This is a genomic window from Ruegeria arenilitoris (assembly GCF_013031355.1).
Classification (GTDB): domain Bacteria; phylum Pseudomonadota; class Alphaproteobacteria; order Rhodobacterales; family Rhodobacteraceae; genus Ruegeria; species Ruegeria arenilitoris_C.
This window is the reverse complement of the sequence record NZ_WPZO01000007.1, coordinates 1-57,671: the sequence shown is the minus strand read 5'-3', so window position 1 is coordinate 57,671 and position 57,671 is coordinate 1. Positions and strand designations below refer to the sequence as shown.

The 57,671-nt window shown below is 60.4% G+C and carries 42 protein-coding genes and 1 riboswitch (1 of these 43 running past the window's edge); of the genes, 13 read left to right on the top strand and 29 right to left on the bottom strand.

Annotated features, from left to right (window positions below; genetic code table 11):
* Nucleotides 1-487: the 5' portion of a sulfotransferase family protein gene (locus GOX63_RS16350; protein WP_170327865.1), read on the bottom strand. It extends 332 nt beyond the left edge of the window; only the first 487 of its 819 coding nucleotides appear in the window; its start codon is at nt 485-487; its stop codon lies beyond the left edge, outside the window.
* Nucleotides 488-628: 141 nt separating this feature from the next.
* Here GOX63_RS16350 and GOX63_RS16345 point away from each other — a divergent pair, with 141 nt between their 5' ends.
* A complete protein-coding gene (locus tag GOX63_RS16345; RefSeq protein WP_170327866.1) occupies nt 629-2,206 on the top strand; it encodes a DUF5928 domain-containing protein in 1,578 nt (525 codons plus the stop codon).
* Between the two features lie 35 nt (nt 2,207-2,241).
* Here GOX63_RS16345 and amaB read toward each other — a convergent pair whose 3' ends face one another.
* Together amaB and GOX63_RS16335 are read right to left on the bottom strand one after the other, a co-directional pair.
* Nucleotides 2,242-3,753, bottom strand: a complete 1,512-nt coding sequence (gene amaB / locus GOX63_RS16340; protein ID WP_437436618.1) for an L-piperidine-6-carboxylate dehydrogenase — start codon at nt 3,751-3,753, stop codon at nt 2,242-2,244.
* A gap of 3 nt (nt 3,754-3,756) precedes the next feature.
* Nucleotides 3,757-4,863, bottom strand: coding sequence for a saccharopine dehydrogenase family protein (locus GOX63_RS16335; RefSeq protein WP_170546450.1), 1,107 nt, complete (start codon nt 4,861-4,863; stop codon nt 3,757-3,759).
* A 480-nt stretch (nt 4,864-5,343) separates the two neighbouring features.
* On the opposite strand from GOX63_RS16335, the gene GOX63_RS16330 reads away from it, so the two are divergent.
* Complete coding sequence (locus tag GOX63_RS16330; RefSeq protein WP_170546447.1) at nt 5,344-8,934, top strand: flavoprotein; 3,591 nt, start codon at nt 5,344-5,346, stop codon at nt 8,932-8,934.
* Here the strand turns inward: GOX63_RS16330 and GOX63_RS16325 are convergent.
* The 7 genes from GOX63_RS16325 to GOX63_RS16295 form a co-directional block, all read right to left on the bottom strand.
* On the bottom strand, nt 8,931-10,094 hold the full coding sequence (locus GOX63_RS16325; protein ID WP_170546445.1) for a hypothetical protein: 1,164 nt from the start codon (nt 10,092-10,094) through the stop codon (nt 8,931-8,933). The genes GOX63_RS16330 and GOX63_RS16325 overlap by 4 nt on opposite strands.
* Nucleotides 10,095-10,104: 10 nt before the next feature.
* On the bottom strand, nt 10,105-13,374 hold the full coding sequence (locus GOX63_RS16320; protein WP_170327870.1) for an adenylate/guanylate cyclase domain-containing protein: 3,270 nt from the start codon (nt 13,372-13,374) through the stop codon (nt 10,105-10,107).
* A 224-nt stretch (nt 13,375-13,598) separates the two neighbouring features.
* Nucleotides 13,599-14,882 (bottom strand): amidohydrolase family protein, encoded by a 1,284-nt coding sequence (locus tag GOX63_RS16315; RefSeq protein ID WP_170546442.1) that lies wholly within the window; start codon nt 14,880-14,882, stop codon nt 13,599-13,601.
* 8 nt (nt 14,883-14,890) lie between these two features.
* Nucleotides 14,891-15,832, bottom strand: a complete 942-nt coding sequence (locus GOX63_RS16310; protein ID WP_170327888.1) for an ABC transporter permease — start codon at nt 15,830-15,832, stop codon at nt 14,891-14,893.
* Nucleotides 15,832-16,902, bottom strand: a complete 1,071-nt coding sequence (locus tag GOX63_RS16305) for an ABC transporter permease (RefSeq protein WP_437436619.1) — start codon at nt 16,900-16,902, stop codon at nt 15,832-15,834. The genes GOX63_RS16310 and GOX63_RS16305 overlap by 1 nt, the downstream gene beginning before the upstream one ends.
* The gene (locus GOX63_RS16300; RefSeq protein ID WP_170546439.1) at nt 16,902-18,413 is read right to left on the bottom strand and encodes an ABC transporter ATP-binding protein; all 1,512 of its coding nucleotides are present in this window, start codon (nt 18,411-18,413) and stop codon (nt 16,902-16,904) included. Before GOX63_RS16300 ends, GOX63_RS16305 begins: the two co-directional genes overlap by 1 nt.
* Before the next feature lie 38 nt (nt 18,414-18,451).
* Entirely contained in the window at nt 18,452-19,441 is a 990-nt protein-coding gene (locus GOX63_RS16295) for a BMP family protein (protein ID WP_170327874.1), read from the bottom strand.
* A 508-nt stretch (nt 19,442-19,949) separates the two neighbouring features.
* Between GOX63_RS16295 and GOX63_RS16290 the strand changes: the two genes are divergently transcribed.
* Together GOX63_RS16290 and GOX63_RS16285 are read left to right on the top strand one after the other, a co-directional pair.
* Nucleotides 19,950-20,636, top strand: coding sequence for a sugar transferase (locus tag GOX63_RS16290; protein WP_170327875.1), 687 nt, complete (start codon nt 19,950-19,952; stop codon nt 20,634-20,636).
* 96 nt (nt 20,637-20,732) lie between these two features.
* Nucleotides 20,733-22,868, top strand: coding sequence for a GumC family protein (locus GOX63_RS16285; protein WP_170327876.1), 2,136 nt, complete (start codon nt 20,733-20,735; stop codon nt 22,866-22,868).
* A gap of 57 nt (nt 22,869-22,925) precedes the next feature.
* On the opposite strand, the gene GOX63_RS16280 is transcribed toward GOX63_RS16285, so the two are convergent.
* Nucleotides 22,926-23,234 carry a hypothetical protein gene (locus GOX63_RS16280; RefSeq protein WP_170327588.1) on the bottom strand — a complete coding sequence of 103 codons (309 nt, stop codon included), beginning with the start codon at nt 23,232-23,234 and terminating at the stop codon, nt 22,926-22,928.
* Nucleotides 23,235-23,578: 344 nt separating this feature from the next.
* Between GOX63_RS16280 and GOX63_RS16275 the strand changes: the two genes are divergently transcribed.
* From GOX63_RS16275 to GOX63_RS16260, 4 genes are read left to right on the top strand one after another with little or no spacing between them, the layout of a single operon-like run.
* Nucleotides 23,579-25,645 carry a YjbH domain-containing protein gene (locus GOX63_RS16275; protein WP_170327587.1) on the top strand — a complete coding sequence of 689 codons (2,067 nt, stop codon included), beginning with the start codon at nt 23,579-23,581 and terminating at the stop codon, nt 25,643-25,645.
* A complete protein-coding gene (locus GOX63_RS16270; RefSeq protein WP_170327586.1) occupies nt 25,642-26,295 on the top strand; it encodes a YjbF family lipoprotein in 654 nt (217 codons plus the stop codon). Before GOX63_RS16275 ends, GOX63_RS16270 begins: the two co-directional genes overlap by 4 nt.
* A gap of 25 nt (nt 26,296-26,320) precedes the next feature.
* Complete coding sequence (locus tag GOX63_RS16265; RefSeq protein ID WP_367646745.1) at nt 26,321-27,700, top strand: polysaccharide biosynthesis/export family protein; 1,380 nt, start codon at nt 26,321-26,323, stop codon at nt 27,698-27,700.
* Between the two features lie 55 nt (nt 27,701-27,755).
* Complete coding sequence (locus tag GOX63_RS16260; protein ID WP_170327584.1) at nt 27,756-28,922, top strand: nucleotide sugar dehydrogenase; 1,167 nt, start codon at nt 27,756-27,758, stop codon at nt 28,920-28,922.
* A gap of 71 nt (nt 28,923-28,993) precedes the next feature.
* Here GOX63_RS16260 and GOX63_RS16255 read toward each other — a convergent pair whose 3' ends face one another.
* The 6 genes from GOX63_RS16255 to GOX63_RS16230 form a co-directional block, all read right to left on the bottom strand.
* Nucleotides 28,994-29,263 carry a spike base protein, RCAP_Rcc01079 family gene (locus GOX63_RS16255; RefSeq protein WP_170327583.1) on the bottom strand — a complete coding sequence of 90 codons (270 nt, stop codon included), beginning with the start codon at nt 29,261-29,263 and terminating at the stop codon, nt 28,994-28,996.
* A gap of 308 nt (nt 29,264-29,571) precedes the next feature.
* Complete coding sequence (locus tag GOX63_RS16250; protein ID WP_170327582.1) at nt 29,572-30,264, bottom strand: thiamine ABC transporter ATP-binding protein; 693 nt, start codon at nt 30,262-30,264, stop codon at nt 29,572-29,574.
* A complete protein-coding gene (locus GOX63_RS16245) occupies nt 30,251-31,798 on the bottom strand; it encodes a thiamine/thiamine pyrophosphate ABC transporter permease ThiP (RefSeq protein ID WP_170327581.1) in 1,548 nt (515 codons plus the stop codon). The genes GOX63_RS16250 and GOX63_RS16245 overlap by 14 nt, the downstream gene beginning before the upstream one ends.
* Nucleotides 31,774-32,754, bottom strand: coding sequence for a thiamine ABC transporter substrate binding subunit (gene thiB / locus GOX63_RS16240; protein WP_170327580.1), 981 nt, complete (start codon nt 32,752-32,754; stop codon nt 31,774-31,776). The genes GOX63_RS16245 and thiB overlap by 25 nt, the downstream gene beginning before the upstream one ends.
* A 32-nt stretch (nt 32,755-32,786) precedes the next feature.
* Nucleotides 32,787-32,892, bottom strand: a riboswitch (TPP riboswitch).
* A gap of 65 nt (nt 32,893-32,957) precedes the next feature.
* Entirely contained in the window at nt 32,958-35,360 is a 2,403-nt protein-coding gene (locus tag GOX63_RS16235) for a YbcC family protein (protein ID WP_170546436.1), read from the bottom strand.
* A gap of 14 nt (nt 35,361-35,374) precedes the next feature.
* Nucleotides 35,375-36,925, bottom strand: coding sequence for a proton-conducting transporter transmembrane domain-containing protein (locus tag GOX63_RS16230; protein ID WP_170546433.1), 1,551 nt, complete (start codon nt 36,923-36,925; stop codon nt 35,375-35,377).
* Nucleotides 36,926-37,029: 104 nt separating this feature from the next.
* Here GOX63_RS16230 and GOX63_RS16225 point away from each other — a divergent pair, with 104 nt between their 5' ends.
* Nucleotides 37,030-37,920 carry a LysR family transcriptional regulator gene (locus GOX63_RS16225; protein ID WP_170327577.1) on the top strand — a complete coding sequence of 297 codons (891 nt, stop codon included), beginning with the start codon at nt 37,030-37,032 and terminating at the stop codon, nt 37,918-37,920.
* 3 nt (nt 37,921-37,923) lie between these two features.
* On the opposite strand, the gene GOX63_RS16220 is transcribed toward GOX63_RS16225, so the two are convergent.
* From GOX63_RS16220 to GOX63_RS16195, 6 genes are all read right to left on the bottom strand, one after another.
* Nucleotides 37,924-39,027 carry an ABC transporter ATP-binding protein gene (locus GOX63_RS16220; protein ID WP_170546430.1) on the bottom strand — a complete coding sequence of 368 codons (1,104 nt, stop codon included), beginning with the start codon at nt 39,025-39,027 and terminating at the stop codon, nt 37,924-37,926.
* Nucleotides 39,024-40,034: an ABC transporter ATP-binding protein gene (locus GOX63_RS16215; protein ID WP_217356206.1), complete on the bottom strand. Its 1,011-nt coding sequence runs from the start codon at nt 40,032-40,034 to the stop codon at nt 39,024-39,026. Before GOX63_RS16215 ends, GOX63_RS16220 begins: the two co-directional genes overlap by 4 nt.
* Nucleotide 40,035: 1 nt before the next feature.
* Entirely contained in the window at nt 40,036-41,196 is a 1,161-nt protein-coding gene (locus GOX63_RS16210) for an ABC transporter permease (RefSeq protein ID WP_170546427.1), read from the bottom strand.
* Nucleotides 41,197-41,199: 3 nt separating this feature from the next.
* A complete protein-coding gene (locus tag GOX63_RS16205) occupies nt 41,200-42,207 on the bottom strand; it encodes an ABC transporter permease (protein ID WP_217356205.1) in 1,008 nt (335 codons plus the stop codon).
* A 72-nt stretch (nt 42,208-42,279) separates the two neighbouring features.
* Nucleotides 42,280-44,334: an ABC transporter substrate-binding protein gene (locus tag GOX63_RS16200; protein ID WP_170327574.1), complete on the bottom strand. Its 2,055-nt coding sequence runs from the start codon at nt 44,332-44,334 to the stop codon at nt 42,280-42,282.
* Nucleotides 44,335-44,419: 85 nt separating this feature from the next.
* Nucleotides 44,420-45,328 (bottom strand): LysR substrate-binding domain-containing protein, encoded by a 909-nt coding sequence (locus GOX63_RS16195; RefSeq protein ID WP_170327573.1) that lies wholly within the window; start codon nt 45,326-45,328, stop codon nt 44,420-44,422.
* Between the two features lie 177 nt (nt 45,329-45,505).
* On the opposite strand from GOX63_RS16195, the gene GOX63_RS16190 reads away from it, so the two are divergent.
* Both GOX63_RS16190 and GOX63_RS16185 read left to right on the top strand, forming a co-directional pair.
* On the top strand, nt 45,506-45,844 hold the full coding sequence (locus GOX63_RS16190; protein ID WP_170327572.1) for a hypothetical protein: 339 nt from the start codon (nt 45,506-45,508) through the stop codon (nt 45,842-45,844).
* Nucleotides 45,837-47,063 carry an HlyD family secretion protein gene (locus GOX63_RS16185; protein ID WP_170327571.1) on the top strand — a complete coding sequence of 409 codons (1,227 nt, stop codon included), beginning with the start codon at nt 45,837-45,839 and terminating at the stop codon, nt 47,061-47,063. The genes GOX63_RS16190 and GOX63_RS16185 overlap by 8 nt, the downstream gene beginning before the upstream one ends.
* 65 nt (nt 47,064-47,128) lie before the next feature.
* Here GOX63_RS16185 and GOX63_RS16180 read toward each other — a convergent pair whose 3' ends face one another.
* From GOX63_RS16180 to GOX63_RS16155, 6 genes are all read right to left on the bottom strand, one after another.
* Nucleotides 47,129-49,915: a bifunctional aconitate hydratase 2/2-methylisocitrate dehydratase gene (locus GOX63_RS16180; protein WP_170327570.1), complete on the bottom strand. Its 2,787-nt coding sequence runs from the start codon at nt 49,913-49,915 to the stop codon at nt 47,129-47,131.
* A 151-nt stretch (nt 49,916-50,066) separates the two neighbouring features.
* Entirely contained in the window at nt 50,067-51,608 is a 1,542-nt protein-coding gene (locus GOX63_RS16175) for a polyamine aminopropyltransferase (RefSeq protein WP_170546424.1), read from the bottom strand.
* Complete coding sequence (locus GOX63_RS16170) at nt 51,605-51,829, bottom strand: DUF350 domain-containing protein (protein WP_170327568.1); 225 nt, start codon at nt 51,827-51,829, stop codon at nt 51,605-51,607. Before GOX63_RS16170 ends, GOX63_RS16175 begins: the two co-directional genes overlap by 4 nt.
* Before the next feature lie 176 nt (nt 51,830-52,005).
* Nucleotides 52,006-53,310, bottom strand: a complete 1,305-nt coding sequence (locus tag GOX63_RS16165) for a DUF4178 domain-containing protein (RefSeq protein ID WP_170546421.1) — start codon at nt 53,308-53,310, stop codon at nt 52,006-52,008.
* Entirely contained in the window at nt 53,307-53,861 is a 555-nt protein-coding gene (locus tag GOX63_RS16160; RefSeq protein WP_254435986.1) for a DUF4178 domain-containing protein, read from the bottom strand. The genes GOX63_RS16165 and GOX63_RS16160 overlap by 4 nt, the downstream gene beginning before the upstream one ends.
* Before the next feature lie 108 nt (nt 53,862-53,969).
* Nucleotides 53,970-54,653 carry a DnaA N-terminal domain-containing protein gene (locus GOX63_RS16155; protein ID WP_170546415.1) on the bottom strand — a complete coding sequence of 228 codons (684 nt, stop codon included), beginning with the start codon at nt 54,651-54,653 and terminating at the stop codon, nt 53,970-53,972.
* A 466-nt stretch (nt 54,654-55,119) separates the two neighbouring features.
* Here GOX63_RS16155 and GOX63_RS16150 point away from each other — a divergent pair, with 466 nt between their 5' ends.
* Both GOX63_RS16150 and GOX63_RS16145 read left to right on the top strand, forming a co-directional pair.
* On the top strand, nt 55,120-56,427 hold the full coding sequence (locus GOX63_RS16150) for an AAA family ATPase (protein ID WP_170327564.1): 1,308 nt from the start codon (nt 55,120-55,122) through the stop codon (nt 56,425-56,427).
* Nucleotides 56,424-57,530 carry a ParB/RepB/Spo0J family partition protein gene (locus GOX63_RS16145; RefSeq protein ID WP_170327563.1) on the top strand — a complete coding sequence of 369 codons (1,107 nt, stop codon included), beginning with the start codon at nt 56,424-56,426 and terminating at the stop codon, nt 57,528-57,530. The genes GOX63_RS16150 and GOX63_RS16145 overlap by 4 nt, the downstream gene beginning before the upstream one ends.
* Nucleotides 57,531-57,671 lie beyond the last annotated feature (141 nt).

Sequence of the window (57,671 nt, the reverse complement as noted above, 5' to 3'; positions counted from 1 at the left end):
GACCTGACATGGCAGACCAGTGGATGTCGGGGTCCATCGGCCTGCGCCAGCGGATCGTATCCCGTGCGAAAAGAAGAAAGCGGCGGAAGCTGGCGATCTGGTCGAACTCGCCCTTGCCGTCATCGCCCCCCACTTCGATCCCGTAATTGTAGATCAGCGTCGGGACCAGATTGCCGCGATAGCGTTTCCCGTTCCGCTGAATGCCGCAGATCTTGTCGAAGAACGAGCTCAGAATCCTCGTGTAGGGATTGCGTACACAGGTAAAGGAATAAGACGCATGGTTGCGGATATTGCCCGAGATGCGATCCTGACTATGGTCGAACGCCCATTTGTGCATCCCGTCCTTTGCGTCGTGGATATCGCCATCAAAAAACCGGCCATGATCCGAGTAATACATGATCTGCCCGATGGTCGAGCACGCGCATTTCGGCACGACACGGTAAACCATGCTTTCACTTTCGGTCATCCAGGTGCCGGGAAAACCCATATGTTGCGCCTCCTTAACAGGTCAAAACTCGATAAACACGCCTGCTTTTGTAGCCAAAGAACCAAAAATATTCTGTTTATTCAATCGCTCTTCCTCAGTATCACGGGTCAAACAGGCTAAAACGGACTTCACAGATACGATATGGCAAAGATTGCCTATATTCTTTTGTGCCACAAAGACCCCAAGGCGATCATTGCCCAGGCCGAGCAACTGACCGCTGCCGGGGACTGCATGGCCATTCACTTTGATGCGCGGGCCAGCGCTGCGGCGTATGACAGTATCCGAAACGCCCTGAAGGACAATCCGAATGTCACCTTCGCGGCGAAACGCATCAAATGCGGCTGGGGCGAGTGGTCTTTGGTTCAGGCAACGCTGAATGCCCTGCAGGCTGCGGTGGATGCCTTTCCCCGCGCCACGCATTTCTACATGCTGTCCGGTGACTGCATGGCGATCAAAACGGCCGAATACGCCCATTGGTTTCTTGGCGAAAATGACAAGGATTTTGTCGAGAGCCACGATTTCTTTGCCAGCAACTGGATCAAGACCGGCATGAAGGACGACCGGCTGGTCTATCGCCATTTCTTCAACGAACGCACCCAGAGCAAGCTGTTCTATACCTCATACGACCTGCAGAAACGCTTTGGACTGACTCGCGACATCCCGGCGGATATTCAGGTCATGATCGGCAGCCAGTGGTGGTGCCTGCGCCGCCGAACAGTCGAGATGATCCTCGACTTTCTGCAACAGCGCCCCGATGTGAAACGCTTTTTCTCGACCACCTGGATTCCGGATGAAACCTTCTTTCAGACCCTGGTCCGCCACCTGATCCCGAAGGAAGAGATCGAAAACCGCACCCCGACCTTCCTGTTGTTCTCGGACTACGGGATGCCGGTGACCTTCTACAACGACCATTATGACATGCTGCTGGGGCAGGATTATCTGTTCGCCCGCAAAATCAGCCCCGAGGCCCATGAGTTGAAAGAGCGACTGGGCAAGCTGTACGCAAGCGAAGGGGTCGAGTTCAAAATCTCGGATGAAGGTCGCAACCTCTATGGTTTCCTGACCGGGCGCGGGCGGGTTGGCCGCCGGTTCGGGCAGCGCTTCTGGGAGGCCGGAAACACGCTGGGCCCCGAGCGCGAGATTTTCCTGATCGCCTGTAAGAAATGGCACGTGGCCAAACGTCTGGTCGATCAGATCACTTCTGAAACGGATATTCCCTGCGTCGAATACCTGTTCAACGAAGAAGAAACTCCCCTGCCCGATCTCGGCGGGATCGAGACGACGCTGCTCAAACGCTCGCGCCACCGGCGCGCAGTCGTGCGGATGTTGTTCGACCATTTCGAGACCGACAAGCTGGTGATCTGCGTGGACCCGGGCAATCTGGACATCATTCAGGATTTCTGCGCCGATCAGGCCAAGACTCATGTTCTGGAAATCGAGTGTGAATATTCCGACGAATACCTGATCGGTCACGCCCGCCGGGTTGGCCTGGCCGGTGAAAACAGCCCAACCGCGAGGGTTGCGCGACTTGTGCCGACGCTGCGCAATTCGATCAGCTACGAATCCGAACTGATCCGGGGCGCAGGGTTTGACGGGTATTTGCGTATCCGGGAATCCAGCCCGCGCACCGAGAACGAGGCCGCCGTAGCCGAGTTTCTGGGTGTCTCACAAGACAAGGCACAAGCTGTGATGCGGCTGGACTACCTGTTTGCGGATTGACCCGGCGGCGCTGTAGCTGCCGCCAGGCCGTATGATCAGATATCGAACTTGACGCCTTGCGCCAGCGGCAGCTCGGCCGAGTAGTTCACGGTATTGGTCTGACGCCGCATATAGGCCTTCCACGCGTCCGAACCGCTTTCACGCCCGCCACCGGTTTCCTTTTCACCACCAAAGGCACCGCCGATCTCGGCACCAGAAGGCCCGATATTGACGTTGGCGATGCCACAATCCGACCCAGCTGCGGTCAGGAACTGCTCGGCCTCGCGCATGTTCAGCGTGAACACACAGGAGGACAGGCCCTGCGGCACGTCGTTCTGGATCTCGATGGCATCGTCGAAATCACCGTACTCCATCACGTAGAGGATCGGGGCAAAGGTCTCGGTCTTCACCGTCGCGGTCTGGCCGGGCATCTCGACGATGGCAGGCTGCATGTAAACGCCAGCGGGCACGCCTTCAGTCACCCGGTCGCCGCCAAACACGGTGCCACCTTCGGCTTCAGCCGCTTTCAACGCTGCCGTCATGGCCGCACCCGAGGCTTCGTCCACCAGCGGGCCGATCAATGTGCCCTCATCCAGCGGATTGCCGATGGGCAGACCGGCATAGGCTTTCTTCAGACGGCTAACCAATTCCGCGCGGATCGATTTGTGCACGATCAGGCGGCGCAGCGTGGTGCAGCGCTGACCGGCGGTGCCCACAGCCGAGAACACGATCGCCCGCACCGCCATTTCCAGATCGGCTGACGGCCCAACGATCATCGCGTTGTTGCCGCCCAGCTCAAGAATGCACTTGCCGAACCGCTGCGCCACGACGGGAGCCACCGCGCGGCCCATGCGGGTCGAGCCCGTGGCCGAGATCACCGGCACATCCTCGCTGGCCACCAGCGCCTCGCCCAGCGCGGCGGCGCCGATCAGGGTTTGCAGCAGGTGGTCAGGTGCGTCGCCAAACCGGGCCAGCGCACGTTCAAAGATCTTCTGGCAGGCCATCGCGGTCAGCGGGGTTTTCTCGGACGGTTTCCAGATCACCGTGTCGCCACAGACCAGCGCCAATGCCGCGTTCCACGACCAGACCGCGACGGGGAAGTTAAAGGCCGAAATCACACCGACCGGACCGGCAGGGTGCCAAGTCTCCATCATCCGGTGACCGGGGCGTTCGGATGCGATGGTCAGGCCGTAGAGTTGCCGCGACAGGCCAACGGCAAAATCGCAGATATCGATCATCTCCTGCACTTCGCCCAGACCTTCGGACGTAATCTTGCCCGCCTCCCAGCTGACCAGCGCGCCCAGATCGTCCTTGGCGGCGCGCAGTTCTTCGCCCAGCAAGCGGATCAACTCGCCCCGACGCGGGGCCGGAACCGTGCGCCAGGCTTTGAACGCCGCTTTGGAACGGGCAAATACCGCTTCCATGTCATCGGCGGGCGTTTCATGCACCTCGGCCAGCAGGCTGCCGTCGATTGGGGACCGCACGGCCAGAGTGCCGCCGGTCAGCTCCGCCTTGGTCAGGTCCAGATTTGCCAGTGTGGTTTGCGCAGTCATCACGATGTCTTTCATATCTCAGGCCGCCTTGTTCTGTTGGGTTACGTCACCGGCGCGATAGAGCCGGCCAAATTCGGTGTTGAGGAAATCGGACAGGTTCACCTGTTCTTGCCGGACAAAGCCCGTGCTAGGCAGAGCGCCCGTGCGCATCAAGTCGACCACACCCAGAACGCCCGCGGCTGTGGTGACCTGAATGGCGCTCCAAACCTGTCCGTTGATCTCACGCGCAAAGCTCTTGTTGATCAGGGATTTCTCGCGCAGCGCGCCGTCGATCGTGCCTTTAGCAGTGCAATAGACCAGCACAACATCCTGATCGGTGCGCGGCAGAGCGGTTTCAAAGATGTCCTTCAGCAGATCGCGACGGCGTTCCAACCCCAAATCCTTGAGCAACAGCTTCAGGATATCGCAATGGCCGGGATAGCGGATCGAGCGGTAGGACACCGCCCGCGCCTTGCCTTCCAGCGTTTCCGGCAAGGTACCCAGCCCGCCCGAGGTGTTAAAGCATTCGTACTCTACCCCGTCATGACCCAGCACCTCATAATCTTCCAGAGGCGCGGTTTTCACACGCTCGCCGTTCACGATGGCATCGCAGGGGTTGCAGTATTCATTGATCAGCCCGTCGGTGGACCATGTGAGATTGTATTTCAATGCATTGGTCGGATAAAGCGGCAGAGCCCCCACCCGCATATGCAGGCTGTCGAGTTCGTCGAAATCCGAGGCCAGCGCAGCACCGGCGATGCCGACAAAGCCCGGCGCCAGACCGCATTGCGGCATGAAGGCGGTGTCGCTGTCCTCGGCCAGTTCACGCACCGCATTGGTGGCGGCGACGTCTTCGGTCAGATCAAAATAATGCGCGCCCGCTGTCTTGGCGGCTTTGGCTATTTTGGGCGTCAGAAAAAACGGCGCCGCCGAGATCACGGCGTCGAACCCGGCCAGCCCCTGCGCCAGTTGCGCTTCATCCCCCACATCAATCTGCCGGGTCGCAATCCCCTGCTTGTTCAGCACCGACAAAGCGGCCAGATCGCGGTCCGCCACGGTGACCGAGTAATTGGGGGATGATTGCAGCAGGCTGGCGATCATCTGACCGATTTTGCCTGCCCCTATGACACAAATATTCCAGCTCAAAACGCGCCTCCTCTTTCGTTTATTGAAAGTATGGGACGCGGGCTGTTCGATCCGCAGGGGGTATCTTGACGAAAACGCCGAAAGTTACGTCATTTTGACAACATTTTCGTCATTATGTCTCATGCGATCCGTGTCATGTGCGCCGCAACCACCTGGGAGCCGGCGCGGCACCGGTGTCAGCAAGTAGAGCTTTCCGAGTCCGGGGCGGGAAAAGGCTGACATCAAAGCTCGGGCTGGCTCGTTGAAACTCGCACAGTCAAATCAACAACATCCGTGATTTTTGTGTCCAAATAAGCTACGGTACAGCCAATTGGGCCCATTTGTTCGCACAATTTCCTGCGGCCGCGCGGCCCGGCCAGCGCAGAACGCCCCGTCGGGCCGGTCATGAAATTCCGTATGACCACCGCAACCTGACGCAGGCACCAGATACAGCGTTGGTTTTTTTATGCGTTTCATGGCTAAGTTCAGGGGGGAACAGACGTGCCTAAGGACCCAATTGAAAACACCATTTCCTTTACTCCAACCGAACCCGAATGGGCATTGATACAGGACATCCTTCCGGCGGATGATCCATCAGCCATCAGGCTGCATTTCGAGTGTTTCGAAGTGTCCGAGGAAACGGTTCTGCCGTCGCGGGGCATGTATGTTGTACTGGACGGCGAGGTGCAGCTGCGCCAGGACGGAATGGTTCTGGCCACCGCCGATAGCGGCGATTATTTCTACGAAGAACATCTTGAGATTTTTGACATCCCCGTCAGCCTCGAGGCGCTGGCCACGCCCGGCACCAAGCTGGCCTACCTGTCCAGCAACCACTGGTTCGAAATCCCGACCAAGACCCGCGAAGCCTGTTACGACACCCTGTTCGGCGATCTGGTCAGTGTGCATCTGCAAAACTTCCAGCAACCTATCAACTGTTGCAGCGTCACGGCGGCAGCGCTGAGCATGTCGGCGCTGGGATTCAGCTGCGAGGTGAACGACATCTTCCGCGAGTGCGGCCTGCCAACCTCATTCGTCGTAAATGACGGTATCTCGCTGGGTGAGCTTTATGACGTTGCCTGCACCTTCATTCACTCGCAAGGACTGCGCGAGAAAGTGCAGGTTCAGGCCTATTTCATGGATGAGGCCACCACCTCGGTCGAGCTGCTGTTGGAAGCGATCGGCGAATCCAACCGGTTGGGCGGCGACAACGACATTCTGGTAGCGAATTTCCAGGTCGGTGTTGCCCATGGCAAACCGAACTTGCCGGGCGGGCATTTTGCCATCATCGCCAAATGCAACCCCAGCACCGGGCTGGTGCACATGATGGACGTGCACCCCGAGAAATACGGCAAGCTGTGGGTGACCACCGTGGATCGTATCTGGGCAGGGATGTCGGATCGCGACGGAACCTCGATGCGGTCGCGGGGTATCCTGCGGTTCTCGGCGCGCGAGGCGGTGAAGACCAACCTGCAGACGTTGCAGCAGGACTGCAACTATGTCGACAGCACGCAATATCTGGCCAAAGACCCCAAGAAACGGCGCAATTTGTTCCGGCGGGCCAGCCCGAACATGAACTCACTTGGGGTCTTGGCCGAAAGCCTTGCGATTCTGGGGGACGCGCAGGTCGATGAAGACAAGCTGCTGATTGCGACGCAAACCAATTTCACCGATGCGCTCAGCCGGGTGTCCACCGCAAAAGAGATGCACGCGCTGGCACAGCGCTACCTCAGCCAGTCGCCCGACGTGCATCTGGGCAGCACCTTCCACGGCTATTCCACCCGAAAGGGTGCCGAGGACAAAGCGCCCGAGGATTGGTTCCGCGACAAGCTGCGCAGCCTGAACGACGACCAGGACCGGCACCTGATGATCAATATCGACTTCAACCGCGTGCTGGGGTTCGAAGTCATCCGCCCGCCCGAGAACGTGTATCGTGAAACCGCACTGCTGGAAGAGTTCTGGTGCCTCTGCATCGCCTATGACGAAGAAAGCGATCTGGTGACGGTGGTGGACATGAGCCCCGCCACCTCGCAGGTCTGGCAGGCCCCGCGCGGGCATATCTTCCGCGGTTTGCGCGACCTCAAAAACCCGGCGATGCTGGTGATCGAGGAGCATGAGCCGCCCGAAGACCCGACCGACGTCGCCCGGATCGTGGCGAACCACCCGATCGTCATGTTCTATGCGGACGAAGACCCGTGGTCCTATATGCTGCGCAGTATTCTGGCCAATATCGGCATCACCAGCGTCAAGCTGATCGACATCGAAGGTCACGGGGCCAATGTGATGAAGATGCGGCGGCAGCTGAACGTGCTGACCGGCAAGGAAAAGGCACCCTATCTGTTCTTTCAGGGCGAATGCTTGGGCCGACGCACCGATATTGTCGACATGATCCTGAAAGGGCATTTGCAGGAGCGGGTGCACGAGGCCGGGCTGCCGGTTCTGCTGCGCCATGAATCCCCCAGCCTGGACAAGAACATCTTTGGCTATCCCAAGGGCGGGCTGACCGATGCCCCCACCGAAAAGCGCAATGTGCTGCTGTGTGCCTGCGGATCATCGGCGGCGGACAAGGTGCCGGAACTGGTGGAACGGATCACAGCCGCCGGTCACAACGTGAAACTGATCCCATCGGTCTCGGCCGAGAAGTTCTTTCGCGATTTCGGCACCGAACGGATCGAGAAATGCATCACCCACAATGACTATTACCGCGACGATGACGAATGGAACTTTCGCTATATCGAATTCGGAATGCCCCTGCGCGCCTCGCATCTGGCGTTGTGCGACTGGGCTGATTGCGTAATTGTCGCCCCGGTGACCTGCAATACGATGGGCAAGATCGCCAACGGGATTGCAGACAACCTGCTGTCCTCGGTCTTTGTCGCGTGGCAGTACCGGAACAAGCCGGCGATCCTTTGCCCGGCCTGCAACACAAATATGTGGAACAACGTCACCACCCAGCGGAACGTGGAAAAGCTGCGCGATCTCGGCATTGATCTGGTCGGCCCGCGCAAGGGGCGGCTGTCCAACGGCAGGATGGGGATCGGCATGATGGCCACCCCGGACCAGATCATGGAGGTGCTGGACGAAGCCTTCGAGGAACTGGCCGATCAGGAACACAACATCTGCAAATGGGCGCAGGAGGCCGCCGCTTCGGACAATTTCGCGCAATGGGGACGGGTGTTCCAGGCTATCGACAACGGCATGGCAGGGATCGACATCGTCGATGACAGCAACGGCGACACGTTGCTGCACTACGCGGCTGGCGGCCAAGGTGAGCTGAAGGACGACGGGGTGGATCTGGGCAAGCCCGACCTTGAAGCCGCGCAGGCGTTGATCAACCGGGGCATCAACATCAACGCCAGCAATGACCACGGCTTTACCAGCCTGCATGTGGCGGTGATGAACAACTCGGTCGAAATGGTGGAAATCCTGCTGGGGGCAGACGGGATCGACGCCAGTGCCTGCATTAACTTCCTGCAGAATCCGAACAACACCAGGGGTCTCAAACTCTCGGAAGAGATCGTCGAGATGCTGGACGACTGGGCCAACACCCACACCCTGACCGAGTTGGAGGAAGAGGACGAAAGCGATCTGATCGAGGATAGGGAAAAGACCTATCTCTACTTCACTTACGGCTCGCTCAAGAAGGGATTCCCGAACCACGATGCCCATACCGAGGTGCTGGATGATTTCGTCGGCGAGGCCATAACCCGGCAACGGATGCCCCTGATCGTGCCGCACGAGCCGCATTGCGACAACCCCAACTGCGGTTTCCTACACCGCATGGCCACGCTGGTGGACCAGAAAGGCCGTGGCAAAGCGGTGAAAGGTGAGGTCTATCGCGTCTCATCCAGCGGGATGAAAGAGCTGGACAAGCTGGAAGGTTACCACGGTCCCGACTCGCCCGAGAATGTCTATGTGCGCAAGCGGATCAAGGTGCTGATCAACGGCGTGAAAAAACCCGCCTATACCTATGTGATCGCGCATCCCACCAAGTATCTGGATCAGTGGGAGCAGGGCACATCCGAGGTCGTCGCCGAATACACGCTGGATATGGCCACGGGCACGCCCAAGCCGGGCTATCAGCCACCGACCTAATTCTGCCTTTCGATCACGGCCTCATCTTCGGACCCGGCCTTTAGGCTGAGGTTATAGGCCGTGATCGCCACCATGCACAGCAGGACAAAGGGCCAGAACGCGGCCTTGGGGTACAGGTTGTCCTTATAGTGAATGAACCGCAGCGAGGGCACCGCCTCGGACGCGAACAGGTAGGTGTTGATCGAGACCGCCAGCAGCAGGAAATACATCAGGAAAAAGAACGACTCCATGTAAATCACCGGCGATCCGGCAAAGCCTTCGCGCAGCTGCACATGGGCCAGCAGGATCACAAAAAACAGGACCGAACACGTGCCGATCACGCTGGACGTGCTGAAATCATGCCGTTCCACCAGATTGGGACGGCGGGTGACGGTCATCACAGCGCCGAACAGCAACATCGTCACCACGATCAGCGGGATCATGTGAACGATGAAGGCATTCCCGAAATTCCGCTTGATGACGAAATTATAGTGCAGCTCGGGCAAGTTGGTCTGAAACTCGTTTTCTCCGATGCCCAGCGTGGTATCCAGATCGGACTGGCGGTAATCGAAATAGGTGTTCTCACGCTCCCACGTGCCCATGACGATACGGGGATCAATGCCAAAGATGTCCTCGGGGCCGGTTGCCGGATATGCCAAAAAGTCCGGTATTAGAGCCACATTGACATTAAACTCACCGGGCCAGAACCGGACCCAGACGGTTTTGTGGTCAAACGGATAACTGGTGTAGTCAAAGCTCTGCCGCAGGGTCTGTTCGAAATACCAGCCGATCAGTTCCGACCCGTTCTGGTCCATGCGATAGACTTCTTCGATCAGACCATTCGCGGCATCGGTGGCCTCGGGCAGGATAAACCCCACCTCGCCCTCGACGGGTTTGATCGCATCATGGATGCCGTCTTCGTAGTGCTGCCAGATATAGCCGCTGACATGCACGTCGCTGGCGCCGATAAAGCTGAAGGATTTGATGAAGATTCCGGTCTTCACCTGGTATTCCGGCGCATTTCCCAGTTTTTTCAGATAATCATCGACTGAGGCCTGGTCCGGCAGTTGCGTCGGGTCACCCTCGAAATGGTTCAGCGCGACCAGAAGCCTGAAGAGCAGCACCGCAAGACCAAAGGTCAGGGCACCGGAAATCCACCAAACCTTCTTTTCGATGCTCATTCAGCCCCTCTCATGACGTGGTCCAACTGCCGACCAGGGACTGAGTGATGCCCATCTCAGCAAACCGCGCGCCCAGCGCGTCAAAGTCTTCATGCGCGGACATGGGAATGCCCCATCCGCCACACGCGGCCAGTACTTTTGCGTGCTGAATCGACAGATCGACCATCGGCAGGGGTTCTTCGGCAGTGAACTTTGCCAGAGCATCCGCGTATTCCATGGCCCTGTCCCATTCCTGCCGCGCCAGCATGACGGCGCTGGCATCGGGGTAGAAATGCAGATGGCTATGCCCCACGCAGCCCTCGGCAATGATCTGAGCGCCCAGTTTCAGGTGCTGATCCTGTTTGTTAGGGTCTGTTTCGGCCATGGCCAGTGCTGACAGCGCCTTTGGCCCCACGAAATTGCGACCGTGTTCCAACGCGATCTCAACAGCGTGCTCACCAGTCGCGCGCGCCTGTTCCAACTGCCCTGCATAGACCTGGGTGCGGGCCAGATGCTCCAACGCCTGCGCCTCTAGCCGCTTGGCACCCACGCGGTTGGCGATCTCGGCCGATACGGTGAAAGTTTCAAGCGCCTGATCCAGTTCGCCCAGAAAGGTATGCGCCACGCCCAGACAGGTCTGTGCCACGCATTCGGGCACAAAGGCAAAATACTTTTGCGAAACCTCGATGGCCTCCTGCGCGTCGCGTTTGCCCTGCGCCACATCACCCGTATAGCTGCGCGCCACGCTGAGGTTGTGCAGGTTTGCCGCCAGATCGCGCACCAGCCCCTTTTCGCGCGCTCGCTCAACCGCCTGCGTATAGAACCCGGCGGCGGTCTGCATCGTGGCATTCATGAAATTGGCATCGCCAAATCCGCTGAGCGCCCCGACCTCCAACCGGGCCGATTCCAGCTTTCTGGCCAGAGTTAGAGCCTTTTCGTTGCTCCGCATCGCGTCCTCAACCCGGCCCAGCGGGAAATAGACATTGCCGCGCACATAGTTGATCTGGGCGATGTCCCGCTCAGATCCGCAGCGCTCTGCTGCCTCCTCGGCGGTATCGAGGCTTTGCAGCGCGTCCTTGTACAAGCTGGCCTGCCGCGCCGCCTGTGCCAGCCCGATATGGGCCCGGCTGACCTGTTCATCGGTCTCGGCCAGATCTGCGGCCTCTTTGAACTCGCGCAAGGCGTCGTCTGACAAACCTTGCAAGCGGTGCGTCTCGCCCCGCGCGCAGAACAGATCGAACCGCACCCCGGACGGTGCGGGTAACTCCAGCGCCCGTTCGATCAGCGGACTTGCATCGTCGAACTGGAACGCCCGGATCAGGTTCTCAGCGGCGTCCAGATAGGCCTGCGCTGCGTTGGTCGCCCCTGCCCGATCCAGATGCTGTGCCCGCAGGGTGGCATCACGGTCTTCGAACCATTTCGCGGCCTGACGATGCAGCCGCGCGCGTTCCGATTTCACCAACGTCGCATAAGATCCGTCGCGGATCAGCGCATGGGCAAACATCAGATCGGTCCCAGCCTCACGGATCAGGGCCGAGCGGATCAGGGTAGATACATCCAGATGCCCCTCGCCCAGAATGAAGTTCAACACCTCGGGCGAGAACCGCTGCCCCAATACCGAAGCCGCCTGAATCGCCGCCCGGCTGGAGCGGTCCAGAGCATCCAGCCGCGACTGCACGATGCCCTGTATGCTGCCGGGAACGGATTCGCGTTTCAACACGTCGATGTTGCGCAAGAGCTGTTCCAGAAACAACGGATTGCCCCCGGCGCGTTGCACGCAGGCGTCCAGAAGCTCGGGGTCGATGCCGGTGAACTCCTCGACCAGTTGCCGGGCCTGATCCTCGCCCATTGGCGCCAGTTCCAGTTTCGAGATCAGCGCACCATCCGTGCTCATCTGCCATTCACGGTTGATCGGGTCGCCTTCGACCCGGCTGGTCATCAGCAGGACGCAGGGCAAATCCCGCGTGGTGGCGGCGATATGGGCGCAAGCGGTCAGAATATCCGGCGCGGCCCAGTGAATATCCTCGACCTGGATCAACATCGGCGCTTCTCGGCTGCGCGCGGCAATCAACTCATCAATCACCTGCCGCCGTCCACGCAGACGGGTGGCGTTATCCATCACCGCATAGACCTCGGCCAGTCCGGGGTCTTGCTCTAACTCGAGCAGCGCGTTCAGATGAGTGGCGTTCGAGGGCGAAACCCAACCCTTGGCCACCGCATCCTGCGCCATCGCTGCGCAGGTGGCGGCGTCATCTGCGGCCTCAAGCCCCAGAATACTGCGCGCAACGGACTGTATGGCCGAGTGCCCCTCGCGCGTACCGAAATCCATGACGACGCCGCTGTGGATCGAGTAGTTGAGACCAGCGGCCATCTCGGCCACTTGTTCGGACAGGTGTGTCTTGCCGATCCCCGGTTCCCCCAGAACGATATGAACCTCACCCTTGCCATGCTGCTGGCAGCGGTCGAACGTGGCCGAGAACAGCGACATCTCGCGCTCGCGTCCGACAAAGCGGTGCCGGCGCGAGCGGATGTTGCGCGCCAGCCGGTCCAGCCGCCACAGCTCGACCGGCTCATTCAGGCCCTTGATGTCCTTCTTGCCCATGCTCTCGCCAACAAAAAGCGGCCCTAATGCACGCTGAATGTCGTGTGAGACAAAGGTTTCGCCCGGTACGGCCATGTCAGTGATGCGTGAGGCCAGGTTCACGCCATCGCCGGTCACCGTGTACTCCGTATGCGCCTCGCTGCCGGTGGTGCTGGCGATCACCTGCCCCGAGGCGATGCCGATATGGCAGGAAACCGGCGGGTTCAGGCTGGGCAGAACCGCGTGAATTTCCAGCGCCGCGCGGGCCGCGCGTTCGGTGTCGTTGGTGTGGGAAATCGGCGCCCCGAATACGGCCATGACCGCGTCGCCGATATGCTTGTCGATCCGGCCGCCGAATTTCTCGACCACGTGATCCACCTTGGCGAAAAACGCGTTCAGCAGCGCGTGCATGTCCTCGGCATCCAGTTCGCTGGTCAGGCGGGTAAATCCGGTGAGGTCGGCAAACATCACCGTCACCTGCCGTTTGGCGGGTTCGGGCGGGGTGTCAGGTTCGTAGGGCTGAACGGTTTCAACGGTCTCAAGTTCGGAGATCGCGCGCAGCAGCCTGCGGCGGTCTCCGACAGCGGTCACTCCGATTTCGATCAGGTCTTCGCCCGTAAGATCGGGCAGAATTGCGAAATCAATTTTGTTATCCAAAAAGGCTTGCGCGTATTCAGAAAGTCCAAGCGCGCCCAGCCAGTCCCTAAGGTCCTGAGACATGTCGCCCCTCTGAAGCCCCCTTACTTCAGAGACAGACCTAGCACAGCAGACCCCTTTGAGTCTGCAATGGTTAACGAAATTAATATTTATGTACGTTCATATGCCCGAAATACGGGCACCGGGCCTCGGCGCTCAACCCGTCAGCAGAACGAGCTTGTCTGACCGCTGGATCAATTCGGCGTTGCCGTGCGGACCCAAGGCTAACCCGGTGCGATCAGCATGAATCAGGCAAATGGTACCCGCGCCTCGTCCAGTGTTTTTTGCCCGGTGGGCAGGGTCAGATCACAGGTGACCGGGTTTGATCGTGCAATCACGCGGCCCTTGCGCACCACTGCCAGCCGGTGGGCGCGCAGCCGGATTGCCTCGATCGGGTCGGCCGCCTGTAGCAGCACGAAATTCGCCGCACAGCCCTTGGCGACACCGTACCCCTCGAGCCCCATGATCTTGGCCGAGTTCTCGGTGACAGCATCGAAACACCACGCCATATCGGCGCGGCTGGACAGTTGCCCCACATGCAGCCCCATAAAGGCCACATCCAGCATGTCGGCTTTCCCCAGCGAATACCACGGGTCCATCATGCAGTCCGAACCGAAGCCCACGGTGATCCCGGCATCGCGCAGTTCACGCACACGGGTCTGACCTCGGCGTTTCGGATAAGTGTCATGCCGTCCCTGCAGCATGATGTTGATCAACGGGTTCGGAATGGCATGAACCTCGGCCTCGACCATCAGCGGGATCAGCTTGGAGACATAATAGTTGTCCATCGAGTGCATCGATGTCAGGTGCGAGCCCGTAACCCTGCCGTGAAGGCCCAAACGCTGGGTTTCAAAGGCCAGCGTTTCGATATGACGGCTCAGCGGATCGTCGCTTTCGTCGCAATGCATATCGACCATCAGCCCGCGCTCGGCCGCGATCTCGCAGAGCAGACTCACGGAGTCGGCCCCGTCGGTCATCGCGCGCTCGAAATGCGGTATGCCACCAACGACATCCACACCCATGTCCAGCGCGCGGATCGTGTTCTGCAAAGCAGTTGGGTCGCGCTGCACGCCATCCTGCGGGAAAGCCACCAGTTGCAGGTCCAGGTAATCTTTGACCTGCTCACGCACCTGTAGCAGGGCCTGCACTCCCTTCAACTCGTTGTCGCAGGTGTCCACGTGGCTGCGGATCGCGCCAATGCCCATCGACACCGCCAGATCGCAATACCGCATCGCGCGGGCAATGATGTCGTCGACGGATTGAATCGGCTTCAACTCTCCCCACAGCGCAATCCCTTCCAGCAACGTGCCCGAGACATTCATCCGCGGGGTGCCCAGTGAAAGCGTCGCGTCCATGTGGAAATGCGGGTCAACAAAGGGCGGGGAAACCAGCTGCCCATTTGCGTCGATCACTTCCTGGGCCTCAGCGGTGATCCCGACCTCGACAGCCGCGATCTTGCCGCCCTTGCAGGCGATGTCCACGCCGGTCTGGCCATCGGGCAGGGTGGCATTCTTGACGATCAGATCAAACATGGCGGCTCCTATCGTTGGCCTTTGAACCAGGGGGTGAGCAGTGCACGCGGATAATCCGCCGACCGTGCGGCAACCACAAGCGCGATGATCGACAGGATATACGGCGCCATCAGGAACACCTGACCGGGCACCAGCGCGCCAATTTCGGTTTGCAGCCGTACCTGCAGCGCGTCGAACGCACCGAAAAGCAGCGCGCCCAGCAGCGCCTTGCCCGGCCGCCAGCTTGCAAAGATCACCAGCGCGATGCAGACCCAGCCGCGCCCGTTGACCATGCCGAAGAAAAACGCGTCAAAGGCGCTCATGGTCAGAAAAGCCCCGCCCAGCGCCATCAGGGCAGACCCGGCAACGATGGCCCCGATCCGCAACCCGTAGACCGACAAGCCCTGCGCGTCGACGCTGTCCGGATTGTCACCCACGGCCTTAATCGCCACGCCCAGAGCGGTGCGGTTCATCACGTACCAGACCACTGCCACCATCAGCAGCGCCAGCCAGGTGAGGGCAGTTTGCTGAAACAGAATAGACCCTAAAAAGGGCAATTCGGACAAAACTGGCAAATCCAGCGGTTGAAACGGTTCGATCCGGGGCGGCGAGGACACGTTCGGCAGTGCCGTACGATAGGTGTAGTAACTGACCGAGGTGGCAAACAGCGTGATCCCCAGCCCTGACACGTGTTGCGACAGGCCCAAGGGCACCGTCAGGATCGCGTGCAACAGGCCAAAAAACGCTCCGGCCAGCGCAGCTACCAGCACCCCGCCCCACAGGCCCGCACCCAGCCAGACCGCCATCCAGCCGCACATAGCACCGACGACGAAAATCCCCTCGATTCCCAGGTTCAGCACGCCCGCCCGTTCGCAGATCAACGCGCCCAACACGCCAAAGATCAGCGGTGTGGCGATGCGCAGAGACGCGGCCCAAAAGCTCTCGGACAGCAGAATGTTGAGGATGTCCATCATGACGCGGCCCTCGTGGTGCTGGCCCGGACGATCCGGTAACGGGCAAAGAACCCGCCGACCAGCACGCAAAGCAGCGAGACCGACACTACAAGATCGGCCAGAAACGAGGATACGCCCATGGCGCGGCTCATGCTGTCAGCGCCCACAAACACGGACGCGATGAACAGTGCGGCAATAACCACCCCTGCTGGCGACAATCCTGCCAACATCGCGACAACGATGCCAGTATAACCAAAGCCGGGCGAAAGATCGGCGGTCAGATAACCTTTAAGCCCGGCTACCTCGCTGACGCCGGCCAAACCGGCCAACCCTCCGGACAGGATGGCGACACCAAACAGCGAACGGTTCACGTTGATCCCCGCATGGCGCGCGGCGGCCGCATTCTCACCCACTGCCCGCAACCGGAACCCCCAGACCGAGCGCGCCAGCATGAATTGGGCCAAACCCGCCAGTATCAGAGCCACAATCAGACCGGAATGCACCCGCATCCGATCCATCAACGGCGGCAGCATTCCTTGATCCAGAACAGGGGCTGATTGCGGCCAACCCAAGCTCATCGGGTCCTGCAACGGCCCTTCCAGCATCATCTGCACAAAGATCAGGATGATGAAATTCAGCAGCAGCGTGGTCACCACCTCATCTGCACCGAAGCGGGTTTTCAGGTAAGTGGGCGCAACCATCCCCGCCGCCCCCGCCGCTGCGCCCAGCAGGACAATCAGCGGCAAGAGCAGGATGCCGGGCACATCCAGCGCGCCGGACCCGATGGCCACAGCAGCCATCGCCCCCAGATAAAGCTGCCCCTCGGCCCCGATGTTCCACAGTTTCGCGCGGAAGGCCAAAGCGGCAGCCAGACCGGTGAAAATCAGCGGCGTGGCACGGGTCAGCACCTCGGAAAAGGCAAAAACCGAGCCGAACACGCCGCGAAACATCTCAGCGTATGCTTGGATTGGGTTCGCCCCGGCAGCCAGCAGCGGGATTGCCGCAAACGCCAGCGCGATCACGGCGGAAAGGACAGGAACGCCCAGCGTGAAGGTCCGCGATTGGGTTTGACGAGGTTCGATGCGGATCATGCCGGTTCTCCTGCCATCATCAGCCCAATCTGTTCGCGGTCGCGGCTGGGGGCCTCGTGCAATTCACCATCGCGGATCACCACGATCCGGTCGGCAAGGCCCAGAATTTCGTCCAGATCCTCGGAAATCAGCACCACCCCCGCGCCGCGTTCGCGCGCCTCAAGCAGGCGGCGGCCAACTTCGGCTGCGGCACCCATATCCAAACCGCGGGTGGGTTGGTTAGCCAAGATCAGGTTCGGCGATCGATCGAAAACGCGCGCCAGGATGAGTTTCTGAATATTGCCACCAGACAGCAGCCGCGCCGGGGCCTCGACGCCCGGTCCGCGCACGTCATAAGCTTGGGCCAGACGCTCGGCGTTCTCTGCAATTGCTTCACGCCGCAGCAGGCCGCGAGATTGCACATCGGCGTCATCCAACCGTTCGATGATCATGTTCTCGGCGACGCTCATCGCGCCGACAATGCCTTCGTGGTGGCGATCTTCGGGAATGCGGCCAACGCCTGCTTGCACCATGGCCGAGGGGCTGGGAGCACCGATTTCGGCGCCATTCACCTTTATCAGACCCTGTTCAGGCCGTGTCAGGCCCGAAATCACATTGGCCAACCCGCTTTGACCGTTGCCCGAAACCCCGGCAATCCCGAGGATTTCATGCGCGTGCACCGTCAGGTCCACATCGCTGAGCGTATCGCGCTTGGAGCGGCCAGTGACCGACACGCCCGACAGGGCCAGTACCGGCTCACCTGGCGCCATCGCAGCGCTTGCCAGTTCCGGTGTATCCGCCCCGACCATCAGCCGGGCAATGGATTTCTCATCGGCCTCGGAGGTCGCCATTTCACCCACTTTCCGCCCGTGGCGCAGTACGGCGATCCGGTCGGAAAAGGCCAGAACCTCACGCAGTTTATGGCTGATAAAGATGACCGAAAGCCCCTCGGCCGTCATCATGCGGATGTTTTCGAACAACGTGTCTGCCTCTTGCGGAGTCAGTACGGCGGTGGGTTCGTCCAGCACCAGAATCCGCGCCTGCCGATAGAGCGCCTTCAGGATCTCGACCCGCTGACGTTCCCCCACCGACAACCGCCCGACCGGCGTATCCAATGGCGCGGTCAGGCCGCTTTGGGCAATGATTTCTTCGACCTTGCGTTGCGCTACGCGCCGGTTGCGGCGCAGGGCGAACAAGGGTTCGGCCCCCAGGGTAATGTTGTCCAAAGCCGAAATATTCTCGGCCAGCGTGAAATGCTGGTGCACCATGCCGACACCTGCGGCCAGTGCCACCTGCGGATGGCCCAGCGGCAGAGGTTGCAAAACACCCGCCTCATCAGCAACTTCAATAGACCCTGAATCGGGCAAATAATGCCCAAACAGCATATTCATCAGCGTGGTCTTTCCCGCGCCGTTTTCACCCAGCAAGGCCAGAACCTCACCCTTGTTCAGGGTCAGGCTGACATCGTCATTGGCGATAACCGGGCCGAAATGCTTGCTCAGCCCGTTGAGCTTGAGAACTGTGGTCATGGGGAAAGCGGGCCGATGCAAAACCGGCCCGATTGCACTCAGTTGTCCGAGACCGGACGGTCATCGTTGACGTTCACGCGGAACAGCCCGTCCAGAATCTCGGCCTGGCGCGCATTCACCGCTTCGAGAACGTCAGCTGGAACCAGCTCTTCATCCAGAACCATCGATCCGCCGCCATAGCCCATAAAGCTGTATTGACCATAATCTGCAGCCTCAAATGACCCGCTGGCGACGTTGGCGATCGCTTTGTCGATGGTCGGCTCCATATGCCACAGGGCCGAGGCCATGATCGTGCCCGGGTAATCGCCCGACGTATCGATGACATTGCCCACGGCCTTGACGCCGCGTTCAACCGCCGCATCCGAAACGCCAAAGCGTTCCGCGTACATGATGTCAGCGCCTGCATCCATCATCGCGATGGCGCTTTCCTTGGCCTTAGGCGGATCATACCAACTGTCGATGAAGGTCACGAGGAAGGTGACATCCGGGTTTACCTCGCGCGCGCCGTCCATAAAGGCGTTCATCAGACGGTTCACCTCGGGGATAGCATAGCCGCCGACCATGCCGATCACGTTCGATTCCGTCGCAGCGCCAGCCACCATGCCGGTCAGGTAAGACGGTTCATGAATCCAGTTGTCAAAGACCGAGAAATTGGGGGCAACCGGACCAAAGGACGAGCCCATCAGAAACGCTGTATCCGGGTAGTCCTTCGCCACCTTGCGCGCGGCGCGTTCCAGACCGAACACCTCGCCCACAATCAGCTGGGCACCTTGTTCGGCATATTCGCGCATTACGCGTTCATAGTCGGTGTTGGCGACATTTTCCGAGAACACATATTCAATGTCGCCCCGCTCGGCCGCGGTGTTCAGCGCCTTGTGGATACGGCTGATCCATTGCTGTTCCACGGGCAGCGTGTAAATCGCCGCCACCTTAACCGTTTCTGCCGCCGCCAGCCCGGCGGAATACAATGTTGATGCTGCCGCGACCGCAGCCAGCAGCACTCTGCGTGTTAATGTATTTTTTTTCATATCTCTCTCCTGTGTAGCGGGATGGCAGCATTTTTTTACTGTTCAGTCAATTTTTTCAGTCACATCCACGAGACCCCGGCCAATCCACCGTATCTCCGAGCGTTTTTTGGGCAGTCGGGTGCAAACGCCGCATTTCACCGCTTGCCCGAGTGATCGAGATCGACTTCCTTCCGATGCGTTCACCGGCACACAGTCCCGACAACAGGCGCGTCACGACTGTGCATATTTTCATCCTCGAATCCTGAGACTGATTTGCCTGCGCCCCTGCGATTTGGGCATCAGAGTTGCGTGAAGTGGTTCAACTATTGGTTGTTGATCAAAAAACCGCTGTTTTTTACCCGCTGGCAAATGATGCAACTGCGCAACAAATGTGCAAATTCAAGGCGAGATTAACCCCTAATAAATTTTACATCTTAAATATGTTACGCCGCGGCTTTATCCGGAACACCGTTTGATTGCTTCTTTGATGCATTAGCAGCTGCTCTTACGGTGTCAGGATATATTTAAGATGTTGGATTTTGCTTCCTCAACAACTTCACAAGGCGGAACAGCGGAACAGCCGGTGCCGCATCAGGCACCCTCGGGGCTGTATTCGGGACTGGGCAAGCGGGCCTTTGACATTGTGTTTGCCCTGCTGCTGCTACCCGTTGTAGCGCCGGTAATTGCGGTGCTGTGGTGCCTTGTGCGCCGTGACGGCGGTCCGGGCTTTTTTGGTCATACCCGCGTGGGTCAGAATGCCAAGCCCTTCAAATGCTGGAAGATTCGCAGTATGGTGGTCGACGCCGAGGCGCGGCTGCAAGCCTATCTGGACGCCAATCCCGAGGCCGCGGCCGAGTGGGAACGCGATCACAAGCTGACCGACGATCCGCGCATCAACCGGCTGGGACACATCCTGCGCAAGACCAGCCTGGACGAGCTTCCGCAGATCTGGAACGTGCTGAAAGGCGAGATGAGCTTTGTCGGCCCGCGCCCGGTTGTGGCCATCGAACTGGTCAAATACGGCAGCTCGGCCTCGGCCTATCTGGCGCAGAAACCGGGGATCACCGGGCTATGGCAGGTCTCGGGACGCAACGACATCAGCTATGCCGAGCGGGTGGCGATGGATGTCGCCTATCTGACCCGGCGCAGCTTCCTCAGCGATATCAGGATCATCTCTCTGACCGCTTCGGCAGTCCTTCTCCGAACCGGCCGGTAACAGCCGCACAGACCTTTATTCTTGCTGTGGGACCATGTACAGAGCAGCGGCACACGCGTTTCGCGTGTGTTTGGCCTTTGGGATCGTATATTTGAAATGAAGCAATCTCCGATACACGACGCGCAGTTCAAATCGAACCGGTCCCCAGCAAATGACGCGCCGCAAGAAGACGTCATCGACCTGAGCACTTTGGTGGCCACTTTGTGGCGTGGCAAGTGGATCATTGGCCTGACCACCACCCTGGCCATTCTGGTCGGTGCTTTCTACGCCTTTGTCGCTGCCGTACCGATCTACAAATCCACCGCCGTGGTCATGTTGGAGACAGAGCAGGCCAGCGTGATCGACCTTCAAAGCGTTGTGGGCGGCCTGGCCGGCGACACCGCCGAGGTCAATTCCGAACTTGAAGTGCTGCGGTCCCGCGGCCTGATGGGCAAGGTTGTCGACAGGCTGGACCTTGTCTCGGACCCGGAGTTCAACGAAGACCTCGTACCCGCCTCGGCGCTGGAAGGGATCAAGCAGTTCATCCAATCCATGATTGGTGCCAACCCCAATGAAGCGCAAGTTTCCGACGAACTGGCCAATCAACTGACCCGGGACGATGTTATCACCGAACTGCTTAAGAACGTATCGGTTCGGAACGTTCCGCAAAGCCTGGTGTTCGAGGTGACGGCCGAAACGGAATCGGCGCGCAAATCGGCCCTGATCGCGGACACGATCGTCGAGCTTTACGTCCTGAACCAGATCGAAGTGAAATTCGACGCCACCGAACAGGCGACCGCATGGCTGACCGACCGCGTGGCCGAGCTGCAGATCGATCTGGAAACCGCCGAAGCAAAGGTCAACGACTTCAATTCAACAACGGCGCTGATCTCTCCCGAAGCGCTGCAATTGCAGGAAGTGCAGTTGAAGGACCTGCGCGAACGCCGCACGTCCGCCGAAGCGACCCGTGTCGCGGCACAGGACAGATACGACGCGTTGAGCGCAGCCGACACCCGGACCGCCCAGGCCGAAGCCAGCCAGGACCCGCAGCTACAGCGGCTGCTTGGCCAGATAGACGGGTCCGGCACGGGCGAAGACGCCTTTGACACCGCCTTCCAGCGCGTGGTTGCGCGGACCGCACTCGAAGCCCAGCGGGCAACGCAGCAGGTTCAGGCCCTGACGCTGTCAGCCGAAGATCTGGGCCAGAAGATCGCGCAGCAAAGCGCGGATCTGATTACGTTGCAACAGCTGGTGCGCGAGGCCGAAGCCGTCCGGCTGCTCTATGAATATTTCCTGGCCCGGCTGAAAGAGACATCGGCACAGGAAGGCATCCAGAAAGCGGACAGCCGGCAATTGTCGCGCGCCGTGATCCCGGGCAAGCCTTCCGAGCCGAAAAAGTCGCTGGTCCTTGCCCTTTCGGCCATTTTGGGCCTCATGCTGGGGGCCGGTATCGTGTTGCTGGCCGAGGCGCGGCGCAAAGGCTACCGCTCGGCGCAGGAGCTAGAGCGAAAAACCGGGTACAGCGTTCTGGGTCAGATCCCTGTCTTCCCCGCCCGCGGGCGCCGCAAGGTACTGGAGTATCTCGCCGAAAAGCCCTCATCCGCCACGGCCGAGGCCGTGCGCAACCTGCGCACCTCTCTGATGTTGTCAAATGTGGACCGCCCGCCGCAGGTGGTGGTGATCACCTCTTCGTTGCCGGGCGAAGGCAAGACGACGAACGCGCTGGCGCTGGCGCAGAATTTTGTCGGGATCGGCAAAAAGGTCCTGCTGGTCGAGGGCGATATTCGACGCCTGACCATGACCGCGCAGTTACAGGGTGTGCCGAAGAATGGGATCGTGTCTGTACTGGCCGGGGACGCCACCACGCAAGAGGCCATCTTTCAGGACCCTCTGCTCGGCTGTGACATTCTGGCTGGCGAGAAGACCTCGGCCAATGCGGCAGACCTTTTTGCATCGGAACGGTTCCGGCTGTTCCTTGAGGATATGCGCCAGCAATATGATGTCATCCTGATAGACACGCCGCCGACCTTGCTGGTCTCTGATGCGCGCCTGATTGCACGCAATGCCGACGCGGTGCTGTTGACCGTCAAATGGAACGACACGTCCGAACAGGATCTCACCGAAGCCATGCGTCTGTTCCACAACGACAATCAGCGTCTGACCGGTTTGATCCTTGGTCAGATCAATGCGCGTGGTGCTCGGCATTATGGTTATTCGTACGGCAACTACGCCAACAAGTATTACAACAACTAAGGCTGCGGCCCTTCACCGAGTTGGGAAGGGTCGCCTTTTATGTTGTTATTGATTGGTTCAGTTTGTGCTGACGGTGCTTGTTGTGCTGTTTGAGGATCCGCCGCCGCCTGCGGCTGCGAGGCCTGCTGCGGCTGCGGCGACGCCGAGGGCGGGTGCGACGAGCGGGACGAAGCCGGTCACGCCGGCTGCGGCTGCGGCGCCACCTGCACCTGCTGCGGCACCCCCGCCGCCTGCGCCCGCGCCTGCACCGCCGGTCTGAGCGGTAGTCTGTGCGGTTGTCTGAGCAGTGGTTGCCGCGCCGGAGGTGTCTTGCGCATATGCGCCGGTGGCCGAAAGGGCCAGAATCAGAAGTGCTGTTCTGATCATCGTGAATCTCCTAAACCAAGTCTTGGGCGGAGGCTAACACAGCTGACCGGACCTGAGAATGCCGCATCTGCAAAAAAGCAGGGATATGGCAGGAAAGCCATGTTTTTCAGCAACTTGCCATTGAGCCCACCCGGACCGCCGCCGCCGTCGAGCCCGGGCCGCATCGTGCCTAAAAAACAGCGCAACTGCCCGGCTAAATTGCAGATCAGCCACAAACCCGCAGGAAACCCCGTAGCCAAGAATTGACACAAGACGCCACAGGCAAAACCCGCTAATCAAGCGCCGTAAAAAAGTGATAAACTGACGTGAAGATTCGAGCGGTATCAGCAAGGCGGAAAGGCCTGATGGCATTGGTGTGCGCGGCAGCGACCGGCATGGCGCAGGCGCAGTCGGTCTCGACCTATGGCACGCCCGGTCTGCTCGAGATCCCCACCGCCGAGATGTTCGAGGACGGCATGCTGGTCTTCACCGCCGCCGGGCTGCGCAACACCGGGCGGGGCACGATGACCTTCCAGATGCTGCCCTGGGTGAATGGCAGTTTCCGCTATGCCGTGATCGACAGGTTCAACACTCCGGACAAGACGCTTTACGACCGCAGCTTTGACGTGCATTTCCGGCTGCGCGAGGAAAGCAAACACAGCCCGGCCATCGTGATGGGGCTGCGCGATTTCGGCGGCACCGGCAACTATGCCGCGGAATATTTCGTGGCCACAAAAACCTTTCACGACCGGTTCAAGGTGACCGGCGGCATCGGCTGGGGGCGGATGGCCGGACGCGGCGCGTTTTCGAACCCGCTGAGCATCTTCGGCGACCGGTTCGACACCCGGGCGGCACCGAACGAGGGCGGGATTTCCGCCACGGGCCAGGTGGATTTCGGCAACTGGTTCCGCGGCGACGCGGCCCTGTTCGGCGGCGTCAGCTGGCAGTATAACGACCAGCTGACCTTTCTGGCCGAGTATTCCCCCGATCTTTATACCCAGGAAGCGGTCGCAGACAGTCTCAGGGTCAAATCGCCGATCAATGTCGGGGTGCAGTACCGGTTCAAGAACGGCACCCAGCTGACCACATCCTATCTCTATGGCACCACGCTGGGGCTGACGCTGAGCTATTTCGTCGATCCGCGCAAAGCGGTGACCCCCGGCGGGCAGGGCGCGGCACCTCCGCCGCTGCGGCCCGAAGCCCAGATCGCCGCCGCCACCGCAGACCGCAGCCAGGGCGACATCCGCGACCGGTTGCAGGCCGCGCTGGATCAGGAAGGGCTGCGGCTGGTCTACCTGTCCGGGACCGGCGACACCGTTCAGGTCGGGGTCGAGAACAACCGCTATGGCCAGGCCGCCCAGGCACTGGGGCGCACCGCCCGCGTGCTGGCCAACGAAGAACCGTCGCAGACCGAACAGTTCGACATCGCGCTGATGTCGAACGGCGTGCCGCTGAGTGCGGTGCGGGTCAACCGCGACGACCTTTACGAGCTTGAGCACGACCCCGACAATGCCTGGCGCAGCTTTGCCCGCGCCGAGATCTCGGACACGATCCCGCTGGTGCAGGGCGGCATCCTGACCGATGCCTATCCGCATTTTTCCTACCGGTTCGGGCCCTATCTGAACCTCTCGTTCTTCGACCCCGACGACCCGCTGCGCTATGAGGTGGGGGCGGCGCTGGGGCTGGATTACACCCTGTTGCCCGGCTTCACCCTGTCGACCGAGCTGCGCCAGCCGATCCTCAGCACGCTGGATGACAGCACCCGGGTCTCGGACTCGCCGCTGCCGCATGTGCGCTCGGACTGGGCGATCTATGCCCGCGAATCCAACCTGCGCGTCGAGCATATGACCGCCGAGTACATGTGGCGGCCGGGCAAGGACCTCTATGCCCGCACCACGCTGGGCTATCTCGAGACCATGTTCGGCGGGCTGTCCACCGAACTGCTGTGGTACCCCACCGACAGCCGCCTGGCCCTGGGGGTCGAGGCCAATTACGTCGCCCAACGCGACTATGACGTGCTGTTCGGCTTTCAGGATTACAATGTCGCCACCGGGCATGTGTCGGCCTATTACGATCTGCCCGGCGACTATCACGCGCAGGTCGATGTCGGGCGCTATCTGGCCGGCGACTATGGCGCCACCTTCGCGCTGGATCGCGAGTTCACCAACGGCTTCAAGGTCGGGGCCTTCTTTACCCTGACCGATGTCAGCTTCGATGATTTCGGCGAAGGCTCGTTCGACAAGGGCATCCGGCTGGAGATCCCCATCTCGTGGCTGACCGGACGCCCGTCGCGCAACAAGATCGCCCAGACCATCCGCCCCATCCTGCGCGACGGCGGCGCACGGCTGAACGTGCGCAACCGGCTTTACGGCGTCACCCGCGAGGCCCGCGCCCAGGACCTGTCCCGCGGCTGGGGGAGGTTCTGGCGATGACAGCCCTGCGCCGCCCTGCCCTGTTGGCCCTGCTGGCCCTGATGCTGATCTCCTGCGGCGAAGCGCAGGAGGATACCGAACTGCTGAAAGGCGCGCTGTTTCCCAACACGCCCCGGTTCCATCCCCGCGCCGAGGCGCTGGCCGCGCGCCGCCCGATCCCGCCCCGGCTCGAGGTCGGTTTTCCCAGCCGCGATCTGGCCGGTGTCATGCTGCTCGAGACCGAGCGGGACGGGGTTCAGACCTGGCTGACCGCGGATGGCGCCACCATCACGCTGGAACAGGGGATGCTGACCTCGGCCATCGGTTTTGGTGGCGGCATGTCCGGATCGGATCTGCGCCAGAGCGCGGCGCTGATCCTGACCGGCCGTTCGGGCCGGGCCGAACGCTTCCACAGCTTTCTCAACGGCGATGACGAGATCGAGCTGCACGCCTACAGATGCCGGATCACCCCGCTGGGCCCCGACACCGTTGTTGTGCAGGGCACCCCCGTCGCCACGCAAAAACAGCAGGAAGACTGTTATGGGCTGGCTCAGCAGTTCACCAACATTTACTGGGTGCAAGACAACACCGGCCGCATCGTCCAGTCCTCGCAATGGACCGGCGATTTCCTGGGCAACATGTTCATAAAACGGGTGCCCGATGATAGTTAAGGTTTTGAACAGCGGAGGACAGCTCGTGCGTCATACTTCCCTTCTCCTTGGTGCGCTGGCCCTGAGCGGCCTGATCGCCGGATGCTCGACCATCTACCGCAGCCCCTCGGTGACCGCAGGCGTGTCGGAGGCCGGCAAGGTTCGCGTCGTGCCAGTGACGCCCGAGACCGTGCTGGTCGCCAACCGCTCGCCCTATGCGCCCAAGACCCTGCCCTCCGTCTTTGCGCTGTCGGCCGGATCGGGCTCCTCCAACAGCCTGCGCGGCACCGGCCCGCTGCCCGAGGCGCCCTCGACCCAGGACGGATCGCGCGCCGGCCTGCAGCTGGACCCGCCGCCGCAGGTCAATCCCGGCGCCTACACGATCGGCATCGGCGACGTGCTGGTGCTGTCCACGCCCTCGACGCAAGGCACCGCCGGAGAGCTGTCGGGCCTCCTGGCCGCGCAGAACAGCCGCAACGGCTATACCGTGCAGGATGACGGCTCGATCAACATCCCCGATGTCGGCCGCGTGCGTCTGGTCGGCCTGACCGTGGACGAGGCCGAGGCGCTGCTGTTCCAGCGCCTGGTGGAAAACCAGATCGACCCCACTTTCAGCCTGGAGATTGCCGAGTTCAATTCCCGCCGCGTCTCGGTCGGCGGTGCCGTCGGCCAGCCCGGCGTGCAGCCCATCACCCTGACCCAGCTGACCCTGGGCGAGGCGCTCTCGGCCGCAGGCTCGGTCTCGGTCAGCGATATCGACAACTCCTCGGTGCGCATCTACCGCAACGGCAATGTCTATCAGATCCCGCTGGAAGACCTCTATTCCCGCACCGAACTGCAGAACCTCAACCTGATCGCCGATGACTCGGTCTTTGTCGACACCGACTATGATCTGGACCGCGCCGAGCGCTACTTTGCCCAGCAGATCGCCCTGCGCGAGACCGTGCTGGAAGGCCGCCAGACCGCGCTGCAGGAACTGAACGTCGCCGTCAACCTGCGCCGCGCCGATCTGGATGAACGCCGCGACAACTTCATCCAGTCCATCGAACTGGACGCCATCGACCGCGACTATGTCTATCTCTCCGGCGAGGTTCGCACCCAGGGCCGCTATGCCCTGCCCTTCAACCACTCCGCCACCCTGGCCGACGCGCTTTACGACACCGGCGGTGGCGTGGCCAAGGAAACCGGCGATGCGTCGGAAGTCTACGTCCTGCGCGCCGCCCAGGACCCCCGCGAGTTCGGCGCCGTCACCGCCTGGCACCTCGATACCCGCAACGCCGCACACCTCACCCTCGCCGCCCAGTTCGAACTGCGCAACAACGACATCATCTTCATCGCAGAAAACCCCGTCACAAAATGGGGCAGAACTATCTCACAAATCACACCATCCCTCATCACAACTCCAATCGTCGCCGCGGTGAATTAACAAGGAAATCGCCCCACCAACTGGTCCGGGCCCAGGTTACAAAAGGAATTCAACCATGAAGATTGCGGTCGCCGGTATCGGCTATGTGGGCCTGTCCAACGCGGTGCTGCTGGCGCAGAACCACAACGTGGTGGCTCTGGACGTGTCAGAGGACCGCGTGAGTTTGCTCAACCGGCGTCAAAGCCCGATTCAGGATGCCGAGATCACCGACTTCCTGTCCAACCGCGCACTTGACCTGATCGCCACCACCGACGCCGAAGCCGCCTATCCCGGGGCCGATTTCGTCGTCGTGGCCACGCCCACCAATTACGACCCGCGCAGCAATTACTTCGATACCAGCTCGGTCGATGCGGTGATCGAACAGGTCACGTCCGTGAACCCCGACGCCGTCATCGTGATCAAGTCCACCATCCCGGTGGGGTTCGTGACCCAGGCCCGTGCCCGGTTCGGTACCGACAACATAATCTTCTCGCCGGAATTCCTGCGCGAGGGGCGGGCGCTGTATGACAACCTGCACCCCAGCCGGATCATCGTCGGTGAACGGTCCGACCGGGCAAAAGTCTTTGCCGATCTGCTGCTGGAGGGGGCGGTGGACAAGGATGTGCCGGTGCTGTTCACCGACGCAGACGAGGCCGAGGCGATCAAGCTGTTCGCCAATACATACCTTGCCATGCGGGTCGCCTTCTTCAATGAGCTGGACAGCTATTCTCTGGCCGGCGGCATGGACTCGCGCCAGATCATCGAAGGCGTCAGCCTCGACACACGGATCGGCGCGCATTACAACAACCCGTCCTTCGGCTATGGCGGCTATTGCCTGCCCAAGGACACCAAGCAGCTGCTGGCCAATTACAATCACGTGCCGCAGAACCTGATCCGCGCCATCGTCGATGCCAACCGCACCCGCAAGGATTTCCTCAGCGACCAGATTCTGATGAAGGGGCCTAAGACTGTCGGGATTTACCGGCTGGTCATGAAAGAGGGCAGCGACAATTTCCGCCAGAGTTCAGTTCAGGGCATCATGAAACGGATCAAGGCCAAGGGCATTCAGGTCATCGTCTATGAACCGGCCCTGAGCGAGGATCACTTTTTTCACTCACCAGTGGTCCGCGATTTGGACGCGTTCAAGCAGCAGGCCGACCTGATCGTCGCCAACCGGTTGTCGGATGAGATCAGCGATGTCAGCGACAAGGTCTTTACCCGCGATCTGTTCGGAGCGGACTAAGACCGGATGCCTAAGCCGGGCCAAAAGATAACCTGCCGCACGAAAGGGGCGCGGCAGGTTCAGGTTGCGTCTCAGGTCAGCACAAGGGCATGGATGCCCGATGCGGTCGTGCCGGTGGCATGAACGCGCGTCACGCCGACGGGGAGGATGGAGAAATCGGCAACTTGAACGGTGCGTGTTTCGCCGCGGATCGTGGTCATTGCCAGTGCACCGCCTGTTTCGACGTAGAGACCGATTGCCACCTCGGCCAGATCGGCGGTGTCAGAAGGTATCACGGGGGCAACGTCGCGCGCGGGGCCGGACAGGCTGGAAACACGGTTTGTAAACGGGTTGGTCGTCATAGGTCGAGTCTCGTTCTCTGTGTCAATCAGCGGAACGCTAGTCAAAACCGCTTAACGAGGGGAAAGCACAGCGTGCGTTGCATCGCTAGCTTGACGGCCTAACAACAAAAAAGGGCCCCCGCCTTGGGGGCCTGTTTTGTGCGGCCATAAGTATCTTATGCCGCATATTCCGTTGTGCAGGTCGTCAGCCCTTAGCGCCCTGTCCGCGGGCGTAGACGTCTTCGTAGCGGACGATGTCGTCCTCGCCGACATAGGCGCCGGTCCTGATGAATTTCCTCGGCTTCATTTTCCACAACCGGAACTAGCGCCTATCCCAGATAGGCCCGCAAGCTGGGCGGCGGGTTGTCGAACAACTGCACCGTCGCTGCGGGCGGATGTGCCCGTTCGTCTGCCACAAGCACCGTCTGATCGGCAATGCGGCGGGCGTCCTGCGGGTCATGGCTAACCATCAGTAGGGTTGTTCCGGTCTCGGCCAGCAACTCTGCGACAAGGTCCAGCATTTCAGCCTTTAGCGCAGGCCCCAGAGCCGCAAAGGGTTCGTCCAACAGCAAAAGGTACCGCCGTTGCACCAGCACCCGCGCCAGCGCGACCCGGCTTTGTTGCCCACCCGAAAGCTCGGCCGGTTTGCGCCCTTCAAAACCGGGCAGACCCACACGGGCCAGCGCAGTCTCGACCTGCGATTGTTCCTCTGACGACAGACGCCCGTTCGGGCGCAATCCCAAAGCGACATTCTGCTCCACCGTCAGATGCGGGAACAGATTGCCATCCTGAAACAGCATCGCCAGCGGGCGTTTGCCAGGCGCAAGGTTAGAAATGCTTTGCCCCTGCCACAGGATTTGCCCCTGTTTGAGGTCGCGAAACCCGGCGATTGCCTCAAGCAGCGTCGACTTGCCCGCGCCCGAGGGGCCGACGATGGCGACACTGGCCCCGGCCTCGACTGTAAAATCGGCCTGCAAGGCGAAACCGCCATTCTCGATGACGCAACCGTCAAGTTTCAGCATGTAATCGCCCTCCGCGATCCAAAAGCCAGAACGCCCCCATCGACAGCACCAAAAGCAGCAGCGCCGCCCCGGCCGCCGCCTGCATCTGATAGGCCCCCATCAGCCGGTAAATCTGCAGCGGCAAAGTTGCGATCTGGGGGTCTGCAAACAGAGCAATCACGCCGAGATCGCCCATCGACAGCGCGGCGGCAAGACCGGCGGCAAAGCGGATTTGCGGGCGCATTCGGGGCAGCAGAACTCGGGCGAAAAAAGTCTTTTTGTCCATGTCCAGCGACAGGGCCAGTCGCCCGTGGCGCGTAACCACATCCCGCGCGGCGGGCACCAGAATGCGCAGGGCAAACGGCAGCGCCATGACCGCGTTCACCAGCGCCGTCACCGGCAGCGCCAGTGCGGTTGGGTTGGCGAAAGGACGGATCAGGATGAACAGACCGGTCCCGATCACCAAGGGCGACGCCGCCAGCCCCAGAATACCGCTGAGCTCGACGATCCCGTACCGCCCCGTCGCAACGGCCATGGCCATTGGCAAGGCCAGCATCAACAGGACGGCCGTGCTGGCCGCCGCCACCAGAACCGAGGTCAGCGCGGCGCGGAACACCAGCGCAGGCATCTCGAAAAGCCCCGAGAGCCCTGAAATCACCACTGCCGCCAAAGGCAGCAGCAGAAACGCCGACGCCGCCAGTATCCAAAACGTATCAAGCACCGGCACGCCCCCGTCCCAGCGGCGGATGGCCCGGTCCAGACCTGCGCCGAACCCATCCCCGCGCGAAAACTTCAGGGCGGCCAGCGCAGCCGCTGCGGTCAGGGCCAGTTGCAACGCCGACAGCAACGCCGCCCGGCCGAGGTCGAAATCGTAGGTAAACGACTGATAGATCGCCAATTCTATCGTTGTCGCGCGTGGCCCTCCGCCCAAGGTCAGTGCGACCGCAAAACTGGTCAGACAGATGGCGAAGATCACGGCCAACACACCCGGCAGGATGCGCCTGAGCATCGGCAGCTCGATCAGACGGAACATCGCCATCCCGTCGCAGCCCAATTGCGCGGCCAGTCGAAAGCGTTCAGCGGGGATTTCCTGCCAAGCCTGCAGGAGCAGCCGCGTGGCCAACGGCAAGTTGAAGAACACATGCGCCAGCACAACACCGTGCAACCCGTAAATCCGTATCGGCGGCAAGCCAAAGAAACTCAAAATGTCCGAAATCCAACCCGCGCGGCCAAAGACCTGCAACAGCCCAAGGATCGCCACGATGACCGGTAGAATGAAAGGCGCCCCTAACAGCGCGATCAACGCGCGCCGCCCAAAAAACCGCCGCCGGGCCAGTGCCCGCGCCACGGGCACCGCCAGCGCTGCACTGAACAGGGCCGATAATACCGCCTGCACAAGCGTGAACCGCAAGGCGGCCCAATCCGCTGGGCCAAACCCGCCCGCCGCGTCGGCCCGCAGGGCAACAGCGGCAAGGGTCCCCAAAATCAGCGCGGCCACCAAAGCCGCCGCGCCAACGCCCGGCCAAGGGCTTACTGGCTGAGCGCGCTCAGCCATTCCGCAAGCGCCTGATCCCGCACTTTGGCGGCCTCATCCGGAGAATACAGCAAGGATTTTTCCGGCTGAATCAGCGTCTCAAACCCTTCGGGCAGACCGGCTGCTGGCGTCACTGCCGGATACATCCAGTTGGTGGTCGGAATGATCTGCTGGAACGCGTCTGAGACCATGAAGTTCAGAAATTGATCCGCCAACTCAGGCTGATCCGTCCCGGCCAGCTTGGCCGCAACCTCAACCTGCATATAGTGACCTTCGTCAAAAGCAGCCGCCGCTTTGCTGGCGTCTTCCTCGGCAATCAGGTGATAGGCGGGCGATGTGGTGTAGCTGAGGACCATGTCGGCCTCACCTTCCAGAAACAACCCATACGCCTCGGACCAGCCTTTGGTCACGGTCACGATATTGTCGGCCAGACCGGCCCAGATGTCCGCTGCCTCATCGCCGTAAGCCGCCTGTACCCACAGGAGCAGCCCCAGACCCGGAGTAGACGAACGCGGGTCCTGAATGATGATCTTGGTGTCGCCCTCGGCCAGTTCACGGAAGTTCGCGGGCGCTGCCGCATCAGCGTTATGAACAAAGGCGAAATAGCCCCAGTCATAGGGCGCGAACACCTCATCCGTCCATTCGATCGGCAGTGTGTATTCGGCGCTGACCGAGCTGGGCGCAAACAGGCCGGTTTCCTTGGCCGCAGTAATCAGGTTGGTGTCGAGACCCAGCACCACATCGGCATCCGAGTTCTCACCCTCAAGCCGGATACGCGACAGCAGTGCTGCGCCGTCCTCGACGCCGACAAGGTTCAGCTCGCAGTCACAGACCGCCTCAAACGCCTCTTTCACCTGCGGGCCGGGCCCCCAGTCCGAGACAAAGCTGTCATAGGTATACACGGTCAACTGAGGTTTATCGGCCGCCATAGCCGTAGTTGCGCTCAGGATTCCCGCAGCAATCATCAGATGTTTCATGTCATCCTCCATTGCGGCGAGAGGGCAAGGATGGATGAAACCGTCACCTTTCCCTCCGCCGGTTCTAGCCGGTTCAGGTTCAACGGGTTCGCCGAAGGCATCTCAGCGCGGCCACGCCACGCACCCCGAGGTGAAGCTCTGACTAGGCGGGAACCGATCAAAAGACAACCCGTTTCGCAGGCCGCCCGTTGATCGGTTTCAGCTTATTCCGCCGCGATGGCCTGATCGGACGCGGTGCTGATCGGGGCCCAGTTCAGGTCACCGGTATAGCGCCAGGTCAGTTTGCCTTGGTCGTCCATGGCGATCAGGTGCAGCCAGCCGTTGTCGAACAGCGCCCGCACTTGCGGGTGCCGGTCCAGGATTTCCGACATTGCCGCGCGCGGGGCCTCGATCACAACCGATAGGCGCAGCGGATCGTGCTGATACCCTTCGCCGTCATGGATCGATTGCCACGGCAGGCCCGGACGGGGGGCGCCGTTGTTGCCCTCCAACACGCCGATCCCGCCGACCACATTGTGCAGCAGCTTGTTGCCACCGCCGAACAGGCCGGGTGCCACGGTCGAGCCGTAATATTGCAGGCTGATCCAGCTGACTACGACCACCGGGGCGGTCATGATCAGTTCCAGCACGCCATAGCCGTCATCCTTGCGCCAATCGTAATTGTGCAGAAAGGCCTGCCCCGCCAGATCTGCCCCATCCGTGCGGTGACGCGGGGCTGCTATAAAGGCCCGGCACCCGGCCAGTCCCCATTCGGGGCGGGTTTCCGCCCAATCCTGTGCGCGGCGCTGAATATCCGTGGCCTTGTTAGCGCGCGGCAGGCGCGCGGCGCGTTCGGCCCGGGCCAGCTGTCCGGCCGCATCCAGCCAGTCCTTCACCTGCGCCAGATCGTCAGATTGGCTTCCCGGCGGCAAATCCTGCTCATACAGGCTAATCCGGTCTGTTGTGGTCGAGTGCATTGCCGCCACGAACTGAGTGTCGGCGGGAATTGTGATCCCCTGCCCCTCCAACCCCGAACGCACCTGCTCATCATTCAGCAACCCGGCCAGAAGCCGCGCGTTCACATCGCCTGCATGACCGCCGCACGCGCCACACTGCAGTGCGCTTTCATGCGGGTTGTTGGTGACCTCGGCCCCGTGACCAACCAGCAGGACGATCCGGGCAAATTTGTCGGTCAGAGACATCGCCGTCAGCACCGCCTTGGCCATACCTACGCGGACTTCCAGATCGATATTCGGGTCCAGTTGCGGCGCCGGGTCAATCTTGGATTTTCCGGCAACCCCCAATGCGTCGCGTATCAGTTTTCCGGCGTACAAGGGCCCGGTCGCCTCAACAAAAGCAAAGGAAGAAACCGCAGCCAGTTTGAACCGGCCCCAGGCCCGTTTGGCCCGCGCCGAATAGCGACGGGTCAAGTCCTTGCCCGCAGATTCCTTGGCCTGAGAGTACACGGAGGGTTGCAACAACGCCGGCCCATGGACCTCGGTGACATCTGACCCCGCCGCTTTGTGTGCACTGGCAAGGCCAAAGAACCCCGCAAAGCCAAGCGTTTCGATCCCGGTATCCTGCGCCTCGAGCGCGCGTCGGAACACCTCGGACCGGACGTCGATGCAGAACGCCGCCTGCACCTGCGCCCGACCGTCGGCCTGACGCGCGGTGCCGGGCAGCAGCCTTTCGGCCAGCGCGCGTTGCTGTGCCCGTTCGGCGGCCTCTTGCAGGACAGCATCGATCACGAAATCGGCGGTTGGCGTCAGCGGCGCCTCATGCCCGGCCACAACCGCGGCCCAGCGTTCACAGATCTGATCTTCGTAAAGCGCCAACAACGCCTCATCGAATACCATGCGCACGGCCAGCAGCTCGGTCACGGTATTGTCCTGTTCGCCTTTCAGGTCGGCGTCCCATAGCAGAAAGCGCGCGTATTGCGCCCAACCGCCCAGGGTCGTCAGCCAGCGGTGATAGGCGGTTGCCGCCGCCTCGGTGCTGAGGCCCAACCGTTCCGAAGACCGGCCAATCGCGCGCCAATGCGACCGGTTGGTGCCCGCAACAAAAGCGCCGAACCCGGTCAGGCCATGAATTTCCGGCGTCAGATCACGAGAGGCGAACTCGCGCCAGGCGCTGAAGGCGCCACCCGTCCGGGCCTGTTGCCACAAAGCCTGCCCCTGGTCGAAATGGCTGGCAGCCCAGATGCCTATCCGATCCTCGATCAGGCCGGGCCAGTCCGTGCCCGAAACCTCGGCCGCGAGCTCGGCCACGGTGGGCAGGGCTTGCGGTTGCCGGGCCTCTGATTTCAGCGCAGCCAAAACGTCCTCAAGGCTTGGGGCATTGAACGGACCCTCAATCGCAGACAGGGCGTCCAGAATATCCGCCTCGGTCATCTCACCGGCACGCAGCTTTGCCGCCCAATGCGCCCGATCCGGCGTAATCCGCGTACCTGCAACCCGCGCCAGCCGGGCCGAGGTCACGGCCAACGGCTCATCGGCCTGACCCAGAAACGGGTTCACCGCAACATTCGAGGACAGAGGGAACAAGGGCGGGATCGCGTAGGCGGCGGATTTTGCTTCTGCCACCAGTTCCAGCAGCGGCGCAGGATAAGCTTCGAGCTTTGCAAACATCAGATCTGTTCCTTTCAGGCTACGGACTTTCTGGACCAACCGTCCAGAAACTTGTCGAAAATCGCATTGGCATAGAGGCCGTTTGACAGATGCACCCGCAGGCCCGCAGCAGCCGGGTGCGCCGCCCAAAGCGGGAAGGTCGCCTGCGCCACCGCAACAAACCCAAAGCTCAGCAGGGCCAGCACGATCAGCGCCCATTCCAGCGGCCCCGGTGCAGGGGTCGCGGGCAAGGCTCCGGCGGTGACATGCTGTGCAATAACCTGCAGCGCGAAATAACCGACTGAGGTCACCAGCGCATAGACCACCGTGCGCTGCGTCAGCTGGCGCGGCGCGGCATCGGCAAAGCCCTGCGCCAGCAGGTAGGCCACCCCAAAGATCAGAATGACGCCAAGCGCAATGGCCTGCACAGACTTGCCATCAAAACCCAGCACCGTACCGACCAGCGCATAGATCACGATCGCCGTCCCAAAGGCCCGTAGAACGTTGCTGGCACTGGGTACCGCGATCGGGCCGGGGCGGTGGATGGCGGAAACGTTTTTGACGGCCTCGCCAGAGCTGAGGAAGGCGTGCGCTTTGTAAAGCGAATGCGCCACGATATGCAGCAGCGCCAGCGGGAACAGCGCCAAACCGCATTGCATCACCATGAACGCCATCTGCGCAATCGTGGACCAGGCCAGCGAAGTTTTCACCGCAGGCTGGGTCAGCATCACCAACCCGCCGAACAGCGCGGTAAACCCGCCCAGCATCACCAGCAGAGCCATCACTCCGGGTGCTGCCAGCATTACATCGGCAAAGCGGATCAGAAGGAAGCCGCCCGCATTGATCACCCCCGCGTGCAGCAGGGCCGAGACCGGTGTCGGTGCTTCCATCACCTCGGTCAACCAGCCGTGTACCGGAAACAGGGCCGAGGCCAGCACCGCCGCAACAGCAATCAGTAGCGCCGCCGTCATGGTCAGCCAGTTGACCTGTACCGTTGTCAGGACCGTGTGGATATCCGTGGTGCCGGTTGCCGCGATCAGCATCACTATGGCTCCCGCCAGTGCCCCTTCACTGAGCCGCGCCACCAGCGCCTTTTTCCGTGCGGCCCGTTGGGCGGTTGCGCGATCTGGATAGAACAGAAGCAGCTTATGCAGGGCCAGACTGGTAGTGGTCCAGGCGACCATCAACTGGATCAGGTTGCCCGACATCACCAAGATCAGGACCGAGGCCAGCGTCAGCGCCATCCATTTCGTAAAGGCCCCCTGCCGCGCCTCGCCATCCACGTAGGTCGCCGAATACCGCAAAACGATCCAACCGATGAAGCTGACCAGCACCAGCATCACCGCGCTGACCGCATCCAACCGAACCGAAAGGCCCACACCGAACGCCCCGATCAGGGCCGAGGTGCCGGGGCCATTAGTGACCAACAAAACCGCCGCAATCGCGGCAACCAGAAAGGCCGCAAAGGCTGCGGCTTCGGCCAGTTTCGGAACCCGGCCCGGGCGCAGGCCCGGATGACGCCCGGCATGGATCGCGGCGGCGATCAAAATCAGTGGGCTGAGAAGTGGGAGATAAAGATAGAACATAGTGACTTCCCCTGGATCATCGGTTTGGGACAATCAGTTAGGGCAGATTTTTTGCCATTAAAAATTCATTGTTCTGTTTGTTTCGTTCTATTATTTAGAACAATATGCCTCTGAACTATCATCATCTGCGGTATTTCTGGGCCGTGGCCCATGACGGGAACCTGACCCGCACGGCGCAGCGACTAAACCTGTCGCAATCGGCTTTGTCGGTGCAGATCAAGCAACTGGAAGAACGGCTGGGCCACGACCTGTTCGAACGCCGCGGGCGGCAGCTTTATTTGACCGAGGCCGGGCGTATTGCGCTGGACCATGCGGATGCGATTTTCTCGACAGGTCAAGAACTTGTTGCTACTTTGACCGAGACGGTGCAAACCCGTAAAGCCCTGCGCGTGGGGGCCTTGGCGACCCTGTCGCGCAACTTTCAGATCGGGTTTCTGCGCCCCATTCTGTCGCGTCTGGATGTTGAGGTGATCCTGCGGTCTGGCAGTCCGACCGAGTTGATGGAGGGGCTTGAGACGCTGAACCTCGATCTGGTGCTGATGAACCGACCGCCGCCGGATGACAGCCTGACCCCGTTTGAGACCCATCAAATCGCCGAACAGCCCGTCAGCATTGTCGGCACGCCCGACCGGCTGAACCCGAAAACACCGATTAAAGAGCTGTTGCACACGCAACCCTTCATCCTGCCCACCACCGACAGCACCGTGCGCACCGCGTTCGACGCCATGGCCAGCCGCCTGTCCGAACGCCCGCAGATCGCGGCCGAGGTCGATGACATGGCCATGATGCGCCTGTTGGCGCGCGAGGATATCGGGCTGGCCCTTGTGGCACCCATCGTCGTGACGGATGAGCTGAACTCGGGCCGGCTGGTCGAAGCGCAGGAACACCCGCGCATCAAGGAAACCTTCTACGCCGTCACCTTGCGCCGCCGCTTTCCCAATCCGCTGGTTCAGGATCTGTTGTCACATAAACCTGACCCCATGCTTTTACCCTGACCGTCAGGAACGCGAGAAATCGAAGTCTTCCGCGTAGTGGCAGGCGACGAAATGTTCCGGCTCAATCTCGCGCCAATCGGGCTGCTCGGCGCTGCAGCGCTCCTTGGCAAAGGGGCAGCGGGTGTGGAATCGGCAGCCGGACGGAGCGGCCAGCGGGTTGGGGATTTCGCCCTGCAGCCGGATCGGATCATAGCTTGCATCCGGATCAGCAGTGGGGATCGCGCTCAGCAGCGCGTGGGTATAGGGGTGTTTCGGTGCAAAAAACAGCTTTTCGGTCGGGGCATATTCGACGAATTTCCCGACATAGAGCACTGCGACCCGGTGCGACATCTGCGCCACGACACTCAGGTCATGGGCGATGAACAAGAAGGACACGCCCATCTCGTCCTGCAGGTCTTTCAGCAGGTTCACGATCTCGGCCTGAATCGATACATCCAAGGCTGAAACGCTCTCGTCACACACCACAAACTTGGGCTTCGAGACCAGCGCCCGCGCAATACAAATCCGCTGACGCTGACCTCCCGAAAACGCGTGGGGGAAGCGCCGCAGATGCTCCAAATTCAGCTTGCAGCGCGCTGCAATCTCGCGCACACGGGCGTCGATCTTTTCGCGATCCTTGATCTTGCCTGCGGCGACCAGTGGCTCGGCAATGATATCGCGCACGGTCATGCGGGGGTTCAGCGAGGAATACGGGTCCTGAAACACAAGGCTCATCTCGGGACGGAACGCGCGTAGCAGGTCTCCGGCCAACGTATGAACCTTGATGCCGCCGCCGCCTTCGCTGAAGGCCATGTTCATCTTGGACCGAACCTTGCGCAGCTCGGCCTCGGACGCGTGGGCTAGATCGATGTCGCCCTTGTTCTTGCGGTGAAAGATCACCTCGCCATCGGTCGGATCAATCGCGCGCAGGATGGCACGGCCCACGGTGGTTTTGCCCGAACCGGACTCACCCACCAAGCCGACAGTCTCACCGCGTTTGATGTCAAAGCTGACGCCATCAACGGCGCGCAGCATCTGCGCTTCGGTCTTGAACAGCTTGCGGGTCTTGATCGGGAAGTGGACGGACAGGTCCTTGACCTCGATCAGCGTGTCACTCTTGGAGGTCATGCCGCGCTCCGATCTTTGTCGCTGTGCAGCCAGCAGCGGACCGCGCGGCCGGGCATCGGGGTGGTTTCCACGGGTTCCTGCGCATCACAGATACCGGGAATGGCCTGCGCGCATCTGGTGTGGAATGGGCAGCCGGTGGGCCGGTTCGTGGGGCTGGGAATGTCCCCTGGCACCGGTTTCAGACGGTCATGCAGGTGCTCGACGCTGGGGATCGCGTCCAGCAGGCCCTGCGTATAGGGGTGCTGCGGGTTGCGAATGACCTCGCGCGCGGGGCCGCGTTCGACGATGGTGCCCAGATACATCACCGCCACGTCATCCGCGATCTGCGCGATCACTCCCAGATCGTGGGTGATGAAGATCATCCCCATGCCCAACTCGCGCTGCAGATCACGCATCAGGTCCAGCACCTGCGCCTGAATGGTCACGTCCAGCGCCGTTGTCGGCTCATCCGCAATCAGCAGGGCCGGACCTGCCGACAAGGTCAAGGCGATCATGGCTCGCTGACGCATCCCGCCCGACAACTCATGTGGATACTGGTCGATCCGGGCCGCCGCGTTCGAGATACCGACCTTGTCCAACATCTCAACCGCGAACTCCCGCGCCTCGCGTTTTTTGAGGCCCCGATGCAGCATGATGGCTTCCATCATCTGGTTGCCGATCGTGTAGACGGGCGAGAAGCTGGCCATCGGCTCCTGAAAGATCATGCCGATCTCACCCCCGCGGATGCGGCGCAACTCCCTGCTCCCATGCTTTAGGTGCCCCAGAGCGATGTCCTTGCCGCCTTTGTCGGTATAGGTCATCCGGGTGTTTTCCCCCAGCATCGCGGTACCGGGCAGCAGCTGCATCAGGGCTTTGGTTGAGATCGACTTGCCCGACCCGGACTCACCGACCAGACCCAGGGTGCGGCCTGCCTCGACCGCGAAAGTGACGCCTTGCACCGGCGTGATCACGCCCTCATCCGTGCGGAAGGAAATCGACAGGTTTTCGACGCTGAGCATTGTGGGCATGTCAGTGTGCCTCCGAATAGGGGTCAGCGGCATCGCGCAACCCGTCGCCGATCACGGTGAACGCCAGCACGGCCACAACCACGAACACGGCGGGGATGAACAGCCACGGGGTCTGTTCGATGGCCCGCACAGATTGCGCCTGTTGCAACAGAACCCCCCAAGACACCGAGGGCGGGCGCAGACCAAGCCCAACAAAAGACAGCGCCGTTTCCGACAGGATCATGTAAGGAAAGCTGATCACCAGATCGACGATGATAAAGCTGGTAAAGCTGGGCAGCATATGCTGCGCAATGATCCGGCCCGGGCGGGCACCGGCCAGTCGTGCGGCGACCACGTAATCCTCATTCCGGATCGACAGCAATTGGGATCGGATACGCCGCGCCAATGTCGGCCAGCCGAACAGGCCAAGGATCAGCGTCATCGCAAAATAGACCTGCGTGGTCGACCATTCCTTGGGCATGGCAGCGGCCAGCCCCATGTAAAGCGGAATGATGGGCACCACGCGGATCACCTCGGTCACGCGCTGAATCACGTTGTCGATGATGCCGCCGAAATAGCCCGCGACCCCGCCGATGATCAGCGCCAGCACGAACGAGATCAGCACCCCGATCACCCCGATCGACAGCGAGGTCCGGGTGGCATAGATCGTCCGGCTGAACACGTCACGGCCCAGATCGTCGGTGCCCCAGAAATGGATCTTCTGATCCGCATCGGGGCTGAGGCCGATAAGGTGGCGGTCAATCGGGATGAAGCCCAGCAGTTTGACCCGCTCACCTTTGACGAAGAACTGAATGTAGTGGCGCACTTCGGGGTCTGGCACTGAAATCGCGCGCAGGGTCACCGGGTCGCGTTCGGTTTTGGTGCCGTTGATGAAGGGCACCATCGAACAGCCGGCCGCATCGCAGAAGCGCGGCATCTGCGGCGCGCCCTCGATATATTTGGTGTCGCGGCTCACCGGACCATAGGGGGCGACAAACTCGGCAAAGATACCGGCCAGCGCCATCAGACCCAGCAAGGATGCGGCAATCATCGCCGCCCGGTGTCGGCGAAACCGCCACCAGATCAGGGTCCATTGCGAGGCCGAATAGTATTTCAACTGGCGTTCGCGTTCTTTTTCTTCGGCGGCCGACAGATCGTCTATCTGATGAGTTGCGTCAATCATGGTTCAGGCCCCCAGTTTGATGCGCGGGTCCAGCCACGCCAGCAAAAGGTCCGAGAAAAAGTTCATGAACACGATGGCAAAGGTCAGCATCAGCAAGATCGCGCCCGCCACGTTCATGTCGAGATCCAGGTAAGCCTTCAGCAGCAGCTCACCCAGTTCGGTCAGGCCCAGCACCACAGCCACGATCGGCAGTTCCGAGAATATGCGGTTCACGTCAAAGCCGATGGTCGAGACAACCGGGTTGATCGCCAGACGCGCGGGATACTTGATCAGCAGCTTGGTTTCCGGAACACCGCGCGCTCGAGCCGCGGTGACCGAAAGCTTGTTCAGCTCATCCGACATGGTCGCCCGCACGGTCTGAATCTGATAGGCCACCGCCGACCAGGCCAGCACCACCGCAGGCAGCCACAGGTGTTTCATCATGTCCCAGACCTTGGCCGCCGACCATGGCGCGTCTCGGTATTGGGCCGAAAACAACCCACCGATATCGGCCCCGAACCAGCGGTTGGCGAAATACAGCATCACCAGCGCCAGCAGGAAGTTCGGCAACGCCAGCCCGAGGTATGAAAACACCGTAAGGCCATAATCGACTGCTGACCCACGCCGTACCGCAGCAAAAATGCCGATGGGGATCGATACGATGTAGGTCAGCAGGAGGGTGGCGAACAGGATACCGGCGGTTAGCCAGACCTTGTCGCCGATCACTTTGGTCACGGATGTCTCAAACGCAAAGGCCTGCCCGAAATCCCAGTGCAGGACGATGCCACCGATCCAGTCGAAATAGCGCAACACCATGGGCTTATCCAAACCCAGATCGCGCCGTATGGCTTCGATATCCGCCTCAGTAACATTCACCCCGGTCCCGGAATATTTGCGAAAGGCATACCGGTCGGCATAGTCGCCGGGCGGCAGCTCCATGATCAGAAAGACCATCACCGACACCAGCGCCATGGTGATGACCATCCCGACAAAGCGTTCCAGAGTGAATCTCAGCAAAATGGTGTCCCCCATCAGGCCGTCCAAGGCCGATACCGGAGCGCAGGTGGACTGCGCTCCGGTGATTTGTTCAGACTGTTGTCTGAGTTACTGCTCCAACCACCACTGCGAGGGGCGGTACGGATAGGTCCAGTAGAAGTCATAGGTCTTCGACTTGATCGGCTTCACATTCTGCAGGTCGTTGCGATGCAGGAAAGGTGAGACAATGTCGCCGACGGTCCCGATTTTCAGCATGTTGTCGGTGTGGATTTGAACGATCTCTGCGCCCAATTTGTTGCTTGCATCGGTGCCCATTTCCACCTGGATGAATTTCTCGCTCAGATCCCAGAGCTTTTTGATGTCTTCCGGCGGCTCGATGCCTTCGGCGCCACCGGTGGTTTTCCACGCGGCCCAGTCGAACCCGGTGCCGGGGTTGAAGACATCGCCAAACGGCGGGATGAACACGGTGACATCCTGGCTGATGGTCGGACCGGCATTGCCGTCGTATTTCCAGGTGGTCACTTCCAGATCGTTGTTGTTGCCCGATGCGCGGTATTCGTCCGAGGTGACCTCTTTCAGATCGACGCGAACACCCACGGCACTCCAGTAATCACGCACCAGCTCCTGCATCTTCACAGGCACACCCTGCGACGAGTACACCAGACGGATCACCAGCGGCTTGCCATCGGGACGTTCCAAGGTGCCGTCGCCATCAGGGTCCGTCAGGCCCATTTCGGCCAGCAACGCCTTGGCGCCTTCGGGGTCATAGGCGATGTCGCGGTTCAGAACCTCGTCCGAGACGAAGGACACGGTTTTGGGTTCCGCAGGCACACCCTGCATCGGAGTACCCTGACCCAGATAGACGATCTCGTTAATTTCGTCGCGGTTCATCGCCTTCGACATGGCGCGATTAAAGCGGATGTCGTTGAAGATTTCGCGCAGTACCGGGTCTTGGTGGGTGCGGTTGAACGAGTAGAAAACGTTCTCGCCAAAGGTCGGGGCGAAGTTGATGGTGTAGCCACCCTTGCCTTCGTTTTCCTTCAGCAGCGGAAAGTCTTCCAGGAATACGGCCTGCTGTTTCCAGACCACATCACCGTTCATGATCTTGAGGTTCTGAACTTCTTTGTCGCCGACATAAGTCTCAACGATTTCGTTGATGTAAGGCAACTGGTTACCGGCGGTGTCGACCTGGTGGAAATAGGGGTTCGCCACCAGCTTGCGGCCTTCGGCATTTTCCTCGACCACGATGTAGCTTTCCAGCGTCGGAACCACGGCGCGGCCGATCTTGGCGGCTTTATCGGCGTCCTTCAGCAGCGGGCTGGGAACGTCTTTCCAATCCGAACCACCATAGTAGAAGTCAACAGCGGCAGCGGCGTTTTCAAAACCGTATTCCTGTGCCAGCGCATCGGCGTTTTCGTTGTACTTGGGCATGAACTGGCCCAGGAAGTGCTTGGGTTGGAACGGCTGGCCGTAATCCACGGCAAAGCGGTTCAGAATGCCCGGGGTCGGCACCGGGAAGGTGAACTTGACGGTGGTATCGTCAACCGCCTCGACCTGAGCCTTTTCACCGGCGAACAGCCAGCGGTTGGGGGCTTGATCGTAAACATCTGTGTTGTAGATGACGTCGTTCATCCAGAATTCGACGTCGGCGGCGGTGAAGGGCTCGCCATCCGACCACTTGTGACCTTCGCGCAGAACAATAGTCAGTTCGGTGTAGTCGTCGTTCCAAGACCATGCTTTTGCAATGTTCGGAACAACGGTTTGCAGGTCGTCGGCATAGCGTACGAAGTTGACGTGACGCACCGACAGCAGGTCGGATGTGCCCGATTCCGTACCTTTGGACAGGCCGGTGATGACACCGCCATATTGGCCAACCATGGCATAAGGCATGACCACCAGCGGTTCGACCGGCAGACGCTCGGCCACCGGGGCCAGGTCGGCGTTGCCCAGAATGCGGCCGTTCAGCTCGGCGATTGCGGGGTTTTCCGCAAAGCTCAGCTCGCAAGAGGCTGCATCCTGCAGCTCAGCCAGTTCCAGCTGCTGCGGGTGAACGGGGCTCAGGCCCATGGGGTCCGCAACGGTGGCAGCGGGGCAATTGGCCAACACCGGCGTGCCCAAAGCAGCCAAAGCGGTGAACGAGAGCAATGAGGTACGAAGTTTCATAACCATCCCAACATATTTGTGACGTCGGGTGTGCTAGGCTTGGAAGTTAACAAATTTATGATAGTTGGGGTGATATAGAAAAATGCTATGAGGCCTTCGGCGACACAAAAGCTTCACATTCATGCATTTCCTCGGTGATCCGGAAAAAGCTGGATACGGCGGCGGTCTGGCGCATGGCGGGCAAACAGGCCAGAAAGTGACATGCGATCAGGTTCTTGTCCTCAATGGGCACAAACCGGATACCGGATTCGCCCTCGCATTCCTGCGCGAATGCGACACCCACACCAACCCCCGAATCCACCAGCGTCCGAATGGATCCCCACGACCCGAGGCCCAGAATCGTCGTCAGTTTCGCCCCTCTCAGCCGCGCCGCAGAATCAAATATCCGCCGTGTCGAGGATGTCGGCTCGCGCTGAATCAGCTTTAGCGGCTCGACATCCTTCCATGTCGCTGTTTCGGCATCAGCCAGCGGGTGATCTTCTGGCACGATTAACCCGATCCGCGTTTCGGATATCTTGACCCCGGCCAGATCGGGCGGCAGTTCCTTGGCCGTGAACAGGCCAACATCGAATTCGCCGGAATACAGCAGCGGCAGCATGTCATGCGTGGCCAAAGCGCGCGCAGTCACATCGACCGCCGGAAACGCCCGCACGAACTCGGAAATCAGCGGAATCGCGATCTGAAAGGTCGTATACCCGATATGCAAACTGCCAGAATGCAGATCCCGTTCAGAGGTCAAAACGGTATCGATACTGTCACGTAGCGCGATCAGCGCCTTGATGTCGCCCCGGATCTTGTTCAGCAGCGGGGTCGAGGTGATCGCCGCGCCGGACCGGTCCAGCAACCGGCACTGGTATTGTTGCTCCAACGAATAGACCAGGTTGGACACCGTCGGCTGTGAAACGCCCAGTTCCTTCGCCGCCAGCGTGAAACTGCCCTGCCGGACAACAGCTTCGAGGGCCTGCAATTGCTTGAGGCTCATTTTCGACTTCATGCGTTCATCCGTTCTCTCGGCGTTCTGCCGTCACCATAGACAAAAAGCACGCGTGATCCATCGCGCATCCTGTGGCCCGTTGCCCTTGATCACAGGCGCCCGTCAGGCACCAACATTGATTTTCTTGAATGTAAGCGCGTATCCTTTCCATAGATCATTTGAATTACGGGGGTTTGCATGGACAGCTCTCTTTCTGATGAGGCGCTGGCACGGCTGCCCTTCTGGGTCACGCCGCCGGGCGAGACGGACGGCTTTTTGATCGTGGTCGGCATCCTGCTTGTTCTTGTTTTGCTGGGGTTCGGAGCACTTTATTTTACGATACAGGCCATTCCAGACCGGATGGCTGCCGGGGCGCACAAGGTGCAGATGCAGCTGGTGGGTGTTTTAGGGCTGATCTCGCTCTTCACCCTGAACAACGCGTTCTGGATCGCGGCCATTCTGGTTGCCGCTGTGCCGCTCCACGAAATCTTCCCTTTGCAGGGTGAGGCCCGGCCGTCGGAGCAAACCGATGCTTGAACTGATCTTCTCGGCCCTGATCACGATTGTCCCCGATTACCTCTATCGTCGGTACAAACAGGGCAAACGCTGGGGCCATGAAATCACCCTGTTCAATATCTGGTACGAACTGCGCTGGGGCCTGACTGCCTGTGCCATTCTCGCCGTGACCCTGATTACCGTCATTTTCTACTTCCACCCCTCCACCCGCAACGTGTCCGCAGTCTTTCGCACCGTAACCATCCTGTCGGATCGCGGGGGCCGCGTGGCCGAGGTCTATGTCACCAACAACGAAGCCGTCACTGCCGGCCAGGCCATCTTTCGGTTGGACACCACCCGTCAGGAGGCAGCGGCAGAAACCGCCCGCCGCCGGATCGAAGAGGTTGACGCAGCCCTTGGCGTGATCGTCGCGGATATTGCCGCCGCACAGGCGCAGCTTGACGCGGCCGAGGCCGATTTCCGTCAGGCCACCGATGATCTTGAACGCCGCCAGTCGCTGGCAGAACGCAATGACGCAACTGTTAGCGAGCAAGAGCTGGAACGGCTTCAAACCGCTGTCTCGCGCGCCGACGGCCAGCGCGCTGCTGCGCTTGCCGCAGTCGACGGGATCAAACTGCGCCAGAACACCTTGCTGCCAGCCCAACGCGACAGCGCCCGCGCCGTTTTGGCCGAAGCCGAGGCCGAAATCGCCAAATCCACCGTCTTTGCCGAGGTCGATGGGACAGTAACGCAATTCCTTCTGAAACCGGGCGATATCGTGAATCCGATCTTACGGCCTGCAGGCATTCTGGTGCCGAACGTCACCGGGCAAGGACGTTTCGTGGCCGCGTTTGGTCAGATATCAATAAGTGTTCTTAAGCCGGGCATGCTGGTCGAGATCACCTGCGCGGCCAAACCGCTGACGATCATTCCAATGGTCGTCGATGAGGTGCAGGACGCCATAGCCGCCGGTCAATTCCGTCCCGGCGACGCGCTGCTGGACCCGCAGGACCGCGCCCGCCCCGGTAGCGTGACAGCTTTCCTTGCACCCGTTTTCCCGGACCACCTTGATCACATCCCGCCCGGCAGCGCCTGCGTCGGCGTCGCCTATACCAGCCGCGCGCAGGAAATCGAGGCCGGAGAGATCACCGGTTTCTCAGCCTTTGTGGCACGGATCGTGGATGGGATGGGGATCGCCAACGCCATTGTTCTGAGGGCGCAGGCCATCCTGCTGCCAGTTAAGGCGCTGGTGTTTTCCTGACAGGCGGTCGAACGCCGCGTCGGAAAAAAATCAGGCCGGTTCTATCTGAACCGGCCTGAAAAATTTTAGAAGTGCGCCGACTTGGTGCTTTCCGGCACAACCGGCGGGGCGAACTTGGTCAGGTCGATGCCTTCAACCGCCGCCTTGTACTCTTCGATCTTAGGCGTCCGGCCCAGGATCGCCGACAGCACGACAACCGGGGTCGAGGCCAGCAGGCTTTCACCTTTCTTGTCCGGCGCATCCGCCACAACGCGGCCCTGGAACAGGCGGGTCGAGGTGGCCAGAACCGTGTCACCCTTGGCGGCTTTCTCCTGGTTGCCCATGCAGAGGTTACAGCCGGGGCGCTCGAGATAAAGGATGTTCTCATACTCGGTACGCGCCTGCGTTTTCGGGAACAGGTCGTCGAACTCGAAGCCCGAGTATTTCTCGAGCACTTCCCAGTCGCCCTCTTCCTTCAACTCGTCGATGATGTTGTAGGTCGGTGCCGCGACCACCAGGGGGGCCTTAAACTCGACCTTGCCGGTTTCCTTTTCCAGATTTTTCAGCATCTGCGCGACGATCTTGATGTCGCCCTTGTGCACCATGCACGAGCCGACAAAGCCCAGATCCACTGTCTTTTCCGCTTTGTAGAACGAAATCGGACGGATCGTGTCGTGGGTATAGCGCTTGGAGACATCGGCGTTGTTGACATCCGGGTCGGCGATCATCGGCTCGACGATCTGATCCAGATCGACAACAACTTCGGCGAAGTATTTCGCGTTGTCATCGGGACGCAGCGCGGGTTGTTCACCCGACTTGATCTCGGCAATGCGGGCGTCCGCGATGTTGATCAGCTTTTGCAGCATGCCGTTTTCATGCTCCATGCCCTTGTCGATCATGATCTGGATACGCGACTTGGCCAGTTCCAGCGAACCGATCAGGGTGTCGTCATTCGAGATACAGACCGAGGCTTTGGCCTTCATCTCGGCGGTCCAGTCGGTGAAGGTAAAGGCCTGGTCCGCCAGCAGCGTGCCGATATGCACTTCGATCACGCGGCCCTGGAAAACGTTGTCGCCATGCTGGTCCAGCATCTGCGCCTGGGTCGCGTGCACCACGTCACGGAAGTCCATGTGCTCGGCCATGTTGCCCTTGAAGGTCACCTTGACCGATTCCGGGATTGGCATCGAGGCTTCACCGGTGGCCAGCGCCAGCGCCACGGTGCCCGAGTCGGCCCCGAAGGCCACGCCTTTGGACATGCGGGTGTGGCTGTCGCCGCCGATGATGACCGACCAGTCATCCACGGTGATGTCGTTCAGCACCTTGTGGATCACGTCGGTCATCGCGTGATAGACACCTTTCGGGTCACGACCGGTGACCAGACCGAAATCGTTCATGAACTTCATCAGGCGCGGCGTGTTAGCCTGCGCCTTGGCGTCCCAAACCGATGCGGTGTGACAACCCGACTGATAGGCACCGTCCACGCTGGACGCTACGACGGTCGCGGCCATCGCCTCAAGCTCCTGCATGGTCATCAGACCGGTGGTGTCCTGCGAGCCAACGATGTTGACCTTCACACGCACGTCCGACCCGGCGTGCAAGGTCTTGCCCGGCGTGGTGCCCACGGCGTTCTTGTTGAAGATCTTCTCAACCGCAGTCAGGCCCTGACCTTCGTGGCTGATCTCTTTCGACGGAGCAAAGACCAGCGGTGCCTCGACGCCCAGCGTTTCGGCCGCAAATGTCTGCAGTTTCTTACCGAAGACAATGGCGTAGGACCCGCCCGCCTTCATGAATTCCACCTTTTGCGGGGTGAAGGACGCGGACACATCCACCAGTTCCTCACCATCTTCGCTCAGCAGCTTGTGGTCTTTGGAGTTGATCTTCAGAACCGTGCCGGTTGCAACCGAATAGGCCTCTTCCAGGATCGGGTTGCCGTCATTGTTCAGGATCGCGTTGCCGTCTTCGTCGACTTTCTTGACCCAGTTCTTCAGGTCGATGCCGATACCGCCGGTCACACCAACAGTGGTCAGGAAGATCGGCGAGATACCATTGGTGCCCGCTACGATCGGAGCGAAGTTGACAAAGGGTACATAGGGGCTGGCCTGCTTGCCGGTCCACAGCGCCACGTTGTTCACGCCCGACATCCGAGACGAGCCCACACCCATGGTGCCTTTTTCGGCGATCAGCATCACGCGCTTGTTGGGGTGCTGAATTTTCAGGGCTTCGATTTCCTGTTGCGCCTTCTCCGAGATAAAGCACTTGCCGTGCAGTTCCCGGTCAGCGCGCGAGTGAGCCTGATTGCCCGGCGACAGAAGGTCGGTCGAGATATCGCCCTCGGCCGCGACATAAGTGACAACTTCGATCTCTTCGTCGACATCCGGCAACTTGGTGAAGAACTCGGCCTTGGCGTAGCTTTCCAGAATATCCTTCGCCACTGCGTTGCCGGCCTCGAACGCGGCCTTCAACCGGTCGGTGTCGGCGTCATACAGGAAGACCTGCGATTTCAGCACTTCTGCAGCTTGCCCGGCAATCGCGGCGTCCTCACCCAGGGCCAGGTCAAGCAGAACCTCAACCGAAGGGCCGCCTTTCATATGCGACAGCAGTTCGAACGCAAAAGGAACCGAGATTTCCTCGACCACGGCTTCGCCCAGAATGATCTCTTTCAGGAACTTGGCCTTTTCACCTGCGGCGCTGGTTGTGCCCGGCAGCGTGTTATAGATGAAAAAGTTCAGCGACTCCGCCCGGTGCTCGTTGCCGGCATCCTTGATCTGATCGACGATCTCTTTGACAAGGGCGCCATCATCGATGGGCTTGGGGTGCAGCCCCTGTTCCTTACGGGTTTCGATTTCGCTGAGGTAGTCTGTGTAAAGGCTCATGGCTGATCCGGCTGTTTGCAATTGGTGACGCTATTTGCCGGATTCGCAGCACTCTGACCAGACCCGGCATTCATTTGTATGCGGCGGTATACCATTCCACAGAAAATATCAAGGGACCATCTGCGCGGCTTGCTCCTGCCGGGGTGGCAATTCACCGGAACCAGTAATCCCAGCCGTCCAGATAGTACCCGGTCAGAACATGAGTCTGCAGCGTATTGGGTTCGGCTGCGACGCGATCCATATCCGAACCGAACACCTGCGCCGCCTGCCAGACATCATCGGTCAGATAGGTCAGCCCGTCCGGCAGCTTCAGATTCCGTCCCGGCAGCGGTTCGGGCGAGGCCAGAACGAATCCCCACTCGCCGAAACTGGGCACGTAGCTGTGATAGGGCAGTGTATGCAGCCCCTGCCCCGGCTGTTGCGGATTGCGACTGCTGTTCAGGGTTTCCACCACCGACCAGAAGGCCTGCCGCGCAAAGAAAGGTGATCCGGCCTGCGTGACCAATAGCCCCTGACCGCTCAGCCGTTCGACGGCCAGACCATAGAATTGCCGCGTATACAGCCGCGACAGCGCAATGGATTTCGGGTCCGGCAGGTCGATGAGGATCACATCGTAAACCCGATCCTCTCCTTCCAGGAATTTCCACGCATCCTTATTGATTATAGAGACGCGCGGATCAGACAAGGCCCCATCGTTCAGGGCTGACAGATCCGGATGGTCGCGGAACACCTGCGTGACACGCGGGTCCAGATCGACCAACGTCACGCTTTCGACGCCGTCGTATCGCAACACCTCACGCACGGCCATTCCGTCGCCGCCGCCCAGCACCAGAATATCCGCACGCCGCGGGGCCAGCGCCATGGCGGGATGGACCAGGGGCTCGTGATAGCGGTGTTCATCCAAAGTATCGAATTGGATCGAGTGGTTCAGGAACAGCCTCACCCGGTCGCGATAGCGCGTCACCGTGATCTGCTGATAGGGCGTCGCTTCGGACAGGATCACGTCATCCTCGAACAGTTCGGCCTCGGTAACCGAAACAAGTTTCTCGGAATGCCACAACGCCACCATGGTCGCTGCAAAAGCCAGCACCCAGATGGCCACCTGCAACCGGCTGGCCCAGTGCCGGAACAGGAACAGCGACAACCCCGCCACCGCCAGGTTCAACCCGCCAAAAGCCAGACTGGCCGACATCAGCCCCAGATGCGGGATCACCAGTAAGGGAAAAGCCAGCGAGGCCACCAGCGCGCCCACGTAATCAACGCTCAGGACATTTTCGAACCGGAATTTCAGCGCGCCGATCTCTTCCAGAACCCGCGCGATCAGGGGGATCTCCATCCCCGACAGCACCCCGATAAGGATCAGCGCCGCGTATAAAGGCGTCGCTACATGCCCCATCCACGCGTAGTTCAGGAACAGCACCGGCGCCATGAATCCGCCGACGATGCCCAGCAGAATCTGCGCCCAGACAAAACCGGAGAACGCGTGGGTCACAAAGCGTGACAACCACGCCCCCAACCCCATCGCCGACAGGAATATCCCGATCACCAGCGAGAACTGCCGCACCGAATCCCCAAGCAGATAGCTGGAAAGCGTGGCCGCGATCAGCTCATAGATCAGCCCGGCGACGGCAACCAGAAACGTTGCGGCCAGCAGCCACGCGGCGCGGGCCTCGACCGCGCGGGCCGCTGTCATGACAAAATGACGGCGGCGATGATGATAGCGACCGAGACGAACAGCAACCCGATCAGGATCGACAGCGCCACGTTCTGGTCATGCTCGATCTCGCGCACGATGGAAAACGGCGTCAGCCAGTCGATCACCTTCCACACCACCCACATCAGCGTGACGCCTAGAAAGGTGTAAAAGATCGTGCTGATAATCTCTGCAATCTGAATGGCTGCAAAATATTCCATGATGTCCCCGTTATTTCACGCGATTTGATCGATAATAACCGCCGCCGTCACTGCCGACGCGAACGGATCTGTCCAGGTCACGGCTTTCGCCGCCGTAACCGTTGTAAGTTACATATCCCGTGGCCCCCACGGCCGCGGTTGAGATCAGAAGGAAGATGATCCGGAATGCAGTCACGTTAATCCTCGTCTACCCAGTCAGACCCGGACCAACGCGCCCGTCGATGCAGCCATTTACGCCCGAACTGATACAGGAACAACGCCCCGAAGACCGCGCCCAGAAACGCCATCCATTTGCCGGTGAACAAACCTGTCCGCACTTCCAGCCTTAAACGGGTGAACGGTTCGCCCGACGGATGTTGCCGACCGTTCCCGCCATGCCACAGTCCTTTTTCGGCCGCCGACAGAGCCAGAGTGTAGGTTCCGCTGGCTTCTGGGCGAAAGCGCAACCGGGTCACGGGCGATCCTTCTCGCCAACTGCCGTCGGCGTCCCGGCCGGAATAGGATTCGATGGTGCGGCCGGTCTCGAACACCGGTTGGCCGTTCGGGTCCAGCATCTCCATTTCAAGATAGGCCCAGCTGTTCCGCATATCGCCGGTGACCCGAATCGAGGTCAGCCTGTTGTCGGCCTCCAGCGGAATGGCAATCTCAACCGGCAGGTCCCGCATATCCACTTGGGTGTTGCGCAACACAGTCCGCCCGGTGTGCAGGTTGAACCCCAAAGCCATCACCAGACAGATGGCTGCGAACACGAACGAGCTGATCAGCAGGAACTGATAGTTCCGGCCCGCCACAAAAGGTTGCAGCGGATGGACGCGAAAGGGCTTGAGGTCCAACGCGACGCCAAAGGCCGCTTCGGCCTCGGCCTTGGTCACATAGATCGAACGGTAGGTTTCGCGTTCGCTGCCCGTTTGAGAAAATCCAAGCATCGCCGAGTCGGACATGGCCGTGATGGTCGTCGTCCTCTCACCAAATTTCGGCCTCCAGGTAAATTCGCCTTCTACATAGGTGATCTTGCTGGTCGTGGTCTCGTAGTAGCGGAATGGTTCCCTATTGATATGAATGGTCGGTCGATGCTCGGCGCTTTCCACCACGCGTTCGGACAGCCAGCCGGTTCCCCTGTATCGCCGCGAAAACACAAGATGATTGTTCTCAAGCGTCAGCCACGCATAGCCATGGGTCGGCGAATAAAGCTGATGGTCAACCCAAGTGAAGACACGGCCGGCCCACCGCTCGGTATGTTGAACCAGTCCGATGATGGCAAACTCGACATCATACAACGTACCACGCATCCCGATCGAAAACGGTGTCCGGGGTCTTCTCCGATCGGTGAACTTACGCAGAACTTTATAATTGTCCTGCGCATTCAATTCTGATCCGCAAAATTCGCAGATTTTGACCACTACCCGTCCACCGCCCAAAACGTCCAGTCCGGCGCCGCAGGAGGTGCAGTTGATGGATGTAAGCTCGGGCGTCCGGGTCATGTCTGTTTCAGCACCTTCACCCCGAACGGGTCGTGCCAGCGCCCCTCGTACCACGCTTCGTTCTCGCCCCAGAACTCACCAGACAACAGCCGGAAGCCATCGGTCGAGGCATTGACGAACCGATATGTCTCGCCCACGCGCAGTTCCTCGTCAAACTGCCCGCGCAGGGCGATGCATTCGGCCTGTTCTACCTCGGTGACGGTATAGGTGCTGTCCTTAAGCGTCAGCGTCTCACCGGGTTTGAACGGAGGTCTGGCCCTAGGCGTCTGTTCTGCAGGGATACGGGTCTGTTCGACCACGTCGCCTTCGTCCACCGAAATCCAAGAGGTCACCCCCGTTTGCGACACCCCGCAATATTCGTCCCAGAAGCCCCGACCGTAGGAATAGCGCGCGTGGCCAAGGATCTGTAGCGTCTTGCGCCCCAGTTCGATGCTATCACCAGCCCGGAACAACAAAGGCGCATCATGCATCACGCCTTGCTCTCCAGCCTGTTCGATATGGTCACCTTTCAGAAACAGCGTTGTGCCGCATGACGGGCAAGTCACGAGCATGGCGGTTTTCAAGATGATCGGGCATAAAGACCCGCAATTGGGACAATTGAAATCCTGCATGGCTTCAGGTCGCGCAAAGAAGTGAAAATTTCAAGCTGTGATTGAACCTTACTCGGTGGCTTCCACTCGGATGCTGCGCACATCCGGCTCAATGCGGCTGTAGGCGGCCAGCAACCGTCCGGTCCATTTCTGCGCAATGTAATCGGCCATGAACCGGGACGGCGCCAAAAGCGTCACCCTCCCCCCTGCCCTGTCGGCCTCGGTCAGATGACGGAACCAACTGGCCCAAAGCTCGGGGTCGCGCCCGTGCAGGATGGCCTGAACCTGTGTCCAGACATCCCCGTCCGCGACATCCGGCGGCGATGGTTTGGCTGTGAAAGGCACCACATTGGTTTCCGCCTCGGGTTCGTCCGTCATTCGTGCCAGGAAATCCGATCCGATCGTTGGCCAGACTTCGGACGTGTCGATCATCAGCTGTTTCAGATCCAGCTCGTAGACCGCGACCCGCCCCCGTGCCGCCGGTCGCTTGACCGCGATCCAACCCATGGTCCGCAGCTTGGCCATCTCACGCTTGACGGTACGTTCGTTCACCGACCATAGGCGAGCGATTTCCTCGCGGCCGATCGACAGCTCATTGTTGCGCCAGTTATAGCGAGTGGTGATCAGGGCAATGATACGCAGGATACTACGCTGCCGATGCTTGTCGCCCGACAGGGCGTGCACGGTCAGTGCCGACAGAATGTCATATTTTATTGCGGGCGCATTTCGCCCGATCGGTTTTGCAACATGCATTCCCGTTCCTACCGCTCTGTCTGCCTCAGGCGGTTATACCGCCACTGTTGCGCTGTTTGCCAACGCTTTTCGTCTTGATGCCCTGATTAGCGTCCAAACCGACGATTCTGTCAAGTGGAGTCTGATTTGAAGCCGGATGTCGGCCAAACCCAATTCAAAATTAAGAAAAAAAATTGGTGAAGTATTGGTGATGGGGGACACCCAAGCTGCCCCCCTATTGGCCTATTTTGTCCCCCAAAATGGGGTGGTTTCGGATCTTGTGACCCCCTAAATCCAGTCTCAGGGCTCACAGGTATGTCCCCTACCGAATCGCGGGCCTCCGAATCGGCTGGCGGCCACGAAACCCTTGATTTCTTACCCGTGGGTAAGATCACAGTGTCATCATATTTCCTTTTGCGTAAAGCGCAAATCAAGCGTAAATAGGAAGAACATATAAAATAGCGTCCAAAACGATGAGACTTGAGGCATGTACACGCACGAAGACCTGAACGCATTGCGCAATCAGTCCCTCAAACTGCAGGGCTGGATTCGCCAGCAGACCTTCAGCCCCGAGATGGAGAAGACCCTCCGCCGGTTTTCAAGCTGGGAGGTGTCCGAGCTGATCTTTCGCGTCAACCAGTCCACCTTTCGCGGCAAGCTGGCCGCCGACCCGTCGCTGCCCGGCGGTGAGGTCGAGCCCGAAGGCCGCCAGCGCTGGTTCAGCCTGGAAGAGGTAAATGAACTGCGGCGGCGACTGAAAGTGAACCGCAAATCCCTGATGCCACCCCGCCCCGTCGGAAAGCGCGCCATTCGCGCCGCGGTGGCCAACTTCAAGGGCGGCGCGGGCAAGTCCACCGTTGCCCTGCACCTGGCCCATGCGGCGGCGCTGGATGGCTATCGCGTGCTGGTGGTGGATTTCGACCCGCAGGCGACGCTGAGCCATTCGATGGGTCTGACCGACGTGGCCGAGGATTTCACCGTTTGGGGCATCATGGCCCGCGACCTGATCCGCGAAACCGAGCGGATGAACAACCGCCCCGCGGCGGCCGAGTCCGGCACCGCCCTGCCCCGCCGAGAATTGCCGCCCTCGATCACCGATATGGGTCTGGGCGATCTGCGCATCTCGGACTTCATCAAGCAGAGCTCATGGTCGACGATCGACGTCATCCCCTCATGCGCCAACGCGGCCTTCGTGGAATTTGCCTCGGCCCAGTACCGGCATCTGAACCCCGAGTGGTCGTTCTTTGCAGCCGTGTCGCGCTATCTGGATCAGATCCCCGATGACGCCTATGACTTGATCTTGTTCGATTGCCCGCCTGCGATTGGCTATCAGTCGATGAACGCGGTCTTTGCCGCCGACATGCTCTATGTTCCCTCAGGTCCCGGCTATTGGGAATATGACTCGACCACTTCCTTCATTGGTCAGCTGGCCGAAGCGTTGGAAGATCTTGCCTACGGTTTCGACAAAACCTTACCCACGGGTAAGATCGGCCTGCCAAAAACCTTCTGCGAGATGCGCTTCCTGCTGACCCGCTACGAACCGGGCAACGCCTTGCACCTGGCTATGTTCGATGCCTTCAAGAAAGTGTTCGGTGAACATGTCGCCGAACATCCGGTTGAGATGACCCGCGCTGTTGAGCAATCCGGCCGGTTCCTGAGTTCGGTCTACGAGATGGACTACCGCGAGATGACGCGGGAAACCTGGCGCCGCGCGCGCTCGACCTTTGACAATGTGTACGAGGAATTCCGGGGCGTGATGCTGTCGGCCTGGGACCAGCTGGAGGATGACGCATGAGCCGTAAACGCAGAATGTTTGACATCGACATGCCGGCCATGGAGGAGATCCCGGTCGGTAAGGTCCCAGACAAGGTGCTTGAGAAACGGCGCGGGCCGATGGCCACAGCAATCTCAGAAAACGCCGACGCGCTGCGTGACCAGCAATCGACCGAGGACACCATCCGGGCCGAAAACGACCGTCTGGCGCATGAGCTGGTTCGCCTGCGGTCCGAAGGGTTGGTGACCGAACATGTGTCGCTGTCGGATGTGGTGACCGAAAAACTGACCCGAGACCGTAAGCCCGGCCCCGACCCCGAGTTGGACGAGTTGAAGGACTCGATCCGCGATATTGGCCTGTCGAACCCGATCCGGTTGGAGCGCCGTTCCGATGGTCGGTTCGACCTGATCCAGGGGATGCGCCGTCTGTCGGCCTATAGGGCGCTGCTCGAGGAAACGGGCGGCGATCTCTATGCCAAGATACCGGCGGGCATTTCCGAAGCTGCCGATCTGAGCGACAGCTACCGCCGCATGGTAGATGAAAACCTGATCCGCAAGGACATTTCCTTTGCCGAGATGGGCGCGCTGGCCCGGGCCTATGCCGAGGACCCGGCGAATGGCTGCCCCGACGTAGACAAGGCCGTTGCGATCCTGTTCAAATCCGCCAGTTACACCAAGCGCAGCTATATCCGGTCTTTCGCCAGTCTGCTAATGATGCTGGACAAAGTGCTGATGCATCCCAACGATATTCCGCGCAATCTGGGAGTGGAGCTGAAACGCAAGCTCGACGCCAATCCGAGCTTGATCCGTCAGGTCAGCACCGCGGTGATGAATGAACCGGATCGGGATGGACCGCGCGAAGTTGCGATACTGCGGACGTTCGTCGAAACCGAAGAGCGTACACCCAAGAAACACGCGAACGCCACGGGTGGAAAAACGCGGCGGGCAAAAACCACGTTTCAGGTGTCCGGACGGGCAGGGGTTGCGAAATGCTCGGCCTCGAGCGGGCGGATCGAACTGCGCTATGATCTGGATTTTACCCGCGTGGATCGCGCCAAGCTAGAGCAGGCCATTGCAACCCTGATCGACGATCTGCAGGAAGAAGGGGATCTTACCCACGGGTAAGTTTTTGGTTCCGAAGTTTGCGAATGGAAAACGCCGGGTCAATCGCCCGGCGTTTTCTTTTCCGCAGATCACCCCAGCAGGTCTGTCGCCGGGTTTTCTGCGATATCCACGTCCTCATAATATCTCTGCGCCTGTGCCATG

Excerpts from the sequence above, each read along its gene's own strand:
- GOX63_RS16195 (WP_170327573.1), bottom strand. The coding sequence starts at position 45,328 with ATGAAGTCGAAAATGAGCCTCAAGCAATTGCAGGCCCTCGAAGCTGTT.
- GOX63_RS16250 (WP_170327582.1), bottom strand. The coding sequence starts at position 30,264 with ATGCTGAAACTTGACGGTTGCGTCATCGAGAATGGCGGTTTCGCCTTG.
- GOX63_RS16215 (WP_217356206.1), bottom strand. The coding sequence starts at position 40,034 with ATGCCCACAATGCTCAGCGTCGAAAACCTGTCGATTTCCTTCCGCACG.
- GOX63_RS16170 (WP_170327568.1), bottom strand. The coding sequence starts at position 51,829 with ATGGAATATTTTGCAGCCATTCAGATTGCAGAGATTATCAGCACGATC.
- GOX63_RS16210 (WP_170546427.1), bottom strand. The coding sequence starts at position 41,196 with ATGATTGACGCAACTCATCAGATAGACGATCTGTCGGCCGCCGAAGAA.
- GOX63_RS16145 (WP_170327563.1), top strand. The coding sequence starts at position 56,424 with ATGAGCCGTAAACGCAGAATGTTTGACATCGACATGCCGGCCATGGAG.
- GOX63_RS16270 (WP_170327586.1), top strand. The coding sequence starts at position 25,642 with ATGACAGCCCTGCGCCGCCCTGCCCTGTTGGCCCTGCTGGCCCTGATG.
- GOX63_RS16175 (WP_170546424.1), bottom strand. The coding sequence starts at position 51,608 with ATGACAGCGGCCCGCGCGGTCGAGGCCCGCGCCGCGTGGCTGCTGGCC.
- GOX63_RS16235 (WP_170546436.1), bottom strand. The coding sequence starts at position 35,360 with ATGTTTGCAAAGCTCGAAGCTTATCCTGCGCCGCTGCTGGAACTGGTG.
- GOX63_RS16165 (WP_170546421.1), bottom strand. The coding sequence starts at position 53,310 with ATGACCCGGACGCCCGAGCTTACATCCATCAACTGCACCTCCTGCGGC.
- GOX63_RS16280 (WP_170327588.1), bottom strand. The coding sequence starts at position 23,234 with ATGATCAGAACAGCACTTCTGATTCTGGCCCTTTCGGCCACCGGCGCA.
- GOX63_RS16295 (WP_170327874.1), bottom strand. The coding sequence starts at position 19,441 with ATGAAAAAAAATACATTAACACGCAGAGTGCTGCTGGCTGCGGTCGCG.
- amaB (WP_437436618.1), bottom strand. The coding sequence starts at position 3,753 with ATGAAAGACATCGTGATGACTGCGCAAACCACACTGGCAAATCTGGAC.
- GOX63_RS16260 (WP_170327584.1), top strand. The coding sequence starts at position 27,756 with ATGAAGATTGCGGTCGCCGGTATCGGCTATGTGGGCCTGTCCAACGCG.
- GOX63_RS16325 (WP_170546445.1), bottom strand. The coding sequence starts at position 10,094 with ATGAGCATCGAAAAGAAGGTTTGGTGGATTTCCGGTGCCCTGACCTTT.
- GOX63_RS16205 (WP_217356205.1), bottom strand. The coding sequence starts at position 42,207 with ATGGGGGACACCATTTTGCTGAGATTCACTCTGGAACGCTTTGTCGGG.
- GOX63_RS16255 (WP_170327583.1), bottom strand. The coding sequence starts at position 29,263 with ATGACGACCAACCCGTTTACAAACCGTGTTTCCAGCCTGTCCGGCCCC.
- GOX63_RS16150 (WP_170327564.1), top strand. The coding sequence starts at position 55,120 with ATGTACACGCACGAAGACCTGAACGCATTGCGCAATCAGTCCCTCAAA.
- GOX63_RS16300 (WP_170546439.1), bottom strand. The coding sequence starts at position 18,413 with ATGACCACAGTTCTCAAGCTCAACGGGCTGAGCAAGCATTTCGGCCCG.
- GOX63_RS16245 (WP_170327581.1), bottom strand. The coding sequence starts at position 31,798 with ATGGCTGAGCGCGCTCAGCCAGTAAGCCCTTGGCCGGGCGTTGGCGCG.
- GOX63_RS16320 (WP_170327870.1), bottom strand. The coding sequence starts at position 13,374 with ATGTCTCAGGACCTTAGGGACTGGCTGGGCGCGCTTGGACTTTCTGAA.
- GOX63_RS16310 (WP_170327888.1), bottom strand. The coding sequence starts at position 15,832 with ATGGACATCCTCAACATTCTGCTGTCCGAGAGCTTTTGGGCCGCGTCT.
- GOX63_RS16290 (WP_170327875.1), top strand. The coding sequence starts at position 19,950 with ATGTTGGATTTTGCTTCCTCAACAACTTCACAAGGCGGAACAGCGGAA.
- GOX63_RS16230 (WP_170546433.1), bottom strand. The coding sequence starts at position 36,925 with ATGTTCTATCTTTATCTCCCACTTCTCAGCCCACTGATTTTGATCGCC.
- GOX63_RS16225 (WP_170327577.1), top strand. The coding sequence starts at position 37,030 with ATGCCTCTGAACTATCATCATCTGCGGTATTTCTGGGCCGTGGCCCAT.
- GOX63_RS16155 (WP_170546415.1), bottom strand. The coding sequence starts at position 54,653 with ATGCATGTTGCAAAACCGATCGGGCGAAATGCGCCCGCAATAAAATAT.
- GOX63_RS16285 (WP_170327876.1), top strand. The coding sequence starts at position 20,733 with ATGAAGCAATCTCCGATACACGACGCGCAGTTCAAATCGAACCGGTCC.
- GOX63_RS16185 (WP_170327571.1), top strand. The coding sequence starts at position 45,837 with ATGCTTGAACTGATCTTCTCGGCCCTGATCACGATTGTCCCCGATTAC.
- GOX63_RS16180 (WP_170327570.1), bottom strand. The coding sequence starts at position 49,915 with ATGAGCCTTTACACAGACTACCTCAGCGAAATCGAAACCCGTAAGGAA.
- GOX63_RS16160 (WP_254435986.1), bottom strand. The coding sequence starts at position 53,861 with ATGCTCGTGACTTGCCCGTCATGCGGCACAACGCTGTTTCTGAAAGGT.
- GOX63_RS16220 (WP_170546430.1), bottom strand. The coding sequence starts at position 39,027 with ATGACCTCCAAGAGTGACACGCTGATCGAGGTCAAGGACCTGTCCGTC.
- GOX63_RS16345 (WP_170327866.1), top strand. The coding sequence starts at position 629 with ATGGCAAAGATTGCCTATATTCTTTTGTGCCACAAAGACCCCAAGGCG.
- GOX63_RS16200 (WP_170327574.1), bottom strand. The coding sequence starts at position 44,334 with ATGAAACTTCGTACCTCATTGCTCTCGTTCACCGCTTTGGCTGCTTTG.
- thiB (WP_170327580.1), bottom strand. The coding sequence starts at position 32,754 with ATGAAACATCTGATGATTGCTGCGGGAATCCTGAGCGCAACTACGGCT.
- GOX63_RS16275 (WP_170327587.1), top strand. The coding sequence starts at position 23,579 with ATGGCATTGGTGTGCGCGGCAGCGACCGGCATGGCGCAGGCGCAGTCG.
- GOX63_RS16190 (WP_170327572.1), top strand. The coding sequence starts at position 45,506 with ATGGACAGCTCTCTTTCTGATGAGGCGCTGGCACGGCTGCCCTTCTGG.
- GOX63_RS16315 (WP_170546442.1), bottom strand. The coding sequence starts at position 14,882 with ATGTTTGATCTGATCGTCAAGAATGCCACCCTGCCCGATGGCCAGACC.